42 protein-coding genes, 4 tRNA genes and 1 pseudogene are annotated in these 57,671 nt (G+C 44.6%); 24 read left to right on the forward strand and 23 right to left on the reverse strand.

What is annotated here, in order from left to right; translation table 11 throughout:
* Positions 1 to 3,253, reverse strand: a 3,253-nt coding sequence (locus BLV62_RS28355; protein ID WP_211118331.1) for an immunoglobulin domain-containing protein, incomplete at its 3' end; no start/stop codon positions are given.
* Between the two features lie 616 nt (positions 3,254 to 3,869).
* Between BLV62_RS28355 and BLV62_RS16650 the strand changes: the two genes are divergently transcribed.
* Genes BLV62_RS16650 through BLV62_RS16670 form a run of 5 tightly spaced genes read left to right on the forward strand, consistent with a single transcriptional unit; the run spans position 3,870 to position 11,817 of the window.
* On the forward strand, positions 3,870 to 6,479 hold the full coding sequence (locus BLV62_RS16650) for an NACHT domain-containing protein (protein ID WP_139170222.1): 2,610 nt from the start codon (positions 3,870 to 3,872) through the stop codon (positions 6,477 to 6,479).
* A gap of 21 nt (positions 6,480 to 6,500) precedes the next feature.
* Entirely contained in the window at positions 6,501 to 7,409 is a 909-nt protein-coding gene (locus BLV62_RS16655; protein WP_089763102.1) for a transglutaminase domain-containing protein, read from the forward strand.
* 16 nt (positions 7,410 to 7,425) lie between these two features.
* Positions 7,426 to 9,276 (forward strand): chloride channel protein, encoded by a 1,851-nt coding sequence (locus BLV62_RS16660; RefSeq protein ID WP_089763103.1) that lies wholly within the window; start codon positions 7,426 to 7,428, stop codon positions 9,274 to 9,276.
* Between the two features lie 34 nt (positions 9,277 to 9,310).
* Positions 9,311 to 9,919 carry an NAD(P)H-dependent oxidoreductase gene (locus BLV62_RS16665; RefSeq protein ID WP_089763104.1) on the forward strand — a complete coding sequence of 203 codons (609 nt, stop codon included), beginning with the start codon at positions 9,311 to 9,313 and terminating at the stop codon, positions 9,917 to 9,919.
* Positions 9,920 to 9,921: 2 nt separating this feature from the next.
* Positions 9,922 to 11,817 (forward strand): monovalent cation:proton antiporter-2 (CPA2) family protein, encoded by a 1,896-nt coding sequence (locus tag BLV62_RS16670; RefSeq protein WP_089763105.1) that lies wholly within the window; start codon positions 9,922 to 9,924, stop codon positions 11,815 to 11,817.
* Here BLV62_RS16670 and BLV62_RS16675 read toward each other — a convergent pair.
* Both BLV62_RS16675 and BLV62_RS16680 read right to left on the reverse strand, forming a co-directional pair.
* Positions 11,814 to 12,068 carry a hypothetical protein gene (locus BLV62_RS16675; RefSeq protein WP_089763106.1) on the reverse strand — a complete coding sequence of 85 codons (255 nt, stop codon included), beginning with the start codon at positions 12,066 to 12,068 and terminating at the stop codon, positions 11,814 to 11,816. The genes BLV62_RS16670 and BLV62_RS16675 overlap by 4 nt on opposite strands.
* A gap of 16 nt (positions 12,069 to 12,084) precedes the next feature.
* Entirely contained in the window at positions 12,085 to 12,315 is a 231-nt protein-coding gene (locus tag BLV62_RS16680) for a hypothetical protein (RefSeq protein WP_089763107.1), read from the reverse strand.
* Between the two features lie 699 nt (positions 12,316 to 13,014).
* Between BLV62_RS16680 and BLV62_RS16685 the strand changes: the two genes are divergently transcribed.
* A complete protein-coding gene (locus BLV62_RS16685; RefSeq protein ID WP_211117830.1) occupies positions 13,015 to 15,063 on the forward strand; it encodes a M13 family metallopeptidase in 2,049 nt (682 codons plus the stop codon).
* Between the two features lie 105 nt (positions 15,064 to 15,168).
* Here BLV62_RS16685 and BLV62_RS16690 read toward each other — a convergent pair whose 3' ends face one another.
* Positions 15,169 to 17,436, reverse strand: a complete 2,268-nt coding sequence (locus BLV62_RS16690; RefSeq protein WP_225889617.1) for a GH92 family glycosyl hydrolase — start codon at positions 17,434 to 17,436, stop codon at positions 15,169 to 15,171.
* A gap of 84 nt (positions 17,437 to 17,520) precedes the next feature.
* The gene (locus BLV62_RS16695) at positions 17,521 to 18,726 is read right to left on the reverse strand and encodes a glycosyltransferase family 87 protein (RefSeq protein ID WP_089763110.1); all 1,206 of its coding nucleotides are present in this window, start codon (positions 18,724 to 18,726) and stop codon (positions 17,521 to 17,523) included.
* A gap of 451 nt (positions 18,727 to 19,177) precedes the next feature.
* Here BLV62_RS16695 and BLV62_RS16700 point away from each other — a divergent pair, with 451 nt between their 5' ends.
* Entirely contained in the window at positions 19,178 to 19,462 is a 285-nt protein-coding gene (locus BLV62_RS16700) for a hypothetical protein (RefSeq protein WP_089763111.1), read from the forward strand.
* A gap of 214 nt (positions 19,463 to 19,676) precedes the next feature.
* On the opposite strand, the gene BLV62_RS28135 is transcribed toward BLV62_RS16700, so the two are convergent.
* The 11 genes from BLV62_RS28135 to BLV62_RS16755 form a co-directional block, all read right to left on the reverse strand.
* Positions 19,677 to 19,955, reverse strand: coding sequence for a hypothetical protein (locus BLV62_RS28135; protein ID WP_139170224.1), 279 nt, complete (start codon positions 19,953 to 19,955; stop codon positions 19,677 to 19,679).
* Positions 19,956 to 19,984: 29 nt separating this feature from the next.
* The gene (locus BLV62_RS16710) at positions 19,985 to 20,668 is read right to left on the reverse strand and encodes a response regulator transcription factor (RefSeq protein ID WP_089763113.1); all 684 of its coding nucleotides are present in this window, start codon (positions 20,666 to 20,668) and stop codon (positions 19,985 to 19,987) included.
* A 1,274-nt stretch (positions 20,669 to 21,942) separates the two neighbouring features.
* Entirely contained in the window at positions 21,943 to 22,263 is a 321-nt protein-coding gene (locus tag BLV62_RS16715) for a winged helix-turn-helix domain-containing protein (protein ID WP_089763114.1), read from the reverse strand.
* The gene (locus tag BLV62_RS28990; protein ID WP_089763115.1) at positions 22,211 to 22,636 is read right to left on the reverse strand and encodes a response regulator transcription factor; all 426 of its coding nucleotides are present in this window, start codon (positions 22,634 to 22,636) and stop codon (positions 22,211 to 22,213) included. Before BLV62_RS28990 ends, BLV62_RS16715 begins: the two co-directional genes overlap by 53 nt.
* 336 nt (positions 22,637 to 22,972) lie before the next feature.
* Positions 22,973 to 23,788, reverse strand: coding sequence for a glycerophosphodiester phosphodiesterase family protein (locus BLV62_RS16725; protein WP_089763116.1), 816 nt, complete (start codon positions 23,786 to 23,788; stop codon positions 22,973 to 22,975).
* Positions 23,788 to 25,140 (reverse strand): PhoPQ-activated pathogenicity-related family protein, encoded by a 1,353-nt coding sequence (locus BLV62_RS16730; protein ID WP_089763117.1) that lies wholly within the window; start codon positions 25,138 to 25,140, stop codon positions 23,788 to 23,790. Before BLV62_RS16730 ends, BLV62_RS16725 begins: the two co-directional genes overlap by 1 nt.
* Positions 25,141 to 25,186: 46 nt before the next feature.
* The gene (locus BLV62_RS16735) at positions 25,187 to 26,893 is read right to left on the reverse strand and encodes a SusD/RagB family nutrient-binding outer membrane lipoprotein (RefSeq protein WP_089763118.1); all 1,707 of its coding nucleotides are present in this window, start codon (positions 26,891 to 26,893) and stop codon (positions 25,187 to 25,189) included.
* Between the two features lie 21 nt (positions 26,894 to 26,914).
* Complete coding sequence (locus tag BLV62_RS16740) at positions 26,915 to 30,373, reverse strand: SusC/RagA family TonB-linked outer membrane protein (protein WP_089763119.1); 3,459 nt, start codon at positions 30,371 to 30,373, stop codon at positions 26,915 to 26,917.
* 90 nt (positions 30,374 to 30,463) lie between these two features.
* Positions 30,464 to 31,498: a FecR family protein gene (locus BLV62_RS16745; protein ID WP_089763120.1), complete on the reverse strand. Its 1,035-nt coding sequence runs from the start codon at positions 31,496 to 31,498 to the stop codon at positions 30,464 to 30,466.
* 43 nt (positions 31,499 to 31,541) lie between these two features.
* Entirely contained in the window at positions 31,542 to 32,081 is a 540-nt protein-coding gene (locus BLV62_RS16750) for a sigma-70 family RNA polymerase sigma factor (RefSeq protein WP_089763121.1), read from the reverse strand.
* 87 nt (positions 32,082 to 32,168) lie between these two features.
* The gene (locus tag BLV62_RS16755; RefSeq protein WP_139170226.1) at positions 32,169 to 32,681 is read right to left on the reverse strand and encodes a hypothetical protein; all 513 of its coding nucleotides are present in this window, start codon (positions 32,679 to 32,681) and stop codon (positions 32,169 to 32,171) included.
* Positions 32,682 to 32,848: 167 nt separating this feature from the next.
* On the opposite strand from BLV62_RS16755, the gene BLV62_RS28140 reads away from it, so the two are divergent.
* From BLV62_RS28140 to recB, 10 genes are all read left to right on the forward strand, one after another.
* Entirely contained in the window at positions 32,849 to 33,028 is a 180-nt protein-coding gene (locus BLV62_RS28140; protein WP_139170228.1) for a hypothetical protein, read from the forward strand.
* A 668-nt stretch (positions 33,029 to 33,696) separates the two neighbouring features.
* Positions 33,697 to 33,769: transfer RNA gene (locus BLV62_RS28360), tRNA-His, on the forward strand.
* Positions 33,770 to 33,776: 7 nt separating this feature from the next.
* Positions 33,777 to 33,860 (forward strand) — tRNA-Tyr (locus BLV62_RS16760).
* A gap of 26 nt (positions 33,861 to 33,886) precedes the next feature.
* A tRNA-Ile gene (locus BLV62_RS16765) sits at positions 33,887 to 33,959 on the forward strand.
* Between the two features lie 5 nt (positions 33,960 to 33,964).
* Positions 33,965 to 34,036, forward strand: a tRNA-Phe gene (locus tag BLV62_RS16770).
* A 493-nt stretch (positions 34,037 to 34,529) separates the two neighbouring features.
* Positions 34,530 to 35,624: a slipin family protein gene (locus tag BLV62_RS16775; RefSeq protein ID WP_089763123.1), complete on the forward strand. Its 1,095-nt coding sequence runs from the start codon at positions 34,530 to 34,532 to the stop codon at positions 35,622 to 35,624.
* Positions 35,625 to 35,642: 18 nt separating this feature from the next.
* Entirely contained in the window at positions 35,643 to 35,879 is a 237-nt protein-coding gene (locus BLV62_RS16780; protein ID WP_311202799.1) for a YwbE family protein, read from the forward strand.
* A gap of 11 nt (positions 35,880 to 35,890) precedes the next feature.
* Positions 35,891 to 37,684, forward strand: coding sequence for an exodeoxyribonuclease V subunit alpha (gene recD, locus BLV62_RS16785; RefSeq protein WP_089763125.1), 1,794 nt, complete (start codon positions 35,891 to 35,893; stop codon positions 37,682 to 37,684).
* Between the two features lie 25 nt (positions 37,685 to 37,709).
* Positions 37,710 to 40,907 (forward strand): exodeoxyribonuclease V subunit gamma, encoded by a 3,198-nt coding sequence (gene recC / locus BLV62_RS16790; protein WP_089763126.1) that lies wholly within the window; start codon positions 37,710 to 37,712, stop codon positions 40,905 to 40,907.
* Complete coding sequence (gene recB / locus BLV62_RS16795; protein WP_089763127.1) at positions 40,904 to 44,311, forward strand: exodeoxyribonuclease V subunit beta; 3,408 nt, start codon at positions 40,904 to 40,906, stop codon at positions 44,309 to 44,311. Before recC ends, recB begins: the two co-directional genes overlap by 4 nt.
* A 32-nt stretch (positions 44,312 to 44,343) precedes the next feature.
* On the opposite strand, the gene BLV62_RS16800 is transcribed toward recB, so the two are convergent.
* Together BLV62_RS16800 and BLV62_RS16805 are read right to left on the reverse strand one after the other, a co-directional pair.
* The gene (locus BLV62_RS16800; RefSeq protein ID WP_089763128.1) at positions 44,344 to 45,504 is read right to left on the reverse strand and encodes a glycoside hydrolase family 76 protein; all 1,161 of its coding nucleotides are present in this window, start codon (positions 45,502 to 45,504) and stop codon (positions 44,344 to 44,346) included.
* 146 nt (positions 45,505 to 45,650) lie between these two features.
* Positions 45,651 to 47,189: a TlpA family protein disulfide reductase gene (locus tag BLV62_RS16805; RefSeq protein ID WP_089763129.1), complete on the reverse strand. Its 1,539-nt coding sequence runs from the start codon at positions 47,187 to 47,189 to the stop codon at positions 45,651 to 45,653.
* Between the two features lie 425 nt (positions 47,190 to 47,614).
* On the opposite strand from BLV62_RS16805, the gene BLV62_RS28145 reads away from it, so the two are divergent.
* Positions 47,615 to 48,115, forward strand: a complete 501-nt coding sequence (locus tag BLV62_RS28145; RefSeq protein ID WP_139170230.1) for an XAC2610-related protein — start codon at positions 47,615 to 47,617, stop codon at positions 48,113 to 48,115.
* 88 nt (positions 48,116 to 48,203) lie between these two features.
* Positions 48,204 to 49,874, forward strand: a complete 1,671-nt coding sequence (locus tag BLV62_RS16815; protein ID WP_089763131.1) for a molybdopterin-dependent oxidoreductase — start codon at positions 48,204 to 48,206, stop codon at positions 49,872 to 49,874.
* A 167-nt stretch (positions 49,875 to 50,041) separates the two neighbouring features.
* On the opposite strand, the gene BLV62_RS16820 is transcribed toward BLV62_RS16815, so the two are convergent.
* Entirely contained in the window at positions 50,042 to 50,281 is a 240-nt protein-coding gene (locus BLV62_RS16820) for a nucleotidyl transferase AbiEii/AbiGii toxin family protein (protein ID WP_211117828.1), read from the reverse strand.
* Positions 50,278 to 50,916 (reverse strand): type IV toxin-antitoxin system AbiEi family antitoxin domain-containing protein, encoded by a 639-nt coding sequence (locus BLV62_RS16825; protein ID WP_089763132.1) that lies wholly within the window; start codon positions 50,914 to 50,916, stop codon positions 50,278 to 50,280. Before BLV62_RS16825 ends, BLV62_RS16820 begins: the two co-directional genes overlap by 4 nt.
* A 258-nt stretch (positions 50,917 to 51,174) precedes the next feature.
* On the opposite strand from BLV62_RS16825, the gene BLV62_RS16830 reads away from it, so the two are divergent.
* Positions 51,175 to 53,556: an ABC transporter permease gene (locus BLV62_RS16830; RefSeq protein WP_089763133.1), complete on the forward strand. Its 2,382-nt coding sequence runs from the start codon at positions 51,175 to 51,177 to the stop codon at positions 53,554 to 53,556.
* Positions 53,557 to 53,641: 85 nt separating this feature from the next.
* Here BLV62_RS16830 and BLV62_RS16835 read toward each other — a convergent pair whose 3' ends face one another.
* Entirely contained in the window at positions 53,642 to 53,872 is a 231-nt protein-coding gene (locus BLV62_RS16835) for an alpha/beta hydrolase (RefSeq protein WP_089763134.1), read from the reverse strand.
* Between BLV62_RS16835 and BLV62_RS16840 the strand changes: the two genes are divergently transcribed.
* Together BLV62_RS16840 and BLV62_RS16845 are read left to right on the forward strand one after the other, a co-directional pair.
* A complete protein-coding gene (locus BLV62_RS16840; protein WP_089763135.1) occupies positions 53,867 to 54,613 on the forward strand; it encodes an SDR family NAD(P)-dependent oxidoreductase in 747 nt (248 codons plus the stop codon). The two genes, BLV62_RS16835 and BLV62_RS16840, sit on opposite strands and share 6 nt — an antisense overlap.
* Before the next feature lie 269 nt (positions 54,614 to 54,882).
* Positions 54,883 to 55,641: a LuxR C-terminal-related transcriptional regulator gene (locus BLV62_RS16845; RefSeq protein ID WP_089763136.1), complete on the forward strand. Its 759-nt coding sequence runs from the start codon at positions 54,883 to 54,885 to the stop codon at positions 55,639 to 55,641.
* A gap of 2 nt (positions 55,642 to 55,643) precedes the next feature.
* On the opposite strand, the gene BLV62_RS16850 is transcribed toward BLV62_RS16845, so the two are convergent.
* Together BLV62_RS16850 and BLV62_RS16855 are read right to left on the reverse strand one after the other, a co-directional pair.
* Positions 55,644 to 56,417, reverse strand: a complete 774-nt coding sequence (locus BLV62_RS16850; RefSeq protein ID WP_139170232.1) for a LuxR C-terminal-related transcriptional regulator — start codon at positions 56,415 to 56,417, stop codon at positions 55,644 to 55,646.
* A gap of 125 nt (positions 56,418 to 56,542) precedes the next feature.
* Positions 56,543 to 56,800 (reverse strand): hypothetical protein, encoded by a 258-nt coding sequence (locus tag BLV62_RS16855; RefSeq protein WP_139170234.1) that lies wholly within the window; start codon positions 56,798 to 56,800, stop codon positions 56,543 to 56,545.
* 152 nt (positions 56,801 to 56,952) lie between these two features.
* Between BLV62_RS16855 and BLV62_RS28995 the strand changes: the two are divergent.
* Positions 56,953 to 57,099: pseudogene (locus tag BLV62_RS28995) on the forward strand (type IV toxin-antitoxin system AbiEi family antitoxin); the annotation flags it as partial.
* Positions 57,086 to 57,511, forward strand: a complete 426-nt coding sequence (locus BLV62_RS16865; protein WP_089763139.1) for a hypothetical protein — start codon at positions 57,086 to 57,088, stop codon at positions 57,509 to 57,511. The pseudogene BLV62_RS28995 and the gene BLV62_RS16865, both read left to right, overlap by 14 nt.
* Positions 57,512 to 57,671: the final 160 nt, after the last annotated feature.

Raw genomic sequence — 57,671 nt, forward strand, 5'->3', positions numbered from 1 at the left:
AAGCACCTGGCAGGCTGTCGGCTGCAAAGTATTTATATGTACCTGGCGTAGTGAAGGCTGGCAGGGTGATGGAGCTACCACGGCCAATAGGAGCCTGGGTAGTATCACTGTACCATAATACAGTAGCACCGGCTGCAGGGGCAGCGGTTAATGTAACCGGTAAACCGGTAGTTACAGCAACATTCTGGTTTACTGTTGGAGGAGCAGGAGCGGCGCCTACTGCAATAGTAGCAGCTTTCAGGTTACCGGCAGCATTTTCGCAGGTAGTATCTCCGCTAACGCTTACATAGTAGGTATGATTACCGATGCTCAATCCTGAAACTGAAAGTTTGCCGGCAGCGTCGATGGAATAAGTTACTCCGTTAACTATACCATTGGTAATAGCCGTTGCTTTATTGGCATCCAGGTACCATTTGAATACCGGGTTTTGAACACCGGTAGCAGTTGGTGTAATCACAGCAGCGCTGGAACCGCAAGCGTTGGTTGTATCAGCAACGTTGATATTGGCAGCAGTACCCAGTGGTTTTACGGTAATGGATACCGGTATACGTTCAGGGTTAGCGCATGTACCATTCATTACCTGGATGTAGTATTTAACAACACCTGCTGTTTTCAGCGAATCGGTAGTGAAGGTGTTCTGGTTGCCCAGCGAGGTTCCGCCAATAGAATCCCTGAACCATTGGATAGTAGTACCGGCTCCGGGAGTAGCGCTTAAGGTTACTGGTAATCCCTGGCAAACTACAGGATTTGGCGTAGCGATAGCTGGATTTGCGCCTACTATGCGTGCGCCATATATATTAAGCGAGTTAAGCAGGTTTGCTACACCGGTAAGTTTAACCTCTACGCGATCATATTCGGCGCCTGTAGGTACAGTAACTACAAAACGGTTAGCATCTAAAAGACGAAGGGTTAATAAACTCGCCAGCGATGTAGTGCTTACAACGGTATTAGGTCCGTTGTAAACAGTGATCACGACGCCTCCGAGCAAGCTTACATCTGCCACCCCGGTTGGTACTCCGAGGATCAACCGGATACTGTCGGTAGGTGCGCCCGCGGCAGGGAAGGCTAATCTTTGGTAGATAGAAGCTCCCAGTAGTCCGACCGGCATACTTAAAGTTGCGAAGTTGGTAGCATCTGCATCGATAGATGCGTCTGCGTTAGTTACACTACAGAGTACACAACCCAGGGAAGTGGACCATCCTTGCCTGTCGGGCAGACCGCAGGATGATGGTACTACTGGTCCTGTTACTGTGATCACTACCGGAAGGCGGTAGGAAATGCAGCCACCAGACAGGCTATCGCCTGCGAAATAGGTGTAGGTACCAGGAGTGGTAAAGGCAGGAAGTGTTAATGTACTTCCTCTTCCTATTGGCGCCTGGGTAGTATCGCTATACCAAAGCACGGTAGTTCCTGTTGCCGGGTTAGCAGTAAGTGTTAATGGCAACCCGGTAGTAACCGTATAGGTTTGGTTAAGCGTTGGAGGTGCTGGTGCAGTTCCTACGGTTACGCTTACCTGTTTAAGTGCATTGGCAGTGTTTTCACAATGACTGTCGTCAGATACGCTTACATAATAATTATAGGTACCTGAAGCAAGGCCGGTAACAGACAGCTTACCTGTTGTGTCTACAAAATATTTAACGGCTCCTTCTGTCATTCCATTAATGATAGGAGTGGTTTTACCATTATCCTTGTACCATCTGAATACAGGATGATTGGTTATTGTGGAAGAACTAGGAGTGATACGAACTGTATCTGTAGTACAATATTGCGGAACAGTTGGCACTGAAATATCGGCTGCGGTTGAAGGGTTAGCCACAACAACAGTTACTAATGTCTTTGCTGATTCAGTTGTACAGGTTTTACGGGTTGCTGACACATAATATTGATAAGTGCCCGGAGTAGCTACCCTGGCATCTTTTAATACCAGTGAGTCAGCGTTTCCGATAACAGCATTATTTGAATCATACCAGGTATAGGTAAGATTTGCCAAATCAGGATTGCTTACGCGTAGCGTAAGCGGAGTATTTAAGCAGGTTGTTTTTAGTACTCCGTTGGCGGAGTTTGGACCAGGGCCGACTCGCTGGATCTCATGTACCCTGATCTGGGTAAGGGCGGTAGCCAAGCCTCCCATTCTTACCTGGATTCTGTCAAAAGAACCGGAAGATTTAAATGACAAAGTATAGATATCGGAAGCTCCTGTCAACAGGTTTAACACCAAAAGGGCGTTGCCGCCGGTCACGTTGTCTACTTGTGTATTTCCGTTATATGTAACAACCGAAAGGTTCTGAAGCAGGGTAGCATTTAATATAGTGCCTGGGTTTGAAAGAATCAATCTGACTGAATCGCCGGGTGCAGACAGACCAGGGAATATAGCGGTTGCTTGTGCATAGCCGGCCACTGAAACGGCGGCTGTCAGCGTAGCGTATGTTGCAGGGTCATTATCTACGGCATAAGGACCATTGGAAACGCCACCTAATGCACCTACATCGCCGCTGATGCCTGTCAATACATCTATAGCCTTGTCGCAGGCCACCGGGCCGGAAGCCGGTTTGGTATAATATGCTGCATATACATCGAGGCTTTGTGCCAAACTGACTGTTCCGGCAAGTGTAAGCCTTACCCGGTCATAAGTTGAGGCCTGGGATCCTCCCGGTTGCGGGGCTGGGAAGAACAATTCTGTTTGGTTACCTGAAGCCAGCAGACTTAAATTAAGTAAGGAAGCATTAGGGGTAACCGAACTACCAACCGGAGTAGATCCATTATAAGCCTGTAATGTAATATTACCTAAAAGGTTTAGGTTTAACAGGTTTGCCGGGCTTCCAATTTTCAGGATAACACCGGAAGTGACGCTAGGCGGCGGAGCAGTTGTTCCGCCCGTAAAAATATACTCCTGATAGATGGATCCTGCCACACCAAGAGGTACACGCAATGTAGCTTTTGTATTCAGGAAACCGTTAAGCGTTCCTGTTGTATTATCTACAGCATTTCCGGCATTATCAACGGCGCATAGCAGACACACGCCTCCAGTACCAGTCCTTTGGTCATTTGCGTAGACCCTGGTCGTATAGGTTTGGGCCCAGGATTTGCTTATTCCTAATCCAAGCAACAGGATTAACAATAAACTTTTACAGGCCAGGGAAACAGGTCTACTGAATAAATGTGCAATACTTGCTTTCACAGCGGTTTTTCCCTTTGCGTCAGGGAAATAGGAAATGGCAGTAAAAGGGCTATTAGGAGTAGCTTTTGAATGCATAGCATCAAATGTTTGAACAGAAATAGTTTCAGATTTTGTTGATATTCAACAAAACTCTAAAGGGAGGCAATTAGGTTAGGAATGGCTTGGGGAAACATAACCCTGAAAAATAAAGAGGTATATGATCCTTGTCTAATTTGTTAATAAAGTGTTATAAACCGGTACGAAAGTAGGGGGTAAGCGGAAGATATTGAAAGGTCTTTTTATTCATTCGGCCGCTGATATTCAATGCATTCAGGTTATATTCATTTTGTTCATTTTGTTCATTCGACTATTATCTATCTTGGGTTTGTTCATTCTGGGTAGAGGAAATAGCTGAATAAATCATCTATCGTCAAAAAAAGTTATGTAATTTTTTTTGGTATTTTGATATATCGTAATGCAATATTATAACCTCATAAATGCCATATTACCGCACTGATTTATTACGATTTATATATGATGTCATTATTGCAGTTAAATATGACAAAGAGATAATTTATATTTAAAAACAATATATAACTAACAAATAGACCTACCTTTTTCTCTGTTCATTCATTTTTCTCAAATCTAAAAGACCACACTATACGTAACTTTTAAATGTACCGATAATTCCAAAATCCATTTCTTATCCCCTATGATTGATTTATCCTATGACTTTATTGCTACACTGCAGAATGAAGTTCTGCGCAAGTTTGGTGTAGAGGTCATGTTGCCGGGAGATTGCAAACATCTCTCTCAGTCTATATTGGATACTACCACTAAACTGGTAAGTGAAACGACTCTTAAAAGAGTATATGGATTTGCTGTGGCACAACATAGCTTTTCACGTTATACCTTAAACACGCTTTCACAGTATTGTCAGTACAAAGACTGGGAAGATTTTCAGCAACATCATTATAGAAAATTGCACGCTGGCCCGAAGTCGGCCAACTCAAACAACGAATGTGCAACATTGGACAATGGTAAATGGTCGGAGCTCAAAGCCAAAGCCGACGCTATTTCCCATTATACAATGCTTACACTGAAGAACCGGTCCGGTATCGCCTTCGCGAATACCGTCAGCCGCCCATTCTGTAATGCACATATAGAAAAATTCCTCGAAAGCGATTATACCGCAACAGCGTTAATCGCCCCTTCAGGGTGGGGAAAGTCACTTTCCCTTGTCCATCTGGCCGAACATTTCTGGTTCGGAAAAGACGCCCGGTATAAACAGGACGTTTGCTGGTTCGTGCATGCACATGCCGCCGGAAGCCTGCTCCTGAAAGGATTTTCCCTTTCTACCTGGCTCGATAACCAAATGAACCTCGGGAATGGAGAAAACTTCAGGGAATATTTCGCCAGCCACTTCGACAAAAAAGGCGGACGCCTTATATTAATAATAGATGGATTCGATGAAATAGCCATAGCCGGCGAAAAACTTCGCCTGCTCTATTCCAAACTCGAAGACTTCGTATATTCCAATGATCTTTACCCATGGGTGAAAGTCATTCTCTCCATCCGCAGCAGCACCTGGGCCGAAATCTTCCAACACTCCCAGCAATATCCTGCCTTCAGGCGGTATTGGTACCTGGGCGCCGAAATGGATGAAGAAACAAACATTAATATGCCCCGGCTTACCGAACAGGAAGTAAGGTCCATATTATATAACCACCAGTTCGACCCGGCAACTGTCAGGCTTTTCTCTGAAAGCTTCCTCAGGAAACTCAGATATCCCTACTACCTGCAGTTATTCTGTCAACTGAACAGCGGCCAGGAAAAAACATTTGTCGATGAACATCTCAGCCTCTTCGAAATCGTTTCCCGCTTCATCCAGCAAAGGGTTTTCAATTCCCAAAGCAATTCTTTCAAAATTAAGATCATAGAAAAGTTATTATCCCTGCTGAAACTCGGACAAGCCGGTATCTATACAGATAAAAACCTGTTGCTTAACCAGAATGCAGAACATTTCCCAGCTTATAAAGAACTGCTGGCAGATAATATTTTAGTGGAAGAGAATCTGAGCCAGGAGATTATGTTCAATGTAAAAGTGAGATTTGCACATACCATGCTGCTCGAATACTTTGTAGCAATGCATTATCTCAAAAACAATGACCAGCAGATCACCGAACAAATGCTACTCAGTATCCTGGATCATTTGCCTCAATCACCTTACCGCATAGGCGTATTCAGATGGCTGCTCCGCTTCGCCATTAACCATGCCCAGGTCGATGGTATTGTGAAAATGATGCACATCCCACTCTCTGATACCGAAAAATCTCATCTGCTGGAATACCTCGTATTACATTATCATAATGATGGTAACAACGGCGGCGACCTGAAATCAGTGTTCCCTGTCGGGTTTTTCAAGAAAAATCCGCTTAGCCCGCTGATCACTGAAGAATATGTACACTTCAGAAAACGCAAAGTGCTCAACGCATTACTCGGACTCGCCGAATCCAAGGAAGATAAGCTGAAGATCAGGAGCAAACTCTTCTTCATGTCTTTAATCCAGCTGGATGCAGAACAATGCGAAATAGAACTGAATAATATCAAGAAGATCTACGGTCCTGAAGAGTTTGAAGATGAGCTCTGGGTAACGCCATACGAAATCCAACTTTTTATATATGAGTTCCTGAAATTCGGGATCGTTAATGAAGAGATCAAGGAAAAAATATACAGCTACTTTAAGTACTGGAACAAAGGCGTTAAAAAACAGATTTCCGAAGCCAAGGAAATAGTGCTCAAGAACATGGGTATTGCTTTCCAGTTGCTGGGAGATTACCAACATCTTCTCACCTTTACCAGCAGTGTTTTTGAATCTTATCCATTCCTACAACATAGAAAGACCAATGCCCTCAGGATTAACCTGTTGTGCTATCAGGCCCACGCCTATTTGAACCTGGGCCAGACTGCTCCAGCCGAAAGGATCTGCAGGCATACCGAACAGGTATTTAAAACCTACTCCTCAGATTTTGTCGGAGGCAAATACCTGGAAAGTATTCAGAAAATGTTATGCGCAGGCATCTATTTTAATGAACATGAATTCAATAAAGCCATCCGGACTGCCGAAAGTGCCGTTGAAAATGCACAAAAGCAGGACTTTAAAGTGTTGGCTTTAATGAATTTTGGCCTGCTGAACAAGATCTATCAACAGCTGGATATGGACAAACAACAGCACGATACCATGCACCAGATTGAGCTGATCAGGAAAAGTACCTCTTTTAAACAAGCGGTTTCGAATTTTTGCACGATGATTATGGCATAATTTTGCTTTATTGCGAGCATAATGGCCATCGATCAAAGTAAATATTCACTGAAGCAAAAGATACTATTCAACGTCCTTAGCCTGTTGACGCTACTATCTTTTGCCCCATACATAAACCGCTTCCTGCCGCCCATTGTCCTGAACGGATGGCAACTAGACCTGATCATCGCGGTAGCAATATGTGTGCTCATACTTTACTTTATCAAATGGCTGTTCCGACCTATTATCATCCCCTTTTTCCTGGTAGTTTGCTGCCTGGTTACCATTACCTGGGTAACCAAACAGTACTCCCTCAGCAACGTACTGAACGATTATAAGGGGATGATACAGGGCAACCTGGGAGCCAAAGACAGCAAACAGATCGACATCCTCAGCCTGTACCCGCGACGGGTGGAAAGCTACCGGGATAAAACCGTTAGAGGCATCAGGGAAAAAATCAACTTCCAGGATTCAGTGGTCAGGAACTTCTCTGTTCATCATGCCCTCGACTATTTCGATGAATATTATTACAAGTATGGCAAAATAACCCGGTTCCTCTCTTTGTTTAAATACATAAATGGGAATTTTAAATATGTGTTAGACTCCCGGCGCGACGAATATTTCGCCAATCCGAAAGAAACCATATTAAACGGGCTGGGCGGCGATTGCGACGACCATTCGTTATTAATGGCCTCCTGCATGCAGTCGATCGGCGCCCGTTGCAGGATCGTTCTTATTAAAGGCCATGCCTACCCGGAGCTCTACTGTGGCGATAAAAACGATTTCGAGGTCATGAAACAGGCCATAGTGACACTTTTCCCGAAACCGGCAGTGAAAGAGATCTACTACCATGAGTTGAAAGGCGAGTATTGGATCAACCTGGATTATACAGCCCGTCATCCTGGCGGACCATATATGAATGATAAAGTTTATGCCCTAATTGAACTTTGATACTTAAATTTGCGCAATGACCCGATTTAATCGCATTCGCAAATACTATTCATTCTTCCGTTTTAAAAAAGAGTTTGAAGAGTATAGCCTGAAGAGCGCTAAGAGCTACGAATTAGTATTACATTGGCTGCATAGCAAATTTAACCGGAACCAGTTTTTGCTACTCTCCGGTATCCTCGTTGGTTGCACTGCCGGTCTGGCAGGTGTGTTGCTCAAATCCCTTGTTCACTATATCCATTATATAATTACCGATAAAGTACATTTTCAGACCCAGGTAGTTTTTTACCTGATCTTCCCTTTCCTGGGAATTGTACTGACCACCCTGACTGTGATCTGGTTCTTCAAAGGCCAGTCCCGTAAAGGAATACCGGCAATTTTGCACGAAATAGCCCAGAATTCCAGCAAAATACCGAGAGTAAAGATGTATTCCCAGATCGTTCAGAGCGCAATCACAGTAGGCCTCGGAGGATCTGCAGGGCTGGAAAGTCCCATCGCCGTTACAGGCGCTGCCCTGGGCTCCAACTATGCACAAACCTACCAGCTGGATTATAAGGAAAGAACATTATTGCTGGCTGCCGGCGCTACCGCGGGAATTGCCGCTGCATTTAATGCGCCTATCGCCGGGATGATGTTTGCCTTCGAGATCCTGCTCACCGGGGTTGTGTTCACCGACTTCCTCCCACTGATAGTTGCTGCCGTATGCGGCAGTCTCTTGTCCAAAGCCATCTTACAGGAAGAAGTATTGTTCCATTTCGAATCCAGGAGTCCATTCAACTATCACAATGTTCCGTTTTACCTGGCTCTTGGCATCCTGTGCGGGTTCTATGCGAGGTACTATGTTGTTATTTCGCAGAAGGTAGAACATTTCTTCAAAGGCCTGAAGTGGAGCGCAATACAAAAAGCCATTTTAGGAGGCGCGGTTGTTTCGCTGTTTTGCGTGGCAATGCCCCCTTTATTCGGAGAAGGATATACCAGTGTAAAATCGCTGGCTTCCGGCCATGGCGAAACCATTCTTCAGAATAGCTTTTTCAGGTACCTGCCTTTCGAAAGCTGGATGTTGGTAGCTTTTACCGGCTGTGTTTGCCTGCTGAAAGCGTTTGCCGCTTCATTCACTATACAAAGCGGAGGAAATGGAGGAAACTTTGCACCGTCGTTATTCGCAGGAGGCTTCCTGGGTTTCTTCTTTGCAGTGGTTTGCCAGCAGTTGGGCCTCGATAACATTCCGGTCACTAATCTGGTAATTGTAGGAATGGGCGGGGTAATGGCCGGTGTAATGTATGCGCCCCTCACTGCTATTTTCCTGATCGCCGAATCAAGCTCAGGTTACGATCTTTTTATTCCATTAATGATAGTAGCAACCATTTCTTACCTGATGGCCAAATGGTTTTCTCCCATTTCCCCGGAGCTTCAAAAGCTGGCGAAGGAAGGGAAGGTGTTCACTCGGGCCCACGACAAGAACATATTGTTGTTGCTGAAGATGGATGACCTGATAGAGAAGGATTTTCAGCATGTAAGTACAGATGCCACATTACGCGAAGTAGTGGAACTGTTCAAAGCAGGTAACAAAAACATAATTGCTGTAAATAATAAAGACAATTTATTTACAGGTATCATTGCAATGGACGATATAAGACCTGTTCTTTTTGAACCGGCGCTTTACGATACTGTTACTGTTCCGAAACTGATGCAAAATCCCAAAGTTGTGGTTAACTTAAAGGATAGCATTAATGTTGTAATTAAGAAATTTGAAGAGGCTGATGTCTGGAACCTGCCGGTGGTGCAGGATAAAAAACTGGTTGGATTTATTTCGAAATCCAGTATTTTGAATAAATACAGGGCGCTGTTACAAGAGTACTCCGAAGCCTGATAAGGCGAATTAAGCAACCGAACCCCGTAAAACGATGGCTAAAATTTTGATCAATTTTGCGCATCCGGCGCTGGAGAAATCCAGGGTACATGCGCAACTGGTGCCGGCGGTAAAGAGCATCCCCGGGATCACATTCAACGACTTATATGAGAATTATCCGGACCTGGATATCAATGTTCAGAGAGAACAGAAATTGTTGGCAAATCATGATATCATTTTGCTCCAGCATCCTTTTTACTGGTACAGCGCACCTGCCATTGTAAAACAATGGATAGACCTGGTGCTGGAACATGGATGGGCATATGGTCATACGGGAAAAGCATTAAAAGGAAAAACTTTCGGCAACATTATATCCGTAGGCGGATCTGAACATTCATATTCCAAAGAAGGGCACCATGGGCATGACATACATGATTTCCTGTTACCGTTCCGGCAAACAGCAAAGCTCTGTAATATGCAGTATGCCGCACCTTTCGTAGTCTTTGGCGTTCATAAGAAAGAATTTGAAGATATCAGGGAATATAGCCGGCAACTGACAGAGGTTTTAGGACGGATGCAGTCTGCCGATTTCGATGCTTCAGCGCTACCCGGCTTGGCGTATTTAAACCAACTGCTTCAATTACCAGCCCAAACCCAGCAATAAATATGGATCAACATTCTTTGTTATTTCAGTCGATGGTTTACCTGGCCGCAGCCATCATATTTGTTCCAATCGCCAAGAAGGTGGGATTAGGAGCGGTATTGGGATACCTGCTTGCAGGTGTGATCATTGGCCCGTCTGTATTGGGTTTTATTGGCAGGGAAGGAGAAGACATTATGCACTTTGCAGAATTTGGAGTGGTAATGATGTTGTTCCTTATCGGTATAGAGCTGGAACCAAAGCTGTTATGGAGGATGAGAGCCTCCATCCTGGGGTTGGGCGGATTGCAGGTAGTTATAACAGCAGCCGTGCTGGCCATTGCGGCTTACTTATTAGGGCAACCGCTCAATGCCTCACTGGCGTTGGGAATGACGCTGGCCCTTTCTTCTACCGCCATCATCCTGCAAACATTGAATGAAAAAGGATGGATGGGCACTGTTGCCGGTCAAAGCGCCTTTTCGGTATTGCTGTTCCAGGATATCGCCGTCATTCCCATGCTGGCAATTTTCCCTTTACTGGCAAGTAATGTAGCCGCCGATCCGAACCAATCGCATACGATACGCGACAACTTACCCGGCTGGGCACAAACCCTGGTGGTATTAGGAGCAGTGGCAATTATAATACTGGCGGGCAGGTATCTTGTTCGCCCGCTGATGCGTATCATTGCCCGCACAAGGGTGAGAGAATTATTTACTGCCACCGCATTGCTGATGGTGGTTGCCATTGCTGTGCTAATGAACCTGGTAGGACTTAGCTCCGCCCTGGGCGCCTTTCTTGGAGGGGTTGTTCTAGCCAACAGTGAATACAGGCATGAACTGGAAAGTGATATAGAACCGTTCAAAGGGCTTTTGTTAGGTCTGTTCTTTATAGCGGTAGGCGCATCTATCAACTTTCACCTGATCATGGAAAGTCCGCTTATGATCATTGGCCTGGTGTTAGGCATCATGGCTGTGAAAGCCCTGGTACTGTTTATCCTGGGTAAGATCTTCAAACTAAGTATAGATCAGAATTTGCTTTTTGCATTTGCACTGGCAGATATCGGCGAATTTGCATTCGTATTGCTGGCCTTTACTCATCAAACCCGTTTGCTGAGCGCCGAAACTACAGACATGCTTACAGCGGTAGTTGCCATGAGCATGGCCTTAACGCCATTGGTGATACTGGCTTATGAAAAACTGATCCAACCCCGTTATACCAGGTCTGAACCGGAAGTGAACAGGGAGGCAGATGATATCACTGAAAAAAATCCTGTTATTATAGCGGGTTTCGGCAGGTTTGGAAGTATGACCGGGCGTTTTCTGAGAGCCAATGGCATCAATGCCACGATCCTGGACCTGGATTCGGACCGGGTAGACGCCCTGCATAATATGGGCATAAATGTATATTACGGCGATGCTTCGAGATACGACCTGCTGGTAGCCGCCGGGGCGGAAACCGCCAAGATACTGATAATAGCTACGGATCATCCGGATCAGACAGTGGATATTGTAAAGATGGCGCAGCGGTATTTTCCTCATCTGCAGCTATTGGTAAGGGCTTCAGGGAATGAAGATGCATTTGAATTGATGGACCTGGGAGTATTGCATATCTACCGTGAAACCATCGATACATCGTTGCGATTGGGGGTAGACGCCCTTCGAATGCTGGGTTTGCGTGCGTACAAGAGTTCCCGTTCTGCAAGAACATTTTTACGACAAGACGAGAAAACCCTTAAAGGTTTATCGGCGCTGCGCGACGACAAAAAGCAATACATTTCATCAATGAAAGAACGGATTGAAGAAATGGAAAAGCTTATGGCAGCCGACAGGGTTAAATCGTGGCTTGATGAAGGTCAGGGCTGGGATCCGGAATCGTTAAGAGAAGAGATCAGGAAAACGGATGAAGACCAGCTTCCTGGCTAATGCACTCCGAGATGGTCGACTATTAAGCTGGCTATATGATGTACCAATCCTACATCCAGCTTCTGGATCTGGTTGTGCAGGGGCTTGGTTGCCACAGCTCTGACAAAACCTTCCTCGTCGGGTTCAAATATGATTTCCTGGTCAGCTACCACGGTCTGGTAAACTGTTTTAAACTGCTGATGCAAGGTTTGGACATAAAGGATATGTGGCTGCCCGTTATATTCGAATTTCAATGTGAACGTTTCCGACATCTGTATCTGGTTTGCGCTAATCTTGCCGCTCGTGGTAGTAACGTTTCATCCTGTTCTTTTCCTCCCGGGAAAAAATATGGATCAACCACAAGGAAAAATAAGCTAATCCGCTAATAATCAAAATGTATCCAATGAAGCCAAGGGTGTGAAATATTTTAAACCATACCCAGTCATTCATCAGTGCATAGTTAGCTAAAATAGCGAAAAAGATGCCGGCCACAATTAATACTATCGCAATTTTTTTCATTTGGGGGTTGTTTGGGAATTAGTAATAGCGTTTCCTGTCCCAGGTTCACAATTAAAATGCCACTACGATATCTACGAGGCAATTCAGTAAAACGGATGAGGTTAGGGCAAAATTTAACTTACCAACCTGATCATATAACGGGGTAGCGTAAACGTTTGTTACAGATATAAGTGAAATTTGATTTTTATCTAATTCTTTTAAAATCAACTTTCTAAATTTTGTAAAATACGCCGGTCAAATATCCACTAAAGGTTGTAACACCGGCCCGAAAACAGCCAGTAAGCGGTTGCCGAAAAATATAAAAAACCTATGTTGGGTAAGAGTTAGGCAAACAATATGTTAGTAAAACAGCCTATCATAAGTCTGTTATTTAAAAAATCTTACCCGTTCAATTCGCAATTACAGGCAAACTATACAGGTTGCTATAAGTCAAATCCCCTTTAAGCGGTACCTAATACGGACACTCCGTAGAAAGGATTCAACAGCACAACACTGTTGTTACCCTGTAACAACAGTACCTGTAAGGAACCGGGTAATTGCCTAACCAGGTCGCCAGTCCCGGTCTGGCATTGGCTATGCCGTGTAAACAAGATAAATCTGGTGCATGTAATCATTATTCCCCGCTTACCCCTTTTTTGACAGCCCGCTTCCAAAAAAATCTTACCTTTCTTTCATCTAACAAAATCTTCACGCTTCATTATGATGAAACACACCCTCAACGGAGCAGGAATAGCATTGGGTATTGCCTTGATGTTTGCATGCAATCAAGGCCAGAAAAGCCAGGAAGCTGCTAATACCCCGGATGCTGTTGCCGCAAATGTAGACTCCACTGTAAGTCCAACTCAAGACTATTTTGACTACGCCAACGGCGGATGGATCAAACGTAACCCTATCCCTCCCGAATACAATTCATGGGGCATCGGGAACCTTGTAAAAGAAGAGATCTATAAACGTTTATTAACGATCAACGAACAGGCGGTTGCCAACCCCAACGACGCTATTTCCAAAAAGATCGCCGCCTTCTGGAAAAGCGCTATGGACAGCGCCAAGATCAATGCAGAAGGGATTCAACCGATTGAACCACTGTTGAAAGAAATTGATGCGGCAACAAGTGTTGAGCAGCTTATCCAGGTTGCAGCACGGAACAATGCGGCCATCAGCTCGCCCTTCTTCCTGTATATAGGCCAGGATGCAAAGAACAGTGAAGTAATGGCGGTTCAGTTCTACCAGGGAGGGCTGGGACTACCTAACAGGGATTATTATTTCAATACCGATGCACGTACGGCAAACATCCGCAACCTGTATCCGGGACATATTGCCAGGATGTTGCAGTTCACAGGCATGGACAGCGCAGCAGCAAAGAATGCCGCCAAACAGGTATTTGACCTGGAAACCAATCTTGCCAAATCGAGCCGCAAACTGGAAGCATTGCGCGATCCGGAAGCCAACTATCATAAAATGGCTGTTAATGAACTGGGTAAGCTGGCAAATAATATTAACTGGGCAGAATACCTTCAACTGCAGGGGATTACGAAATTTGCGGATACCGTCATTGTAGGACAACCAGAGTTCTTTACCGCTGTTAGCAAAGCAGTGAAAACTGAGCCGCTGGATACCTGGAAGAACTACTTCAAATGGAACCTGATCAACAGCGCAGCAGCGAAACTAAGCGACACTATCGCCACCGCCGATTTTGAATTCTATACCAAATTAATAGGAGGACAGGATAAACAGAAACCACGCTGGAAAAGAGTGCTGGATGCCGAAGAAGAATACCTGGGGGAAGCATTGGGACAATTATTCGTGAAAGAATTCTTCAACGCTACCGCTAAAAAAAGATATGAAAACCTCGTGGAAGATATACGTACTGCTCTTAAAGAACGTATAGAAAAACTCGACTGGATGAGCGACAGCACCAAGCAGAAAGCATTGTACAAGCTATCTAAGATCACCAAGAAAGTGGGATATCCTGATAAATGGAAAGACTTCAGTGCAATGGAGATCAAAGACCAATCGTATTTTGCAAACGCTGTTGCCGGAAGGAAATGGTGGCATAAATACAATATCGACAAGCTGGGCAAACCGGTAGACAGAACGGAATGGGATATGTCGCCTCAGACATACAATGCCTATTACAACCCAAGCAACAATGAAATTGTATTACCGGCAGGCATCTTCACCGTTCCGGGCAAAAGGGATGAAGAACTGGACGATGCTATTGTATACGGCTATGCGGGCGCTTCAACCATCGGCCATGAGATCACCCACGGATTTGATGATGAAGGCCGGCAGTTTGATGCGAACGGCAACCTGAAAAGCTGGTGGACAAAAGAAGATGAAAAGAAATTCAACGACCGCGCAGCGGTGATGGTAAAACAATTCGATGGATATGTAGTAGTAGACAGCCTGCATATCAACGGTAAAGCGACCCTGGGAGAAAACATCGCCGACCTTGGCGGTATTTTATTAGGTTGGGACGCTTTCAAAAAAACCGAACAATACAAAAAAGGCGTTTCAATTGCGGGATATACGCCGTCTCAGCGTTATTTCATGGGCTACGCACTCGGATGGTTAGGCCATACCAAGAAAGAATCGCTGGCGAAGCGTGTATTAACTGATGTACACTCCCCGGCCAAATTCCGTGTAAATGGTCCGTTCAGCGATGTGGACGCATTCTATGAAGTATATGGCGTAAAACCAGGAGATGGAATGTACAGGCCAGACAGTTTAAGAGTAAGGATCTGGTAATCTTCTTCATTTTTCCAGGTAAAGGAAAACAAGAATACTAAAGGGCTGACCTCTGATATGGCCAGCCCTTCAGCAGATGCTATCGTTTACCGATACTCAAAACCTTTATAGTTCATTTGTTGGGCGATCGGCCAAGGCTTTACCAAATTCGGTGTTTGGTTTATTGCCCATTCTGATCACCATATTACCGCCCTTTGCAATAGTGTCGTGAGTGATATAGCTCTTTGTATAAGGTTTGCCATTCAGGGTGATGCTCTGAACGTAAATGTTTTCACTGCTGTTATTTAAAGCCTCAACGGTAAAATTCTTACCGGCGCCGATATTAATGGTAACCTTATCGAACAGCGGGCTTCCTATTACATAAAGTCCGCTTGCCGGATTTTCAGGATAGAATCCCATACTGGAGAAAACGTACCAGGACGACATCGCGCCGCAGTCTTCATTTCCTGCCAATCCTTCCGGTTTATCGAAGTAAAATTCTTTCATCACCTGGCGCACCTTCTCAGCTGTTTTCCACTGGTAACCAGAGAAAGCATACATGTAGGTAACGTGATGGCTAGGTTCGTTACCATGCGCATACATGCCGATCAGCCCGGAAATATCGCTGGATGCTTCGCTGCCCATATCGCCTTTTGCAGAGAAAAGGCTATCGAGCTTTTGTGTGAAGGCATCGTCGCCGCCCATTAAGCTGATCAGTCCTTCTACATCCTGTGGAACCAGCCAGGTATATTGCCAGCCGTTTCCTTCGGTGAAATCACCTTTCTCATGTTTGGAGTTGAAAGGATCGTAAGGCGCTTTGAAACTGCCATCGCTCATGCGCGGGCGAACAAAACGGATAGTGCTGTCAAAATAGTTCTTATAATAGCCAGCACGTTTTTTATAGTACTCGTAATCTTCTGTTTTACCTAATTTCTTGGCCATAGCTGCAATGCACCAGTCGTCGATCGCATATTCCATGGCTTTGGAAACAGATTCGTATTCTTTATCTGCCGGGATATAGCCCAGTTCTTTTACGTATTTCAGCCCGAATTCGTCGCGGTTGGAAGTAACTTTCATTGCTTCGAAAGCTTCGTTGGCATCGAAGCCTTTAAAGCCTTTCAGGTACGCATCAACTATTGGCGGAACTGCGTGGTAGCCAACCATGCAATTGGTTTCGTTACCCATTAAAGGCCATACCGGCAGTTTACCTTGTTGTTTGTGAATGGTCAGCATAGAGTTCACGAAATCGCTCACCCTATCGGCGTGCACAATGGTATTAAGCGCCGCCCAGGAACGGTAGGTATCCCATAATGAGAATACTGAATAGTTATTGAAGCCTGGCGCCTGGTAAACATTCTTATCTGTACCCCTGTAAGCGCCATTATGGTCGTTGAACAAGGCAGGAGCGATCATGGTATGATACAAAGCGGTATAGAATACGCGGCGTGCAGCATCATCTTTAGTATTGATCTTTATTTTCGACAGTTCTTTATCCCATTTTGCATTGGCATCGTTCACCACCTGGGTAAAGTTCCAGCCCGGGATTTCGGCATTGATATTAGCCAGTGCATTGGCACAGCTAACAGGAGAGATGCCTACTTTAAGCATTACCTGGCCCGGAGATTTATCGAATACGATCACACCTTTAGCCTTTTTTGACTTTACTTCAACGCCTTTTCTGGCGATCACGTCGTCGAATACCAGGAATTTTTTAATAGGAACAGAAGATTTGATAACGAACCATACCCGTTGGTCTTCCGCCCAGCCTTTGGAATAGCGGTAGCCTTCAAGGGTGTTATCGTCTACTTTCCTGATATAGGTTTCTACCGGTTCATCCCAGCCGATACCTTCTTTCAGGTCAATGATAATATTGCTTTGACCTTGCTGAGGAAATGTGTAGCGGTGAAACCCTACGCGTTCAGAAGCGGTTACTTCAGCTTTAATGTTATAATCGTCCAGCTGAACGGCGTAGTAGCCCGGCCTGGCTATTTCGCGGTCATGAGAGTAACGGGAAGCGTAGCCGCTGCCAGGGTTTTCCTGTGTTCCCCTGTCGACCAATACGTCCCCGGTATATGGCATAATCAAAACGTCGCCCAGGTCGCCGATACCTGTGCCACTTAGGTGCATCTGTGAAAAACCGATAACAACGCTGTCGGAATAATGATAACCGGAGCACCAGTCCCAACCTTTTACAATATTGGTAGGCCCTACCTGGACAGCTCCGAATGGTACGCTGGCGCCCACGAAAACATGTCCATGCCCTCCTGACCCGATATAAGGATCTACATTTGACAATAACCGGCTTTCTTTAACGCCAGGTAAGGGAGATATTTTTTGTGCATTGGCCGTGGCGCCTAACATAAGAGAAGCGGATAATAAAAAAACGCTACTCATTTTTAATCCTGCATGCATAATCAAAAACCTTTAATAATGCAGCAATTTACGCCCTGATTCTTACTTTTTCCAGTATTTTTTCAGTTAGGCTACAGGTTTCAGCCTATCTGAGGTTAAAATTGTATTGGTCGATTGACTGAGGAATTGTTTGGTATAAATCTCATAGCAGATCCTGAGATACATGACCAGGCAAGGCAGGGCTTTAATAGCGTATGGAATGGCAATATTGGTTCTGAACCAGGGAGTTAGCACGTCGGAGTGCGAGAAGCTCACCAGGAGTATAGAAACAAAGATGTATATGTTATTGGCCCTGGTTGGAGGTTGCAGGGCATACCAGATGCACAGGGCCGGAACCGCGATAATATAGGTTGGCGACTCGGAGCTGGTACTGAACAGTACGGGGAATAACAGCGTAGAGCAGAGGATATACAGCCGGTACCGGGAATTATACCGGAACTCCAGTTGAATGTATTGCAATGCAAACAGGATGGTAGCTGGCACGAGCACAAACAGGTTGTTCAGCCACGGAATATGAAATACCCTTTTTATGAACCCGCCGGCGGAGAGGTCCTGGAAAGTAACGCTGGCGTCAACATTCTTTGCATTCTTGTGCACCAATGCCTCTATCCATTCTACATAGGAATGGGTGATATAGGAAGGGGAAGAAATAGCCATGGGCAATACAAAGAGAACGGCGGCCCACAGGAACAAAGAGCCGATAAAGCGCCAGGGGTTAGGACTGAAGAAGAAAAATGCCAGTCCTACGATGCCATAAAACTTCGTGAGCGTACCTAATACAATAAAAAAGGCGGCCCATAGTTCTTTGCCTTTTATGGTGTAAACAAATGAGAGGATAATGAAGGCTGCAATGAACTGGTTTAGCTGGAACCAGGTACTGGCGCCCATCATTTCCTGGGAGCAGAGTATAAAAATAATTCCCTGCTGGATACGGGTAACCGGCAGTTGCCGGATTGCGTAGAAAAGGGCCGCAGCGCCGCTGAGCGACCACAGAAGTGCGCCAATATGCGTGGGAAGCCATGCAAAAGGCGCGATCATAAGGCTGAAAACGGGCCCGTAAAGATTTACGTCGTAATATTCATTGGGATAAGGAATATATAGGGGCAACTGGCGCCAGACATGAAAGAAAACGTTCTTAAATATCAGGTAGTTGTTAATATTTTCTCTCTGAATTTCTAATGTGGCGCTGATTAAGGAAAGACCAAACCATAAGAATATTATCAGCCAGTCCTTTTCCGCGAGATAAGTCAGCACATTCCTTTTTGCACGCATATCAATTAATTGTAGTTTAATGCTACAGTACTTTGATATGACGCAATTTCCATAAAATCCCTCTATTTATCAGGGCATTATTCCGATTCCGCCCATTGCCTGGATTGTTCATTTATCGCATAACAGCATCCAGCGATCAGCAAGCCTAAGGCGATTGCACCTAACAGTAAGATTAAAATCATAACATTCCCGGTTTATTCACGGCTGTAAAAGTAAAGCAATTAAGGATTTAAGACGATTTACTGCATCATTACAGCAGCGTTCAACGAAAAAAATATATTTTTTAAATATCATCAGAAATAATCATTTATTTTGGAAGAAATGGCAGGCACCATCGTCGGCTGCTTTCGACGGGTCGTGCAGGTCCTGGCGTCTTATTTAGCTATACTCCTGTGAATGGACCAGGTCTGTCACGCTCCTCCAGGCAGATGTTTTACTTAAACTTACTCCTATGAAAAGGCGAATTGCTGAATTGGTAATAGTGTACCTGGTTTATTTAGCCACTTTATTATTATACATCCACCTTATTCACGCTTCTGTGGCTACGGCCCTGACTTCTGTTATTATATGGCTTATCCCCTTGATCGTGGTGCTGCCAACTCAGTTTATTGCCTTCATAATAACGGTAGGATGGCCAAAGGATAATACAAGGATCGATAACCGGATCTACCTGATCACGCACGTAGTTGTTTATGGAATAATAGTTACGTTGGTAGGACTGTCGTTAATTCTGTGATCTTAAAAAGGCACGCAGGGGACAGGCGGATGGCCACCGTTACCTGACATTCTATGCTCGTATGACCGGGCCAGACGGCCATAGTTGCTGTCACTATTCCCAGGCTTTAAGAAGTCACTCATTCGCGGCGGGCCAAAGAAACGGGCCGGGCATTAAATGCCAGCCGGTAAGTTATAAGACGTTCCGACGTTAATTGAGTATATATGTATGAGCGTTATTTTATCTTATACCAGGGATGACATTCGCCGCCTCCGGGGTGATGCAGGGAAGGAATCAAGGCGTTACCCTTCCTCATTTCAAACCAATGAAAGGAGCTTCTCCCTTCAGGGTGATGGGGCGTAGGGTAAACCCGGTTCTTTTTGATCTGAAAAAATGGAAGAGGCGAAGAGCCTATACCCGCCTGCTGGGTCGTAAAAAGAAATTGGCCTCTTAGTTCATACTCCGGGAAGGTGCTTAATCCTTCCGGATGGTGCATGGTTCTATACATTTTCATCTTTTTATAATTTTATTTAACAAGTTTCTTCAGCCTGCCTTGACCGTCAGCTTATAGCCCAGCCCTGGTACCGTTTCTATATTAATGTCGGTTTTTGCGAAATACCGTCTGAGCCTGTGAATGTATACGCCAAGCGAGTTTGCGCTTACACTTCTGCCCACACGCTCCATTATGTCTCTCTTGCTTACAGCACAATTCCTGTTTTCTACCAGCTTCTCCAATACCCGGTGTTCAAAATAAGTAAGGTTAATCTTTCCCTGGGAACCAACGAGTACAGACCTCCGGGGATAAAAAGAATATTCTCCGAACCTTATCACTTCTTCTGCAATCTCTCTTTCCGACACCCTTTTTACAATACGTTGTATCCTAAGTACAATTTCGGCAGGAGTGAAGGGCGCTGACAGGAAATCATCAGCTCCGCTATTGACAGAAGTGGCCAGATCTTCAATTCTTTTCTTATCGGATATATGTATAATTGGCAACCTGGCATGCTGCGCCCTGATACGGGAGGTTACATCTGCCCATTCGGTCCCTTCGGTTAACCCTATCATGCATACGTCTACGGTTGTATAGTTGATCCGTTTCAACACCTGCTCCGGTCTTTGCAGGTTAAGTAAAGTAAAGCCATTGTTCTTCAGTTGTTTTCTTGTTGTCCTGGTCAGAAAATGATTACTGTTTGCACATAGCAGGATATAAGAAAGCTGTTTCGACATAAACCTGGTAGTGATTCATTATTTGTATTCACTGAATAATACTCCGAACCTGTATATATAAATCGTTTGTTGGCGATGCCTCATAACGCGTCTATATATCCGCCCCGTATATATTCATATACAGTATTAATGGCATTGTAATACCAATTTTCAGACAACAGATTTCTAAACAATTAATAGCTTCTACATAAAACAGCCCTTTATTTATAAATACCATCATTCATAAACAACTTATTCCTTCATTTATATACAACCTTTATTTGTATACAATCATTACTCGTTTCCAACAACATCTTTTCTTATAAACAACAGCGCTGTTTCTGAGCAATACCTCCTCTATGAACAATACTTTCTCTTTAAAAACTAAAGCTTCTCTTTACCAACAACATCTTTCTATATAACGACACCTTCCTTTATAAATAATACCTTTTCTTAATAAACTAAACCTTCTCTTTACCAACAACATCTTTCTATATAAACGACACCTTTGTCTGTAAACAATACCTTATTCTTAATAAACCAAACCTCCTCTTTACCAACAACATCTTTCTATATAAACAACACCTTCCTTTATAAACAATACCTTTTCTTAATAAACCAAACCTCCTCTTTACCAACAACATCTCTCTATATAAACAACACCTTCCTCTATAAACAATACCTTTTCTTAATAAACCAAACCTCCTCTTTACCAACAACACCTTTCTATATAAACAAAACCTCCTCTATAAGCAATACCTTTTCTTAATAAACCAACCTTCTCTTTACCAACAACATCCTTCTATATAAACAACACCTCCTCTATGAACAATACTTTCTCTGTAAAAACTAAACCTTCTCTCTACCAACAACATCTTTCTATATAAACAACACCTTCCTCTATAAACAATACCTTTTCTTAATAAACCAAACCTCCTCTTTGCCAACAACATCTTTCTATATAAACAACACCTTCCTTTATAAACAATACCTTTTCTTAATAAACCAAACCTCCTCTTTATCAACAACATCTCTCTATATAAACAACACCTTTTCTTACCAAACAGCTTTCCGAATAGACAATAGTTCCCCCTAAGCAACAATTCTTAATATTGCTAATTACATTACTATCTATCTACCGGGATAACCAATTGCCAACACGAAAACCAGGGTATCTACACTGGCGTGTGTAAATCATGGCAATTGATAAAAAGGAATTTAAACGAGGAAGCAGCATTCATTTCCAGGGCGCCTTTGAATTACTGCTGTTATAACCAGGTTAACAATATGCTGTATCACTTTTTCACCCTACTCTCAATTAATTTATATCCTCTTGCATATTTATTTTCAATCTCCAGGTTTTCGTCATAACAAATTATATCTTTTAACTGCCTCATTTGAACGTATAAATTGTTTACATCTTTTTGTTCGTCTCCATAGGCCTCAGCCAACAACTTCTCTTTTGCAACAAGCTTGTTCTTATTATCTAAAAGGCAAATGAATAGCTGGTGTTTGACCGGCGACAGCTTTTGGCTCCGGCCTTCAGTTAAAAAGATCCTGCTATCAGTATCGTATGTCGACTTGCCTACTTCCCTGACCGTAAGATTGTTTGTCATCTGTCTTGCATTGTTTTATTAACCCCTTAATTGACTTAGACAGATTAGGAATACTGTCAGCCTTACTCAGAAAACCGTCTGCGCCTCCACGACCATATATTTCCGACTGCACGGAAAAGAAATCTTCCCCGGACAAATAAAATATTGGCACTAACCGATTCCTTGCCCTTATCTTCTCGCCGAGATCAATCCCGCTGATTCCAGGCATCACAATGTCGAGCAGGCAATAGTCCGGTTCTTCAGCCAGGAACATCGACCAGGCCTGCTCACCGTCGGATGCGCTACACACACTAAAGCCCTGTTTCTCCAACACCCTTCGGACAAAGTAGGCAAACATCCTGTCATCCTCCGCATGTAAAATTTTTTGCTTCATATTTATTTATTGAGGTGAAATAATCCATATTTAATTAATTGCAACTAACCAGATCAATATGTTTTTTTAACTATCAAATTAAGCGAAGATTTATCTAATTGACCTGAATTCTTAATAAGAATTTTATTTGGTTTTCTGTTAATCCGATATTAACAAAGGTTGTGTTAACACTGTACCATGGCGGTATCGGCATTTTTTGGCAGCGAAGTATGTAGAGAAGCGAACCTAACGTAAACGCATACATCTGATTAACAACATATAAACAGTATTAATACTATAAACAAAAAAAGACAGGCCGGAAAACGACCTGTCCTTATCTCATATTTCAGGAACTATTTACTTCCTTACCACGCCATCCCGCAGCCCGTTGCTATTGAGATAACGAACCAAAGCCTCCGGATGGTCCGTCTGTACTCCCTGTATCCCCCTGTCAATCGCTTCCTGCCATTGAGCCGGTCCTTCGCTTTCACTTTGCACATCCTGCCAGATAGCAACATTGTATTTCCTGGCCACGGCGATCATTGCAGGATCTGCGATATTGTCCAGCACGGATATACGAACATTCTTTAAAAAGGATTCCAGCCCCTCAGGTGTCGTTATCTGCTCCGGCAAGCTGGTCATTAACGGCATACCCGGCGCTATTTTCCTCCAGGCCTTATATTGCTCTTTAGCATTCAGGTATACCACCACCTGCTTTTCCATTCCTGCAGCCTGTATCTGCCTCCATGTTTCCGCAACATCCGCATCTTTAAAATCCAGGTAAATATTCAGTTTCCCTTTACAAGCCTGCAACGCCTCCTCAAAAGTGGGAACCTGGTAAACCTTACCATCATTACTTTTCACCTGCAACCGGCGGATCTCATCAAATGTAAGGCTATCAACCCTTCCTTTTCCGTTTGTCATCTTGTCTACGGTACCATTGTGCATCAACACCAGCTTCCCGTCGCGGGTGGTACGCAGATCCAGCTCGGCATAATCTACCCCCGCACTAATAGCCGCTTCTATAGAGGCCACAGTATTTTCAGGAACCGAGAGATGATTGCCCCGGTGCGCCACTACCACAAAGCTATGTGGCGTAACAGGCAAAGTCTGTGCGGCAGCGCTGCAGATAAGGGCTAAACCCGCAACAGCCGACAATAGGATCTTCTTCATTATAAAATAGCTTTTGTGTCTGTAACAAATACCCGCGTACTTACGGTATAAGTTCCTCCCGTAGCATTCTCATACTTCAGGTCTACATAAAAAGCCCGGTAACCGCTTTGCGGCAGGGGAGTAGTTACGCTTACCTTTGATCTATGCGCCTGGCCCAGGCTCTGTGATTCCCATTTGTCGTTGCGGAAATCCAGGTCCGGCGAGTTGGCCGACCACAATACCACATCAACCAGCCTGTCGGCGCTTGCCTTTGCTGTTACCTTTACCTTACCGTTGCTGGTATTGGTAGTCCAGCTGCAATCAGGGTAGGCCTGCTTGCGCATGGTCATTCCAAAAAAGGCGCTGAGCCCCTGGAATGCCTGAACCTTATCGCCCAGGCCATGCCCGGCATTCGGTACATAGTTGATCAGGTTCTTACCGGGAATACTGTCTATATAATTCTTAATATTATCCACTACCCAGTATTCATCGTTCGTTCCCATAAATATCATTTTAGGCATCGACAGGTTACTCCTGTAAGAATATGGGTCTATCATGGTATTGATAGCATTGCCTTTAGGAGTATTGGCAGTTTGCGGGATACCCAGTTTCACATAGTCCTCGATCTGGATGCTGTACTCCTTCCAGGTCTTGATCTGGTAGTCGAGGCTTTTCGGCATATTCAGGATATCTATCACCATAGGTGCGATGGCCACTACACGTTTATCGTTAGCGCCGGTCAGCCAGGTGGTCCACCCGCGTTTAGAAGCGCCCGATACTACAAATCCGTTTACATTCCTGTGCAAACTTCTTGTTCCGAATTCCTGGATGGCATCCATAGCCCTCACAGCGCTTTTCACCATAGGGAAAAGCAAAGGCCAGTTATAATCGCCGTCCTGTTTAAACTGGTGCAGGGTATAGGAAATAAGCGCATCTTCCGTCAGTTTACCGAAAAGCGGCTGGTTGGGCGTTTGCCTCAACACAGCAGTGATAGCGTTGTTGATCACCGCAACTTTTCCCATTTGCTGCAGCAGTTCATCTGTCGACTTGCTCCAGTTAGGTTCTCCGTCTTTTACCGATCCGCCGGTAATGAACAACAGGGCGCCATCATACTTAATATTGTCAGGAACAAAAACGGTCAGCTGATGTTTCCAGGTATACTCCCTCCATTTCTGGGAAGTAAGCAACAGATCATAAGCCTTCCCATTTGCTATATCAAATGAATCTTTTATTTCCCATTTGAAGCTCTGGTCGCCGTTATTAAGGTAGCTTTTCATTGCCGTGGCGGGTGTAACTTCCTGCGCATTTACGGCCAGCCCTGCAACCAGCAGCGTAAAAAGAGCGGTGGTAACTCTAAAGAAGAATTGCTTCATATCCAAATAAGGGTATTTATAAGTGATGAAATAAAATTAATAAATATTACCAGGGTTTCCCTGTTCCCTGGATCACCCAGGGCTTAGACCAGGGACTGTTCTTGCTTCCGTTGGCGCCAAAAGATGAATAAGTGGTCACTTCCAGGTTATTGGAAGCCGCATCTACATTCGCCTTATTCAGGTTTCGCTCTTCCAGCATATAGTACAATCTTACCGGCAGTACAGGACCTTTGGCATAAGGACCAGCTTTCAGTTTAGGAAATCCTGTTCTTTTATAGTCCGCCCATGCTTCTGTGGCAGCTGTCCAGCTGGCAATCCATTTCTGAACGATGATCTGTTCCTGGGTGCCATCGAATTTTACCGAAGGTTGTTCAAGGTAAGCAGCCGAGCTTCCGCCCAGGCCCCATACGCTAAACGATGCCTGGATACCTGATTTATAATGCGTTTCGGCGTTCCCCGCTGCCCAACCTTTCACTGCCGCAGCTTCTGCCAGTATGAAATGTACTTCTGCAGCGGTTATGATCCTGGATTTCAGCAAGGGGCCTTTGGCCTGCCTGTACATATCATTCAGCCACGAAACATGCGGATTGCGGGAAGCCTGGCTGGCGTCATTACTGAGATTATATACTGCAGGCCCTGAAATCCCGGGAGGCAGGCCTACATAGTTCACATCCTGGTTAATATCATTAATTGTCAGCCCTTTAGCCGCGAGTACATCCGGAGAAATATATCTTACTTTGCGCTGTTCGCCGTTCACAACGGTATCTACTGCTTTATACACGTTGCCGGTTCCGGGAGGAAGGTTATCATCCACAACCAAAAAGCACTGTACTTTATTAGCCCATACGCCCAGTCTTGGGTCCTTAAACTTCTGAAGGGTAGTTACGAGGGTATTGCACATTTTCAGGCGGCGGTAGTTGCTGCTGTCTTTATCATATACCACGTTAGCCGGCCATGAGTCGGCATTACTGTTGCCGGGAAAAGACATATTCGCATCTTCGCTTCCATCGGTATTCAGGATCAGCGGGTATTGATCCGGGTTAGCCACTATTTTTTCGATACCGGCTTTTGCTTTTTCCGGCACTTTTTCCGATAACCGCATATAATAGCGCAGGGCAAGGGAATTAGCCATTTTGCGCCATTTGGCCGGGTCTCCCTGGTAAAATACATCCGCTGCGTCTATCGGTATAGCATACGCGTTTTTAGGTTTGGAAAGCAGCGTATTGGCTTTTTCCAGGTCGGCCAATATGCCGTTATAGATGGTTTCCTGTTTATCGTAGGCAGGAAGCGTACCTTCCGGCGTGCCTTTATCTCCTTCCAGCGCATGAGTGTACGGCGCATCTCCCCACAGGTCGGCTATCAGTCCAAACATCAGCGATTTGATCACTAAAGCCACACCCTGGTGCAATTCACTGTTCAACGCCACGCCGCGATTATAAACAAGTTGATTGTTGCGCAACACATCATAGTATTCTGTCCAGCTGTTAGATCCGGCCCAGTCGTATTCGTTATGCGTAGTTGTCCAGCCGTCTTTCTGCGTATGCTGCATAACGCCGGCCATATCCTGGTACCCGAGGTTCACCAGCTGCATGCCCACGGTGGTAAGCACGGTAGATAATACCATGTTAGGGTTGATGGTGGCAGGATTTGCGCCATTAGGATTGTTGTTCATGTTTACCAGGTCTTTCCTGCAGGAAACAGATAAACACAGCAACAGTATACTGAGTATTATTGATTTGCGTACTGTTTTCATATATCAGAATTAATGGAGCTCTTAAAAAGTGACATTCAGTTTTGCTCCTACAGGAATAGCCCATGGAGTAACATTATATCTTTCTATCCCCTGTTTAAACTGCATGCCCGATCCCTGCACACTGGTCGAAGGCTGGTAGGCATTTTCCGGATCAATGCCGATCCTGGCGGCAGTCCAGAGAATGATGTTGCGGCTGTAAACAGTGAAACTTGCCCGCTGTAACTTCGCCTGCCTGATGAGGCGCTGCGGCAGCTCATAACTAAGCGATACTTCTCTCAGCTTCAGGTAGGAAGCAGGGAAGAGGAATGCCCGGGTAAACGACCAGGCAGTACTGCCTGCATAAGGCAAAGTGAGCGTCCCGTCATTCCCCAGGTTTTCAATATACCCGGTGGGGTTGCCATTAGCATCATATCCTTTCGCCCTTACACCAGGTATAAACACCCCGCCGTAAGGCAGCACATAAGGGCCGTAGGTAAAAGGGAAACTATTGTATTCGGGAGTGGGGCCGCCAACAAGCGGGAAGTTATTGCCGCTTGGGATCACCAGTTGATCCTGGTGGCTTACCAGGTAATCTCTTAACTCCTGTCCTTTCATGGTACCGGGATTATAGAGCTTGTCCAGGAAGAGCTGCGAGTTGCCATGCTCTTCTCCATAGCGGTAAGTCTGGGAAACGAAATCGCCGCCGTTCCGCCAGTCGAAGGTCATGCTCAGGGTGAAGTTCTTATAGGAAACCGTTGTCTGGGCGCCCATAATAAAATTAGGATTGAAGTTGCCTATCTTATTCCGGGTATTGATAGCATCGATAGTTTGCCATTTACCGGTATTATCAAGGATGGGGTAACCATAGTAAGGCGACGACTTATCTGTTACCGCCACCAGTTGCGCATCATAGATGTCGCCAATATCTTCCCCTACGTAGGTCCATGCGCCTCCTTTACCTTCTTCCCAGAGGGTATAATATGGCATGCCATCGGGCAGTTCTATGATCCTTGTTCTGTTGCGGGTGAAATTGAAGTTTATATCCCATTTCCAGTTCCGGGTATCCACGGGCGTGCCGCCCAGCGAAAGTTCAATGCCCCGGCCCCTTAGCAACCCGGCGTTGATACTGCGGGAGGAATAACCGGAAGATGGCGGAGTTTTAGGACTGAAGATCTGGTTCTTGTTTTCCACGATATAATATGTTCCGGCAAAACGGAGGCGATTGCGGAACAGGTTGATGTCGATACCTCCTTCATAGGAAGTGGCAATTTCGGGCTTCAGGTAAGGGTTCAGCAATGTACCGGAAGTGCTGAGACGCGGGATATTATCCCAGGAGCCAATACTGCTAAGGGTTGCAACCAGCTGGTAAGGAGCTGCATCATTACCCACTTGTGCGGCGCCGGCCCTGATCTTTACCAGGTTGATGTTATCGGAAGTGATATGAGCCATTTCGTTTACCAGCAAACTAAGCGAAGCGGAAGGGTAGAAGTAGGGAGCTGCATCCGGCAAGGTGCTCGACCAGTCGTTGCGGGCTGTTACATCCAGGTAAGCCATCCCTTTATATCCCACGTTCAGCATACCGTATATGCTATTCACTCCTTTTTCGAACCTGCTGCTGCTGTACCTGAGGTTAGCCGGCGAGATATTCTGGATAGTGAAAACGCCCGGAGTATTGAGTCCTGTGCCATCCTGCGTTGCGGTTGTTACATTGCTGCCTGTCTGGTATCTCATATTGCCGCCGGCGGAGACGCTGAAGTCGAAGTGCTGCACTGTTTTTTTATAGGTGAGCAAGGCGTCCATATTCCGCTCATAGTTATTAAGGTTGATGATACCATAGGCTCCGCCCGGGTTGTTCAGGTAGCTGTTGGCGATCTTGGTTTCTCTTTTCTCGCCATAGGTATCCAGCGCATACCTTACCATCAAAGAGAGCGATGGAAGGATCTTCCAGTCGGCCCGCAGGTTGCCGAATACCCTGTCTCTCACGAACCCGTTATTCACTTCATAGGCGAGGAAATAAGGGTTATTGAATGCGCCGTTGAATTGGGTGCGTTGTTGCAATCCTTCCTGGCCCGGCATCCAGTAGTCTCTCAGGTCGCGCACATCGATGTGGGGCGAGATGCTGTATACAGCCTGTAACGGGTTGGCCCCGCGGTCGCCCGCCGCCCGGTTATTGGAATTATTCCTGCTGAAATCAATATTGGTGCTGATACTCAATCTGGAATTGAGTTGCAGGCTGGAACTGAGGTTCAGGGAGTTTTTATAAAGATCAGTGTTCGGGATAATTCCTTTGTTCGACATATTGGCGTATGAAAGGCGGTAGGCGATTTTCCCATTGTTGTTTGCAATGGATGCGCCGGCGGTAGTAGTAATGCCCGTATTCACGAAATTCTTCACGTTATCTTTATGCGATACCAAAGGCATAGGGATCTTTTTACCATCCGGGCCTACCGGGCTATTCCACTGTACTTCTTCATACCCCATATCCAGCTCTGCACCGAAGGTCGCATCCACGTTTTCCTGGATGATAGATCCGAAAGGATTGGTGAGGAGGCTTCCACTGCGGGAAAAAGGAATGCCCGACAGTTGACCAGAACCGAATTTAGTTTGCCATTTCAGGTACTTGTAAGGGATATCGAATACCGTATTCACGTAAGCGTCTACAGTTACTTTATCCACTTTCTTTCCGGTTTTGGTAGTGATGAGCACCACGCCGTTACCTGCCCTGGAGCCATATAAGGCGGCTGCACTGGGACCTTTCAGGATAGTTACGCTTTCAATATTGTCGGGGTTAATATCGGAGATGGCATTACCATAATCGACCATATTATCGCGTCCTATCTGGCTGATATTGTTTACCGTGTTGGCGATGGGAACTCCGTCGACTACAAAAAGCGGCTGGTTGTCGCTGCTAAGGGAAGTAGCTCCCCGTATGACCATGCTAACAGAGGAACCGGTAGGGCCTGTATTGTTGATAGTAACGCCGGCAACTTTACCGGAGATGGAATTCAGCAGGTTTTCCTGGGTAACGCGGTTAAATTCTTTACCTCCCAGCTCTTCTACGGAGTATCCCAATGCTTTCTTCTCTCTTCGTATACCCAGCGCCGTTACGAGTACCTGGTTTAACTCTTCCATTTTTTTTTTCAAAACAACGGAGAGGGATAATTTGCTGGAATCGCTGATCATGTACCCGCGAAGCGTATCGCTGTTATATCCCATCTGGGAAAGTACAAAATGATAAGGGCCGCCTGCCGGCAGTTTGGAAAAAGTAAAAATACCTTTTTCATTGGTCACGGTAGTTGCCAGTACCTTATTGCTGGCGTCTTCCATCTTTACCAAAACACCGGGCAGGATCTCATTGCTTTCATTTTTGATGATGCCGATAGCGGCAGGTCGGGGGCTTTGCGCAGCGGCAATTACCGGGAAGAAATGCCATAGCAATATTACCAGCCAGATAAGGGCTGCAGGATTGCATTTGCGCAATTGTCTGGTTGTCACACTCATAATTATTTCATTTTTTAAAGGCAATAGGATGTTTGTACCCCTTCACAGAGATGGAGTGCTAAAACAGTATGGGAAATTTGTCTTTTTAGATTATTGTATTATATAGACAACATCACTTTTCTGGCTAATGGTAAGATTGTTCAATGTGCCGATAGTTGACAGGAACTCTTTCAGCGTCTCTTTACTGCTGTCAAAAACCCCTGTGAAATTCATGTCTGTCAGCATAGCAGGCGTATATTGTATTTTGACCTGGTACTTATCAGATAGCTGTTTGAATATATTTGCCAGCGGGTCATTGTTGAAGGAGAGTATTTCGTTGATACGCTCCGGTTGTTTGCCCGGCTTCACAGCCTGTACAGGCGCATTCACGGCCAGCAACATCTTCTGCCTGTCGTAGCTCAGTTCCTGGCCGGGAAGCAGGTATATATCTTTATCCAACCCTGGCGTGCTATGTTCAGTTCTTACCAGCACTTTCCCGCTGAACAGTTTAACATGGGTAGTATGTTTATTTTCCCAGGCGGTGATTTTGAACACGGTGCCCAGGGCGGTGGTACCAACGTTGCCTGCAACTACAGTAAAGGGGTGATCCTGGCTGCCGGTTACGCGGAATACAGCCTGGCCTTTCAGTGTTACTGTTCTTTTGTTGCTGGCAAACGGATCGGCGTATTCGACCTGGCTTCCGGGCGCCAGCTCTATTATACTTCCGTCGGCGAGCCGGATATTCATGGTTTTGCGGCCGTTGTTATAAACCTGTTTTAATTGGTTATTTGCTATCGGTGCGGTCTTCGCAGGTTGGGCCAGGGCGGTTTGTTTTACCGTTGGCCGGGGAAAAGTTATCCGGTATAAACCGCCTGCGATCAGGAGCAAAACAGCAGCGGCCCAGCTGAAGTAGCGCCAGTTCGATCTCTTCCTGAGATAGGTCCGGCTTTCAATCACTGCCAGCATTTTTTCGGAAACTGATTCAGGCAATTGCTCGTCCGACTGGAAAGCATGCCAGGTATCTTCCGTTAAATAAGGCTGCAGTGCTTCGGGATGCCGACGAATGAACGCTTCCACGATCCGGCGTTCATCCTCGTTGCATTCGCCCCGCAAAAACTTTATGATAAGTGTTTTTGAATACTTCATGTTTATGTATTCGTTTTAGAACCGGAAATCCCTCACTGAATGATTAATAAATCCACAAAAGAATGATCAGTGGAAGGGAATTCTTCAACTGGCGGAGCGCCCTGACAATATGATTTTCCACGGTTTTGGGAGAAATAGATAATTGCCTGGCGATCTCTTTATGAGGAAGCCCCTCGAAGCGGCTTAGTTTAAATACGCTTCTCCTGATAGGGGAAAGTTGTTCGATGCTGTTGCATACCAGGTATAGTTCTTCTTTCACAGCGATATCTGTTTCGGTATGCCAGCTGTCTGTATCCCTTACCATTGCCTGGATATGTCGGTTACGGACCTCCTGTTTGCGCAGCAGATCGCTCATTACACTTTTAGCTATGCGGAAAAGTTGAGTAGAGATAGAAAAAGCGGTAGACAGCTTCTCCCGTTTCTCCCAAAGCAGGATAAACGAAAGTTGCACAGTTTCCTCCGCGAGGTACTCGGAGTGCGTACATTTCAATATATAGAAATACAGTTTTGTATGGTATTGTTGATATACCATTTTAAAACTTGCGATATTTCCATTGATGATATCCTGTACAATACTTTCCATAAGTGCCAGCAAATATCTGTTCGCCTTTATAAGATAAAAGAAATTACCGATTATATTATTGTTATTTTGAAACAACAATGCCTGTTGCTACTTCTTTAGTTTCAAGGTCAATGGTACAGTGGCCACTCCGGGGATATTAACCGTCAGCGCCAGGTCCAGGTTTGTATTACTGATGTTATCGATCCAGTGCGGATCATTTTCTCCTTTCTCAGAAACCAGCTTTATTGCACCGTCATGCACATCCATTTCCCAGGTTCCTTTGTTCCCTGCTACCGGCAGAATGAGGTCGGTACATCCATTTATCGCAAAAGTTCCGTCCTCGTTAAACGTATAGGTATTATTGACAGTGCAGGTAAACAGTGCGCCGGCCGGGCCTAACAGCGGGGCGAGGACCAGGATGCTGGTACCGGCCGGGATATTTTGCTTGTTTAGTTTTACTGCTACTGCCAGTACGATGTCCTGCTGTTTCCAGGCGCCGGTAACCATCTGGTATTTGGCAGATTTGGCTGGAGCGGCGTTACTGTCCTTTTTACAGCTGCTGGAAAATACACTGCCGGCAAACAGCATTATTGAAAGATAGGCGAGGGTAAAAAAGCGCATGTGCATTTTATTAGGTGATAGAAAGCAAATGTTATTACTATGTATTCGTTTTAAAAAGCCTTTTCCCTCACCGCTTAACAATTGGTTAATATAAGAATTGACTTAGTGTAAAAAGTACCCATTATAACAGGTAGGCTTCCTGGCCTGATATTAAACAACCTGGTGATATGAAAATCGCTACAAGTCAACCTACGAACAGAAAATATTCAAGCATCCTGTTATCCCAGGAAGCATCGTTAATGACATCAGGTCAGGCAAAAAAATTTTATGGAAAAAAAGCGACAGGTAAGCTGACTTATAAATTAAAAACGGTCGATTGCAATAGCGAAAAGTTGAGTCATTTTTAATGAAAATAACCCATTCCGTTAATTTTTAAAAGCATTGTTCAACATTAAAAATCAATGCTAAACAGATTTAGTATAAGGTGTGTCGACAAAAAAATATATCCATTGACGTTATTTATAAACAGGAAAAATTTTTATCGAGCACGAAAAAAAGTTTGTAAATATTTTGTGATATCAAAAAATTATTTTCATCTTTGCATCGTTAAAATTTTTTAAAACATGTACCGCTCAATAAACTTTTTTAAACATACAAGTATAGCTGTCATCGAACGGCCATATATTGTATTGCGGGGCATGTTATGCATTCGAAAACGTCGCTAGAACGAATTCACTATAACACAGGCCCCGCAAGAGATTGCGGGGCTTTTTTTATGTGCTGAATAAGACATGGGATTAATAAGCATACGCATGCAATACATACAAATTATTGATAGTCATAGTACTGCTTTGACATGGAATTGCTATGCCTTTTCATATAAAAATAAACGACCGTTTCAGTAAGTATACCTAACTGAATAAGGAGCCGGTCGGAAAAATCGTGACCGGCTTTTTTATGTTTACATATGTAACATTAACGAATAAACGAAAATTGAAATTTTACACGAAAAACATGTAATAACTTTTACGTATATACGAAGTGATTTTTTATTTGATCCATTTATCCCCAAAACGGTGATTATAGTTCAAGGGAAGAACATCCGGTTGTGAGCCGGAAAATTTGGGTTCGAATCCCAATATTCACCCCGGATTTGCGGGTACGGCGAAGTGGGAGAGTCGCAATAGTCTGTAAAACTATCGCCTGATGGCTAAGCAGGTTCGAATCCTGCTGCCCGCACACAAACATCCATTGTGTTAACCCCCTGGCTTATAGCTCAATGGTTAGAGCAACTGCCTTATACGCAGCAGGTTACCAGTTCAAGTCTGGTTAAGCCAACAAATGAACGAATAGCTCCAATGGCAGAGCAGTGGTTTGAAGCGCCACCAGTGCAGGTTCGAGTCCTGCTTCGTTCGCACCGGCCGATCGTAAGATCTGCTAAAGAGCTTCCCTTGCGGGAAGAAGGGTAGACAGACCATCGTTATCAACCCTGGCAAGGGTTTCAGGATAACCCTGCAGTGCAGCTGTTTTTAAACAGCCTGTATGCTGTTGTAACAGGCTGAATACTCTTCATTAGTGTGTTAAAGGTTCGAATCCTTTCTGGTGCATGCATCAGTAGCTCAAAGGGTAGAGCAACTAACTCCTGTTACGGAGTCGTTTATTCAAAAAGGAGACTTGAAATCTCTCTCAACAACCCACTGAGACCAGGTTTGCGATGCCTGGCAACTATTGGCAAAAGGCCAATACAAAGCAGGTTGGGCGCCAACCAGCAACTGTAGTAAAAACAACCCGAGGTATGCACTTCCTCCACCATAAGTGCTTTTACCAGGGTTGTTGGCGCTACAGTTCCGTTAAAACCCGGCTGGCAGCGATACTGGTCTCTATTTCGTTAACCTCAAAACAAGAAACATGAAAAGAGTAGTCATTAATGCCTACGAAAGAGGATTGGTTTTCAAGAACGGCGTTTACCAGCGAATGATCCATGAAGGTCGTTACTGGATGCTCAATGAAGATGTAACCGTGTTTGACATCACCAAGCCTTTTGTTGCCCCCATCGAATTAAACTTGCTGCTGCAGGATAAGCAGCTGGCCGACGCCCTGCATGTGGTAAATGTGCTGCAACACCAGATCGTGCTGCATTACGAAAACGGACTTTTAAAACAGGTACTGACCCCTGGAAGATATACTTTCTGGAAGAGTATCATCGATTATAAATTCATTACGGCAGACCTGTCAAAGATCGACATTACCGAAAATCTCGACAGATCTACGTTATGCCATCGCCTCGTAGCTCCTTTCGTCAGAAGCTACAGCGTGGAAAACTATGAACAGGCAGTTTTGCTGGTAGACGGAAAATTTTCCAGGATACTGAACACCGGGATCTACTTCTGGTGGAGGAACGATATTCCAATCAGTATCAGCAAAGTAGATACCCGCCAGCAACAAGTGGAAATGAACGGGCAGGAGATCCTGACCCGCGACAAAGCAGCCATCCGTATCAATGCCTGGGCCCAGTACCGGGTGTCTGAAATCAACACCGCTGTTTTACAGAATAAAGAATATGAAAAGCAGCTTTACGCGCTTTTTCAGCTGGCATTAAGGGAATATGTAGCCACGGTTTCTTTCGACGAATTATTGGAAAAAAGAGATAACCTGGCGCCTTTCATCCTTTCTGTCGTAAAAGAAAAGGCCGTTTCCCTTGGAATTACGGTGTTCAACTTCGGCCTGCGCGATATCATCTTGCCAGGCGATATAAAAGACATTATGAACCAGGTGCTGGTAGCAGAAAAGAAAGCCCAGGCCAATATCATTATGCGAAGGGAAGAAACCGCAAGTACCAAAAGCCTGCTGAATACAGCCAAGCTCATGGAAGACAACCCCATGCTGTTTAAGCTGAAAGAAATGGAATACGTGGAGAAGATCGCCGAAAAGGTCAGCAATATCAGTGTAAACGGGAACGGCGACCTGCTGGAACAACTTAGACGCATATTCGTTTCCAAGTAAAAACTGAAAGAGTTAGCTTTGCAGCTGACTCTTTTTTTTGAAGGCATGGAAGGACAATACAGAAAAGACATTTACCCTGGCCTGGAAGTGGCTATAATCCTGAAAAAGGACCAGCGCAGCGGCAAAAAGACGTATGGGATCGTAAAAGATATCCTTACGTCTGCAGCTTACCATTCCAGGGGCATAAAAGTGAGGTTGGAAGATGGCCAGATAGGCCGTGTTGTCGCAACAGACGTGGTAGCGGACGAAGATTAAACCTGGTAAGAATGCGAAACTTAGTTACTGTGAATGATGTGCACCAGCAATTCGCCGAGTATTTCAATATACCGGCTTTTAAGCCTTATGCTTACCTTTTATCCAAAAAAGGCAGCGAAGGTCATATTTGCCTGCACCTTAGCAAGATCAGCCAGGAATGGGATACATTACCGGAAGCCTATAAAAAGATCGATACTGCCAACAATATATTACCATCTCTCCCGATCGTAGGATCAGAAAAAGATGACAAACAGCCCTTTATTTTGTACCAGGACAGGCTGTACCTGCAACGGTATTTCCGTTACGAGAGCAACTTCCTGAAAAAAATAAAGCTGTTCCTGGAAGCGGAAAAAGCGGTACTGAACGAACGTATTACGCTGCTTCAGCAACAAGGCGATTTTATTAAAACCCTTTTCCGGAATACTTCTTCCCAATCGATACCGGATTGGCAACTGGCAGCCGCAATCAGCGGAGTTTTGAACAATTTCACGGTTATTACAGGGGGGCCCGGTACCGGTAAAACTACAACAGTAGCCAAATTGCTGGCGATCTTATACGCAACCGACCCTAAACTGAAAGTAGCCCTTGCGGCTCCAACCGGGAAGGCAGCAGCCAGGATGGCCGAAAGCCTCAGGAATACCAAACTGGATGCCGGTGAAAACATAGAAGCCGCCTTTCAGCGCCTGCAACCATCGACCATTCACAGGCTCCTGAAATCTATACCGGATACTCATTTGTTCAGGCACAATGAACAAAACCCGCTTAATTACGATGTAATTATCATAGACGAGTGCTCCATGATCGACGTGGCCCTGTTCGCCAAACTGCTGGATGCCGTACGGCCAACTACCCGCCTGATCCTCCTGGGAGATAAAGACCAGTTAGCCGCCGTGGAAGCCGGCAGCTTATTCGGCGATCTTTGCCAGGCGCAGGATGAACTGAATCGCTTTTCAGCCGACCGAACAGCGTTGATCAATAGCTTTATTGCCAACGAAGCGAATAAAATTCCCGGAACCGGCTCGCCCACAGGCCAGCATCCGCTGTTCGAGCACCTGGTTGAACTCCGGTTCAGTCATCGTTTCTCCGGCGACAAAGGAATAGGCAAATTCAGTAAGGCTATTATTTCCAATAACGAAGCAGTGATCAGGTCATTTTTCCAGCCGTCGGCTGATGAACAGATCTTCATTGACCCGGGATATGATAACGGCCTTTTCGAAAAATTCATTCATAACTATTCTCTTTATATACAGGAAAACGATATAAGGAAAGCATTAAAACTGCTTAACAAACAAAGGGTGCTTACTGTGATCAGGGAAGGCGCGCAAGGTTTGCATGCCATCAATAACCAAATTGAGAAATACCTGCACGACAAACAACTGCTTAATGCGGCTATCCCTTTTTATAACAACCGGCCATTGATCCTTACCCGCAACTATTATGAACATGGCCTGTTCAATGGCGATACCGGCATTATCAGACCTGATGAAAACGGGACGCTCATGGCCTGGTTTGAAGATGCAAACGGGAATTTAAGGGCTGTGCTGCCCGGCTATCTTACCCAGGCCGAAACCGCCTTTGCAATGACCGTGCATAAAAGCCAGGGATCAGAATTTGAAGAAGTGATGGTTGTTTTACCTGAAACCGCCGAAATACCGATTTTGACAAGAGAACTGATATATACCGCGGTTAGCCGTGCCAGGAATAAAGTATACCTGCAGGGCAACCCTGAAATCATCCTGGCTGCCGCCAGCCGCTTTGTTGAACGCGCTTCCGGCATAGGCAGCAGGTTTAAAGAGACAGTGTGACTTAAATTGTGATAAGAAAGGATCCATGGCATTGTATTTAAAAGTTTCGAACTCATTAACCAACCTGGCTGCAGGACTCGCTGAAAACCTGCAACAGGCAGGGAATAGTGTGTTCCAACCTCACTATATCATCACGCAAACCGAGGGGATGAACAATTGGCTGAAGCTCCAGTTGGCAGATCGCCTGGGCATTACGGCCAATTGCCGTTTTATGAAGCCCAACGACCTGCTTCACCAGCTTTACATGCTATTGGGCGGCCCTTATTCTGAGGTGCTGTCGCCGCAAAACCTCAGCTGGTTGATATTTAAGTTGCTGGGTCAGGAAGAATTCATTGCCAAATTCCCTAAAGTTGCCGCCTACTACGTTACAGAGCAGGCCGACAGCGATCTTAAACGAATGTCGCTTGCCGAAAAAGTGGCTGACCTGTTCGACCAATACCAGGTATACCGCCCGGAAATGATCCAGGCATGGACCAATACCGATACGCCCGACCTGGCATCCGCCGGTTGGCAACACTGGCTCTGGGTGAAGGTTAAGCAACTGTCGGGCGGCTCCCTTCCGGATAAGACCATTGTAGGTAACTTCATACTGGATGCACTGAAAAGCAATACCGCCAAAACAGGACTCAAATCCCGTATCCCGGCCGTTCACCTTTTTGGCCTGTCCATTATCACCGCTTACCACGTAAAAATATTGCACGAGCTGTCGGGCTACCTGGATGTCTATTTTCATATCATTAACCCTGCCCCGACCATGTTCTGGTTCGACGACCGGAACGAAAAACAGATAGCCAGGTGGAGGCAAAAAGGGTTGGATGACCTGGAAGATCCGCAGGCCGGTAACGCATTGCTCACAGGCTGGGGAAGGATCATACAGGATACTTTTTCCCTTTTCTTCGCCTACGACGCTTTTATTAACGCATACGAGGAGATCGACACCGACGAGCCGGTTCCTGACTCGCTCCTGCATAAGATCCAGTATGATATTTATTCGGCAGCCACTGCAAACAGGCAGCTTATAAAACAGGCCGATCTCAATGACGGCTCCCTTACTATCAACAATTGTTATACAATAGCCAGGGAAGTAGAAGTGTTGTACAATTACCTGGTACACCTGGTAGATAAAAAGCAGGAAGTGTTGTCGCCCCGTGACATAGTGGTAATGGTAAGCGATATCGATGCGTATGCACCGTATATCAAAGCAGTGTTCAACCATGCTCCTTACCGTTTCCGTTATACCATTGCCGACGAGAGCTATACGGATAACGACAACCTTTTCAATGCGCTGCATGCGCTGCTTACCATCAGTGAAGAAGGATTCAGGGCAGAAGCAGTAATGCAGCTGCTGGACTTCACGTATATACGCAACCGTTTCAACATCAGCGACCCTGTAAGGATCAGGAAGATCATTGAAGCCGCCAATATCAGGTTTGGAATACAGGGTGTCCAGTCTGAAGAAACTCATTTGGTCAGCTGGCAATACGGCATACAACGGATCATGTACGGCATCTGCATGAGCGGTGAAGAAGAATACGGCTTCGGAATCGATAGTTTTTACCCTCTGGATATTACAGAAGGCAGTGATGCGCACGAGATCATCCGCTTTTGCCATTTTGCAGAGGTACTAATGTCGTCGATCCTCGACCGGCGCCGGGCCCGCACCATTGTTGAATGGGTGGCCTATACAGAGAAGCTGCTGCATAACCTTGTATTTGAGCCATTGGATGAAGTGGACGAAGATTATAATACCCTGATCCGGGAACTGACATCTTACAACGCGTTGAACCAGTTCATGAGCGAAAAGGTGACCTACGACGTGTTTAGCCACAGCTTCCTGGAAACGCTTACCGGCACTACCAGGACGGGGTTGTTTGCCAACGGCGGGATCACTTTCTGTTCCCTGATCCCTATGCGTAGTATCCCTTTTAAAGTGGTAGCGCTGATGGGATTGAACTACGATAAGTTTCCCCGTAAGGAACAGCGTTCCAGCTTCAACCTGATGGCGCAACAAAGGCAGCGGGGCGATCGTAACGTAAAGGAGAACGATAAACACCTCTTCCTGGAAACCCTTCTCTCAGCAAAAGAATACCTGTATATCAGTTACATCGGGAAAAACGCAAAAGACAATTCCGACCTGCCACCATCCGTACTGGTAGATGAATTGATCGATTATATTGAATCAGGCGCTAAAAACATAGAGAAAGTACGCGACCAGCTGGTTACCCTGCAACCGTTGCAGAGCTTCAGCCGTAAATACCAGATGGCCGACGAAAAGTTATATACTTACCTGAATACGAAAGGGCCGGCACGGTCGTCGTTTATCCTGAAAGAAAAAATACTGACGCCTGTCACATTTGAAGAGATAGGCATTGAAGAACTGGTCAGTTTCTTTAAAAATCCTTTCAGGGCGTTTTATAATAAAGTACTGGGTATTTCGTATAACGACAGGCAGCTCCTGTTAAATGAGACTGAAATATTCAGTCTCGACAACCTGCAAAAATGGAAGGTCAGGAACGAGCTTTTACCATTGCCTGAAACAACCATTGTTCCTCTTCAAAATACCCTGTTAAAAAAAGGAAGGCTTCCTTTAAGGAATATGGCTACTGTAGCTATGCAACAGGTAAATGAAGAAATTGCTCCGTTGCGGCCTTTTTACGAGGAAGGCACCCAGGGGAAGCCGGAGAAACAGATCACTATCGAGCTCCCTGTTGATGGTTCCGTGATCCGGGGCAACCTGAAGCAGGTTTATGATCAAACACTGGTTCAGGTATCCTGGTCTAAGAAAGAAGAAAAATACCTTATAGAAGCATACCTGAAATACCTGCTGGGCGCGGCTGCCGGCCAGGTATCTGATCTGTATTTTATTTCAGGCGCCTTAAAAGGCGCCGCATTCAGGTCAGAAAAGCTGGACCAGCAAACCGCGATGGACAGATTAGAAAAGATCGTACAGTTATACAAAGCTGGTTTGACGGAAGTGATCAGTTTCATTCCCGACCTGAAGTTCAGCGATAAAGAGTTAGCTAATTTAGATCCGGCTGTCTTTTTAAAGAAGGTAGAAAAGTGTATTGAAGGAGGAGATGATCCATATATAAACCAGGCTTTCGAGCAGGGCGTGTTTAATGCTGAGAATGCAGTACAGCAATATATTTCAGTTTATGATCTGTTAATCAAGCCAATTAGAGAGCTATTGCCATTATACACTGAAACAGAAGACAAGAAATGATAGAGAGTGCAATACATAATAAATTCGATGCATCTGCTGTTCCGTTGAAGGGTAGCAACCTGATAGAAGCGAGCGCCGGTACCGGTAAAACCTATTCTATTGCTATACTTGTATTGCGGTTGATACTAGAGCAGGGGTTGTCTGTGAAGGAGATCTTAATGGTTACCTTTACCAGGGCCGCTGTGGCAGAACTGGAAAGCAGGATCCGCGAGTTTATCCGTTTAGCCTACAAGGTTAGTATGGGTAATGAGATCAGTGATGAAAAGATCATGTCGCTGGTCCTGGAGGTGATAGATCCCGAGAACCCGCAAGCCGTACAACAAAGGTTGCGGGATGCTATCCTGTTGCTGGATGAAACATCTGTACTCACTATACATGGCTTCTGCCAGCAAACATTGAGCGAATTTGCATTCGAAACCAACCAGCTTTTTGGGGCGGAAATGGTGCCGGATATGACGCCAATGATCGAGAACGAGGTGAATAAATTCTGGAGAAGACATATCACAACGCTACATCCGGAGCTATTGCAATATATTTTTAACCCCGACCTGAAAAGCGCCTTACAGGACGTAGTAAAGAACCACCTAAGCGGGAAGAAATATTTTGCAGGAACGGAGATAGATACCGAACTTTCTTCTGCCAGGCAGGTAGAATGGATCAAAGGCATTCATCATATCCTGGAAAAAGAGGAAGCAGCTACAAAAGCATTGCATGAAAGCATCATAGAAAACTCTATTCATTGGGAATCCCAGTGCCTTAACGACAGAAATGCCAAAAAAACATTTGCACCCCTGATCGGCAAACCTCCTTTATTGATCGAAAAGATAAAAGAAAAAAGAGGAACCAAGTATGTAGAAGACCTGTTCTTCGATATCATCGGCAAGATCGATGAAATTGATATCATTAAAAAGGAATTGTCGGAATACCTGCTCAGGATCACCCAGCATCTTTACTGCTTTGCTATTCAAACCGTAGAACAAAGCATGCTGGAGTTCAAGTCAAGAAGCAGCACGATGGGTTACGACGACCTGATCAACAACCTGCATGCCGCACTGGTAAAGAATGATAACGAAGAGCTGGCACAATCGCTTCAACAAAAATACAAGGCGGTATTTGTTGATGAATTCCAGGATACAGATAAACTGCAGTACGAGATCTTCAACCGTGCATTCGGGAAAAATACTATCCTTTTTTATATAGGCGATCCTAAGCAAAGCATCTATGGCTTCAGGAAGGCGGATATCTATACTTATTTCAACGCCAAAAAAGGCGTGAGCGAACTTTATGACATGAATCAAAACTACAGGTCGGCAGAAGGATTGATTCTTGCAATGAACAGGTTCTTTAAACCGACACCGGAATTTGATACATTTTGTTTCGAAGGGGAAGCAGATAGTATAGACTATATTGAAGTGCAAAGCCCTCAACCCAATACAAAGGGCGCGTTATATTTCAACGGGCAGGAAGTGACGCCAATAGAGATCGCAACTTTCTCAAATAAGGATAAAATAGCCCTGGCGGTTGCATCTACGGTTGCCAGGTTGCTTTCTGACAACCAGTATAACATCAAAACGCCCAAAGGTGCAAGAACAGTGGCGCCTTCAGATATCGGCATACTGGTCAGAACAGGAGATGAGGGCAAGCTGGTTAAAAAGGCCCTGGCCAGGGTAGGGGTGCCGGCTGTGACAATAGACGAGGCTAAAATATTACGTTCTCCTGAAGCGCAGCAATTGTTGCACCTGTTGGAAGCCATGGAGGCCCCTGATCGGTCGTCTATTAACCGGGCCCTGCTGAATTCCTTCACCAGTTTCAACAGCGACACGATCCTGCAACTGGACGATGAGTTAACGCTTAGTCTTTTTAATAAATACAGGAACCTTTGGCAGAAAGACGGCGCTTATACAGCAATAATGGAATTCATTTCTGATTTTGACGTCCGCAACCAACTGCTGAACAACCTCTCTGTACAGGGCGAACGTACTATTACCAATCTTTACCAATTGGCGGAATTGGTGCACCAGGTCCAGAGCCGTAAAAACCTTTCGCTGCGCGACCTGCTCACCTGGCTGAAACGGGGGATCGATGGCATGGCAACGGAGGGCGATGAATATATACAAAGGGTAGAAAGTGATGAAGAAGCAGTGAATATCGTCACCATTCACAAAAGTAAAGGACTGGAATACAAAATAGTTTTTGCCCCATTCCTGGACCTTACGGTTCCTTCCCGGTCAAAATTTGTGAATTTCCGTGACCCTGAATCAGGTGATTATTATTACATGGAGCCCGACAGGCTGAATGAGGCACAGCGGGCCAACTATGAGCGGCAACAACACCAGGAGAACCGCAGGTTAATATATGTAGCCATTACCCGCGCCATCTATAAATGCTATATTTATAACAATTCGGCTGCTGCCGTTAATAAATCTGATCTCAAAGGATTTGTTAATACCTTAAAGACCAATCTCCCGGATTCGGGCCTGATCGCTATTAGGGAAAAAGAGGAAGAAGTTCCTTTCATAAAATATCAACCTGCCGGTTCTGCTATCGCAGCGCCGCCACCTGCGCAGGTAAACTTCTCATTGCAGGAAGAGAACTGGCGTAAAATGAGTTACACCATGCTGGCTGCTAAAGCAGCGCAGCAGCCGAAAGCCAGAACTGCGACGACCGCTGAAGGATATGATAATTTTATCTTCAATACGCTGAGACGTGGAGCAAAAACAGGGAACCTGCTGCACTTCATTTTTGAGCATATCAATTTCTCGGACAGCAGCCAGTGGTCGCACTGGCTGGAAGAAGCTATCCGGCATTTTGTACCGGGGCAGCGAGCCCTATACCTGGAGCCTTTGCATGAAATGTTGCAGCATGTGATGTATGCGCCCATCGCCGTAGGGGGCGAGCGTTTCCAGCTGGCCAGCATAGGCAGGTTCCAGCGGCTGGCCGAATTTGAGTTCGACTTCCCTGTGCCGCTTTTCCAGACAAGTAAACTGAATGCATTGTCTGACGACCAGGCAGTGATAGCGGTAAGATATCTTTACGAACATAACAGGCAGGAACTGGAAGGGATTATGAACGGGAAGATCGACCTTTTCTTCGAACACCAGGGTAAGTTCTATGTACTCGACTGGAAGTCGAACTACCTTGGAGGAACGCTTTCGGATTATGAAGAACAGGGGTTGTTAACAGCCATGAACGAGAATAATTATCACCTGCAATACCTGATCTATACGGTAGCTGTTAAAAAGTACCTGGAGAACAGGCTGCCGGGCTTCGATTATAATACCCAGTTCGGAGGGGTGATCTATTGCTTTGTAAGAGGGGTAAGAAATACAGGAAATACGGGGATTTTCACGGTCCGCCCATCGCTGGAGAAGATAGCTGCATTGGAATCTATTCTGACAAAATAGCGTGGCGAATATATCGCCACGCCGGTTGTATACTAAAACAGCCAAACGCCGTTCATCATCGCCACACCGCAGGTTGTTTCAAACGCATTTACGTAGTTATCAGGGGTTCTGTGCCACCATTGGCCCCACATTAAACCATTGGAGTTACGGTAAGCCCAGGCTTCCGCTGCGTTGTAATTCAGCCAGGAAGCGTAAGTGCTCTGGTAATTATGTTGCTTAACAAATTTGCAGGCCCAACGGGCAAAAATGCCTTTAAAGCCCTGGCAGTCTTCATTGTCATATTCATCAGGCAATAAACCCTGTGCATTGCACATGCTGTTTTTCGTATAGTCCATCACTTTAACAGCTTTAGACTTATAGTCCTGGGAGGTATAGTAAGGATGCAGCAAGCTGCAGGCGCCTATAAATGTTCCCTGGGTATAAGTCCTTGGCCCTTCTGTGATCACGCCTGCGGCATTAATAGCGCCTTTTACTTCGCCTGTGCTGGTATATACCTTGGTGATCATCCAGTCTAAGATCTGCTTAGCCTTGGTAAGATAACCCGCATCGCCGGTAGCCTGGTACAGGTATACCGCGCAGATGGCCGCCGGTGCATTTACACAAACATTCTTGGAAGTTTTGTCGGTTGTCCACCACAGGCCACCGCCAAGGTTAGTATCCCATGCACGGTTCCAGACCATATCAAAGTTATTCTTCGCCATATCCTTCATTCCTCCATCATTTGTTAGCTGAAAAGCGCGGATGCACATCAATGCGCCCCAGATCACATCATCGTTATAGATGTTAGACGACCACAACAAGCCCCAGTTATCGCGCATCCCATTATAGAGGTATACGATCTTGTTCAACAGGTCGGCGTCGTTGTTAATCGTATAGGCGTCGATGAGGGTTTCAATGGCTTCGGCCTGTTTCCAGAAATCCATTCTGCCTGTATGATTCACATCTGAATAACAATAGGCTTTAAAACTGGGGCCATAAGTGCCATACTGGTGATAGAATGCATTATTATAGCATTGCATCGCCAACAGGGCTTCAGATTTAACAGGTTGAACTGAATTGATGGTAACGGTACCGGCTTTGCCTGTTGCCAGGGCATCTTTGTCGGATAACATGCCTTTTTTCTGGCAGGCAGACATGAATAGGATAGTTGCAGCAACTAAAGTGCTGATTTTCAAAAACGTTGGAATTTTCATGCTCAAGTTTTTAATTGTGGAATGAGGGTTAATATCTAGATAAGGACAGGAGAAGGAGAGGGAACTACTTACAATGTTTCAAAAAAATGTACGGTTAACAGTTAAATCCGGCCGGAATCTTTATGGGCAAAGGTTCCGGCCATTTACTAGATGACCAGGCCGGAGATCTGGCGGCTTAAATGGACAGAATCGCTGGGCCTGGCGGCATCGTTGTTTATGATAGTTCCGTTTTTATCTATGATCAAATAGCGGGGGATGCTCATTATATTGTCTTTCCCCAAAGTGCGTGAGAGATCTTTGCGCAATTCATCAGCTGCCCTGACATGCAGGCCTGATAGTTTAAAATATTTGATAAGATTTTTCCAGTCATCATCTCTTCTTTCGTCATCAATCGACAGGTATAACAACCTCACATTCCTGTTCTTCAATAATCGTTGTAAAGATGCATTATACCTGAATTCTTCTTTGCAGGGCACACAGTAGGTAGACCAGATATCTACATAATAAGCATTTCCTTTTAAGGCCGTTAGCAATTGCGATACAGAAGTAATATTTTCAGCGCCCGGCCAAAATAGCTGATCAGGCGAAAAATTCTGTTCCTTCGATTGGAGATAGGCAACTATAAGGTCTGTCCCTTCTTTAAGGAATGGCATGTAGGCGCTGTGAGGATACTCCCGTTCAAATTTATGAAAGATATCTACCAGGCCCTGGTCATACCGTTGTCCAAAATTCGACTGCAGGTATAACGCTTTCAGGTATTCCGCGGTAGTAGTATTAAAAAGGCTGTCTATCAACTTGTAATTTGCTAAATGTTCCAGGTCGCCGGCTGTAAATTTATCACCGTTTTGAGCAGTCTTTATTTGATTGGCAACTGCTGCTCTCTCATTCAAAAATTCTCCTTTATAAAGCCTGAAATATGAGTCTGCATAATAAGCAAAGTATCGTGATCCAGGGGCTTTGTCCATGTTCAACGGCATTTTTTCGAACGCTCTTTTCCATGTGCCGGCATACTCCTTTTTAAAGGCAGTATCTTTACCCTTATGCAGTTTAGCCCATCTTGCATCCAGGAATTTGCTTTGAAAGGCATCGGCCAGGCTGGCGGCATAGTAATAATTGATATCCATGGCCGCAAAAGTGGCGTAGGCCGCGGTGATCTTATTACCGGCCAGCAATGCGTTTAATTCCCTTATCTCCTTTTCTTTAAGCGTTTCGATCTTTTGTTCAATCGCTGCGGCGGAGGTATCGTTTCTATATGGGTTCTGCACATCACCTAATTCATTTCTTTTTAAAGACCTGAAAAAAGAATGGCCGGCAGCATTATCCCCCTTGAATTCGAATTGCCCCAATGTAGCCTGATCTGGCTTTATATTTAACGTTATCTCATCTCCGCTGGCTACCAATAACCTGGTATAAAAATTATCTGACCTGATAATAAGCAATCCACATTCTGCCGGCGACAGTTCAATCGCACATTCATTTGAAGTATTCAGATGGTAAATCTTTTTATTGGCAAGATAATTTGTTCGGTTTACCGGTATTAATACAGTGATCTCTTTGTTCCCGGGGTTCTCAACGTGCAGGTGAATTAGCGCAGCAGCATGCTTGCTTCCGCGGGATTTTCTGACAAGAATAAAAGAGGTTATTAAAACAGCCAGAAACAGGATAAAAACAAGCACTCGTTTCATAGACGTGGATTTACAATTTAGTTCCCATTCTTCCGTTATACAATATACATTTTATTCCTAAGACTCAATTTTCCCTATTTTCAATCCAGAAAACAATTTCCCCGATGAAACCTCTTATATTTCCCCTATACCTGCTCCTTGCGCTGTTTCTCTTAACCGGCTGCCAGCAGTCCCATAGGCAGGGAATCATTGCTTTGGAGACAGATAAAAAAAAGGGAAATGATACCACTGCTTTTAGTGAGCAGGAAATCTATTTAAGGAGTAAAAAACACCTGGACAGTGTTTTTAATGCAAACCAGGAAACAGAGACTTTTTCTTTAAACCTAATAAATGGCGCGGTTCATATAGGCCATCTTTTTACCCCAACGGCCAAAGATGCCGTTTTGGGTTATTATGAAAATGATAGCGTACTAAATGTTATTGTATTGAGAAGATCATTTGGGCGATGGGACACTTTAATGAAGGAGCGTATCTGTCCTGCCAGGCAAGGCGCCCTGTTTATGGACGATGCTTATACGTTTTCCGATTGGAATGGCGACGGTATTCCTGATCTTAAAGTTATAAAGGACCAATGGGAGATGCATACAGGGGAAATATCCGACCTTTGGACCTATCAGGATAACCGGTTCATCAAGGTTAAAGGCTTCGATAAAATTATCAGCGCTCAATACGATAAAAAGACAAGGTTGATCTACTCTTATATGAGCACGGGCTGTGCAGATATGTCTATGTACTTTGGCGTATTCAAAATTACAGGGAGTGAAGCAAGGCCTGTCAAACAACTGAACTGTGACTGTTGCAACGGCGATAGTTGTACTATTACCATAAACGGGCTGCAGCCATACAACGTGCCGATAGGCCAGGCATATAAACATGTGCCTGCTTATTTTGCGGAAGGCGTGAAAGAAAAATGTCTGATGAAGTAAAGTTGGCCTGAGTTTTCGTGAGGCGATATGCGTTAGTATTCAAACGAAATAAGCAAACTTTTCAGGCATTTAAAGGGTTATAGTAGTCATGATACCAAAGTTTACAACCGCGGAAAAAGCAGTACATGACCCGGGCGACAGAAGACTGGTAATACTACCGGCCGCCAGGGTGTATTGGATCGTTGCAGCGCTTATCCTGGCAACAGTTGGCGTTGCCTGGGTACAGTACCTGGCGTATGGATTGCCGGAAGATCCTTCGCATAAACTTACACCTCCCGGACCCGGCGACCCTGCCGGGTTCCCGCTGCTGATCCGTTTTACTCACTGGATCAATTTCTTTATGCTTATCCTGCTTGTCCGCAGCGGGCTATCCATTCTTATGGATCATCCGCGGCTCTATTGGAATAATTCATGCCAGCCAGGCAGCGAATGGTTGAAACTTACCCCGGTAAAAGTCCCTAAGGATAAAATATGGACGGCGAAGGACGATGCCCGGTATATTAGCCCGGCGCTGGGATTGCCCGGCTACCGGCATACCGTTGGGATTGCCCGTTGCTGGCATTTCCTGCATGTGCCGTTCTTTTTACTGAATGGGCTGGTATTTGTTTCATTCTTATTCTTTACCGATCAGTGGAAGCGGCTGGTGCCGGGTTCCTGGGAAATTATACCCGATGCATGGAAGGTTTTCGTGTATTACAGTACGTTACATATGCCGGCAGAGCCTAATGGTTTCTATCATTACAATGCCTTGCAGCAACTTTCTTACTTTGGGGCGGTTTTTATTTTGCCGCCGCTGGCAATGCTTTCGGGGTTATCGATGTCGCCGGCTTTGGAGAACAGGTTTCACTGGTTGCCTAAGATCTTTGGTAACCGGCAAGGTGCGAGGTCAGCACACTTTTTAGTGATGTTCGCCTATCTGATCTTTATAGTGATCCATGTTGGCATGGTAGCCGCTACCGGCCTTTTAAGGAACATGAATCATATTACCCTGGGCACAGATGAAGCGCATGATCCAACGGGCTTGTATATTGTAATAGGGTTGATTGCATTCCTGGTTATCACCTGCGTAGCAGCGCACTGGATCTCATGGAGGCATCCGCGGACGTTGCAAAAAGCAGAAGCATGGCTGAATGGCACCTTATGGCGGCTCTCCATCAATAATCTGAATCCCCGTTCTTATTTCACCAAAGAAGATATTACACCTTATTTCTGGCCTAATGGCAAACTTCCACAGTCGGAAGACTGGAAACGGCTGGCAGAAAATAATTTTGCAGATTATAAACTGAAAGTGGGCGGGTTGGTAGATAATCCTGTTGAGCTATCCCTGCAGGAATTAAAAAACCTGGCGGTTGAGGAAACGATCACTATGCATCACTGCATACAGGGATGGTCTGGTATTGCACAATGGAGTGGCATCCCTCTTAAAGCTATTATTGATATAGTAAAGCCTCATCCGGAGGTTACCACAGTTGTTTTTTATTCATTTGGAGAAGGATTGTATGGCGGTGTATACTACGATACCCATACGCTGGATAACTGCATGAAGCCGGCTTCCATTCTTGCGTGGGAAATGAATTATGAGCCTTTACCACAGGTTTACGGCGCCCCGTTGCGATTGCGTGTAGAGAACCAGTTAGGGTATAAGATGGTAAAATGGATCAGGTCTATTGAGTTTGTTGCCAGCCATACGGAAGTAGGGAAAGGGTATGGAGGAAAGAATGAGGATGATGAGTATTTTGATTTGATTGCGAATACGTGATATTGTTTTATGGTGAAAAAGACAGGAAAATAAATCTTTTATGCCCTTAAGTTGTCTTTAACTTTTCTACCAAGTTTTTGAAATATTGGGAGCTCCATATATCAAGTACCGAAGTGTCGGGAATAAACCTTACAATATCGTCCCGGACTCTGTCAAAGGACACTGTATCAATTTTTTTTCTCAATAAATCGATCAATTGATTCAAGCAGGGAAAAGTCCAGGTCTTCAGAGAATCTGTTTAAACCATAGAATATCCTAATGGCCGTGCCTCCATAGAAGGCAGCTCTTTCAAAGAAACCAGTTCTTTGCAAACCTGCCAGGGCTACTTCCTGCATAATCTCCTGCAATGCGGATTCGGCTTGATCTTTATCTTGGGGATTATATTCCTGAATCCATTCTTTGATCATAGATTCTTTATTGTTTTTACTAGCATAGATAAACTTTCTTTCTTAGGAGCATCTTTAACCCAGGAAGTAATTGCCGCCAAGTCAAGCTCCTGTAATTTAGTTTCATCGATTCTTAGATCATCGATTAAATACTCCGCTGTTTGCCTGGAGCTTCGTAAAATAATACCCGCTGTTGTAACTATCTTATCACACAGCGCTTTTTCTGGTGAGGCGATCAAAACAACCTGTTTTGGAGTTAATTGGACGCTTTTTATGCCAAAAGAGTAATAGGGTAGTGGTGCGTTGATATAACTAAATCTACCCATTGGGGTTTTATAAATCTTCGATGTTTTGGTAGTAAGAGAACTGATTTCGAATACCCGTTCAGGAATTAGCCTCCAGTGAGAAAGTGCTGTTTCCATGGATACATAGCTCGGTCCACGCAGGTGGTTTGCAACAAGAAAAGGTTCGGGTCTGGCAATGTTGGTTTTAGGACCAGCTACATAAAGCCCTCTTCTTATACTTGTCAGTTCGCCCTTTTTTACCAATTCATTTATTTTATCGTTAGGGCGCTTGTAAGTCCTTAACAAATCCATCATAATTTGCCTCGTGAGTGGTTCTTCTGCGTACTCTTGCACCGCATCCCTGAATGTCATTTCTGATAATTTTTTGGTACAAAAAATCGGAATTTTTCCGATTATATACCTAAAAAATCACAGCAACATGTAAAAAAAATCCTAGATAATCGGATAAAAACCGATTTAGGCATCAAAATTTATCAATAAAACTTCCCTACCTCAACAAATCCGGACAGCGACCGTCCGAATACGGACGCCTCTTTCCCGCAGACGACACGAAATCGCCCGATTACCGGCCTTTTGTTAATATGGCAACGTTGTTGTGAAAACTCTAACATGCTGAAAAATTACTTTAAGATCGCTTTAAGGAACTTGAAGCGCAGTAAAGCCAATACGGCTATTAACGTGTTGGGACTAAGCATGGGAATTGCCTGTGCTATTCTTATTTTCACGCTTATCAAATTCCATTTGAGCTTTGACTCCTTTCACCCTGAAAAAAATCGTATCTACCGCATTGTTACAGAAGATCACCTGGAGCAGATCACCTACAGCCCTGGTATTCCATCCGCTGTTGGCAATACTTTCAGGCGTGAATATCCTTTCTTTGAAAAAACAGCAATGGTATATGTCAGGAAAAAAAGGCAAATCTCTCTTCCTTACAGAACCGGGGATAACAAATTCCAGGAAGAAGAAGGGGTAGCTTTTGCAGAACCCGATTTCTTCAAGATTTTTAATTTTCCGTTAATAACCGGCGATAGAAATAATATCCTCTCGGAGCCCAATACAGCAATTGTAACTAACAGGATTGCCCGGAAGTATTTTGGCAATGAGAACCCAATAGGCAAAACGATCCGGCTGGATAATAAGCTCGATTTCCAGATCACCGGCATTTTACAAGACATCCCCAAGAATACCGACAGACGGCAGGAAATCTATCTATCTTATAAAAACCTGAAAGACCATAATCCGTGGGTTGCACAGGAAAATTGGTTAGGCTATGCACATGAACAGCAATGTTTTGTAGTTCTAAAGCAAGGTGTTTTAGCTTCCACTGTCAACAAAGCCTTTCCTGAATTTACGAACAGGCATTACCAGGGCGACTATCAAAAAGAATGGCAATTCAGGTTGCAACCATTATCGGATATTCATTCCGATATCAATTTCGATGGTGTAATGCCGAAGAAAGATATCTGGGCGCTGTCTCTGATCGCAATATTTATCATCATAACAGCATCCTTCAACTTCATTAACATGGCTACGGCCCAGGCGCTAAGCCGATCCAAGGAAATCGGCATCCGGAAGGCGCTGGGCAGCTTACGTTACCAGGTGTTCTGGCAATTTGTTGCCGAAACAGCGCTTGTGGTTTTTTCTTCTACCTGCCTTGCCTTTATATTGATAATTTTAAGCTTACCGTTTGTAAGCAATTTATCGGGCATTCCCTTCAATATCAGTTTCCTTTATGATCGTTCCGTTTTACTGTTCCTGGCAGCATTGACAATTCTCATAACCTTTATATCGGGTACCTATCCAGGTCTTATATTAGCCGGATTCCAGCCCGTGTTGGCTTTAAAAGGGAAGCTCTCGTTAAAGCATGTAGGAGGAATAAAATTAAGAAAGGGGTTGGTAACTATGCAATTGGCCATTTCACAACTATTGATAATCGGCACGCTTGTCATTATCCGGCAGATGGAGTTTACAAGGAAAACTGACCTTGGTTTCACCAAAGATGCCGTAGTTATGCTTCCGCTTCCGGCCAAAGAACAAACAAAACTAAGCGCCCTTCGCTCTGAATTGACTGCCTTACCGGGCGTAAAGACCATCAGTTTTTGTAACCAGGTTCCAGCCAGCGAACAAAACAATAATTTCGAAATTGTATATGCAGGCAGAACGCAGAAAGAAAATTACGACGTAATATTCAAGGCGGCAGACGATCAGTATCTCTCTTTATTTGGGCTTAGGCTCGTAGCCGGACGAAATATCTACCCATCGGATACTATCCGCGAGTATCTTGTCAATGAAACATTGATAAAAAGGCTGGGAATTTCCAAGGAAGATGCTATCGGGAAAAATATAACCGTCAATGATCAGAAGGGCTCGATAACCGGAGTGGTAAAAGACTTCCATAACCAATCGCTTCATGCGGCGATTGACCCGCTGTGCATTACTACTGCAGTTAATTATTACTCAACCTGTGCGATTAAGGTGAGCACCCAAAACCTGAAAACAACGCTCGCCGGAATTCAAAAGTCCTGGACAACAGTATTCCCGGAAAATATATACCAACATGAATTTCTTGATCAACGGATCGCTCACTTTTACGAGCAGGATAATAAAACGCTTCAACTGATCCAGCTTTTTACAACAATAACAATAATAATCTCCTGCCTTGGATTGTATGGGCTGGTAGCTTTTGTTGCGTCTCAGAAAACTAAAGAAGTCGGTATCCGGAAGGTATTAGGTGCAAGCATACAAAGCATTATCTGGATTTTTGGGAAAGAGTTTACCCAGTTATTGTTGATCGCTTTCATATTTGCAGCGCCCCTGGCCTGGCTTATTATGAACAATTGGCTGCAAAACTTTGCATACCGGATCGAAATAGGAGTGCAGATATTTATCTATGCCATCCTGTCAAGCTTCTGTGTGGTAATAATAACTGTCGGGTACAAGGCAGTAAAAGCCACGCTAGTGAACCCGGTTAAAAGTTTAAGGTCAGAATAACCGGGAAAATGATTACAAACGCTATATAGCCAGCCTTAGCAGCATCCTGGTTATTAACTAACCTGATGGCGCTAAGGCTGCCGGGTTAATTTTTGAACAACCGCTGTGCAAACCGGTACAAATTATTATCCCATTCAATATTATCATGAGCATGGCTGTCGACACTCCAAACATGAGGAATATCCTTTTCCGCCAGGTACAGGTGAACTTTTTCGCTAACGCGCCAAAGCCCGTCTTTATTCCCGCATGCTATCCATAGCAGTTTGAGTTTTTCCTTGGTTGCTTTAATCTCCGGAACCAATTCGGTAGTATACATGCCGCCAAACTATTCCAGGCTAAAGGCTGGAAGGTCATAGCCACAATGAGAACGCCAGAAAAGGAAACCGAGTTAAATACACTGGAAAATGTAATTATCCTTCCTTTAGACGTAACCAACGACGGGCAAATTCAGTCAACGGTGCAATCGGCCATCTCCCTGGGCAATATTGACGTTGTATTAAACAATGCCGGTCATGGCTTGTTTGGCCCTATGGAAGCTGTTAACGAGCAGCAGGTATTAAAACAGGTTAATACGAATTTTCTAGGTCCGTTAAAAATTATCCAGGCGTTCATACCATATTTCAGGGAAAAGAAAGGTGGATTGTTTATCAACACTACTTCGATAGCAGGGCTTACCGGCTTTCCCTTAAGCAGTGTCTACAATGCCACCAAATGGGCGTTAGAAGGGTTAAGCGAATGTCTGTCTATCGAATTGTCGATGTTTGGCATAGGAGTCAAAACCGTTTCGCCCAATGCTACGAAAACCAGTTTATTTACATCCGCAGACGTTGTTTCACATCCTTTATACGATAACGTGATACAGCAGACAATGGGCGGCATACAGCAATCCAGCGACCCTATTGATATCGCAGAAGTTATTTTCACCGCGGCAACTGACGGAAAGGATATGCTTCGCTATCCTGCCGGCGTAAAAGCACAGCAAATTTATGCAAGGCGTCTTGAGATCGGAGCTGAGGCTTCCAGGATCGAAACTACCAAATGGTTCCTTGGTTTGTAAACCTGTCTGACTTTCGAATTGCCGTTGCAACCGGCAAGCGTTTTGGGCTAAAGCTCGAAACGTTTTTTATGTTGGTGTTCATTAAGGTAAATCCCACCATTATCCCGTCTTTTTAACCCGCAATTTATATTCTACCTATTATAAAATGTTACTATAGTGGCTGGTATCCTATAGCATTTAACAGCAAAATGTAAGGCGATTCATCCATTTTTCTTAAATTACGTAGCGATTCCGATCTTAATCAACCTATACTAATATTCCTGTGGCATATGGAACAACCTTTTTTTGATAATGCCAGGGCAATGTGGCGACTGTTTAACGGCGAGCCCCCTTCTACTACCTATTTCCTCGATGCATCCTTTTACAAGAAAATGATGGATGCCTTCCAGATCGGGGAATACTACTTCTTCATTTTTAATTTTAGCACGATCGAATTTGATTACATAAGCGCTGAAGTGTATAACATTCTTGGCTACCGGGATAACGAAGTTACTGCACGGCAAATACTGGAGGCAATTCATCCTGATGACAGGGAGCATTTCCTGCGTTTTGAACAGGATTATGGGAAGTTTATTGCAACACTACCCAGGGAAAAGATCAATAAATATAAGCTGAGATATGATTTCAGGATACGTCATAAAAACGGCAAATACAGGCGCATTCTGCATCAAACAATGATCATCGATCATGATGATCGCGATTTCCTGCATAGTATCTGCGTACACACGGATATAACCTTTTTAAAGAAGCATAATATACCTCAATTCGCTATCGTAGGGTACGACGGGGAGCCAAGTTATTACTTTAAAGATTTTTATCCGGTTAAGCGTTGCGATTCTGTATTCGAGTTGAGTGAGCGGGAACAGGAAGTACTGGAATGTCTTCTATTAGGCAAATCATCGAGGGAAATAGCCGAATTATTTTTCGTCAGTCAACATACCGTAAATACGCACAGAAAACATATCCTGGCAAAAACAGGATGCAGGAATATCCAGGAATTAATGACTAAACACCAGCGGCTGGAGTAAGTTTATGCACCTGCCAATAACTGCTGTAAAGACCTGCACTGTTGTTTCTTTAGAATATTCTTGCGGTGATTGTTTATAGTGTAAACACTTACATTCAGCATCTCCGCCATCTCTTTACTTTTCTTCCCCTGCCTTATCAGGTCGAAAATGGCCTGTTCTTTCCTGGTTAATGGTTGTTTAACAGGCGGCTTATACTCGGGGCAAATTTCTTCCTGGTAGATAGACCTGGCTCCATTCATCCCGATAAATGCAATTTCGGGCGTACCTGTTTTCTTCAGGTGACTGATATCTGAATGAACGCATAGCGTCCGGTAGATCTCTTTCTCATTTGTGTATTGCAGGATGCTGACCTGGTGAAGGATCCGGATATATTTTCCCTTTTTATTCATCACCCTGAAATCGTAACTCAGTTTGTATTTCGTAAAATCTTCTACAGGTAAGGTTTTAACGAAATCTCTGTACTGTTTTTCATACCGTAAGAAATATGGCCTGTCATCCGGGTGAATTCTTTCCAGGTAATACCGGGTATCGATGGTATTGTCAAAACCCAAGACATCCTTAATATCGGGGCTTAAATAATCGAACTCGGCTTCTTTTACATTGAATACAAAATAATAAACTTTCTCCGGTAGAAAGTACCGGAATATCTCCTTGTAAAGTTCTATTTGAATTGCCTCAAACGCCTCTGCAGGAAGAGAGCTACTGTAGCGCATCCAAATGTCTTTAGCCTTGTTATGAAATTCCGATTGGCTGTTTTCTTTCTTTATTGATAACATTGGCAAGGGCTTTTTCAGGTAGTAATTTAGCGTTTTTTCTTTGTCCGTTTTATTGCTGAAAAATCATTATTAGTAGCTATTGTTTGATGTTCTTCTTCTTACTACCTATTCATTATTGTTTTCCACTACCTGTATTTGCCCTCACCTCCGTTGATCAACGCCGCCAATGCTATCTTGAGGCCTATCCTCTTCTGCCTGAAAATCTCATTTCTTTGATAAAAAGAGCCGGCATTGAGGTTAAATACTGTGGCTACTCTGTTGGCAATGAAAGGCGTCATGAGATCCTGCACATCAAACAGGAAATCCGGTTCCTGCATGGGAAGTTTACTGGTAATATAAAAATCCGGAAAATGAACATGCGAGGTTAGGAATATTATATGCATTTGCATATAATTCTTTATAACTCAACCTATTTATATGCAATTACATATAATACTGGATTTTATTTGGTAATTAGCTAAACGCAAACCGGACCAGGTTTTACTGCAAAACAAGGGAATACGATAGGACTAATACCCGATAAAAAGGGGACGTTCTATTATATGAGAAGTTCTGGCAGGAGCCAACAGTACCTCCATTGCTAGTCTATGCCGATCTACTTATAACCGACGATCCTCGGTGCATTGAAACAGCGAAATTAATTTATGACACACACTTAAAAGTTCATATTGAAGCAGCTTAGCCTTGAGCATCTAAAAGAAGTCCTCGATGTATTGGAGGAAGTTTTTGCAGAACTGAATATAGACTTTTACATGATTGGCGCAATTGCGAAGGAATATTGGTATACCCGGGGAAACAAACGAATGCGCCAAACTAAAGATGTAGACTTTGCCATTTTTGTTGCCAGTTATGAAGAATATAAGGCAGTACGTAATCGTCTAAAAGATCATCATTTTGTGGACACACGGGAGAACGCATTTGTTATGATTAGCCCACCAGGGTATTCACGAAAGCCATTGATGAAGAACGGAGCTACACAAAAGAGTGGATGGAGGAAAACAATTATAATTCAGATGTCCGTCCTGCAAGAAAGCCAGGAAAAATCTCGGCTTCTGACAAAATCGATTCAACACGTAGCATTTTTGACGATATAGACGAATAATGGCGAAAAGATTTCTGAGCAAATCCTGTGCAAATGAAAAAAAGGCTCTCAACCGTTATCCGTTGAAAGCCTTTCTAGTTCTGCTCCCCCTGCTGGACGATTATCTAACCAACTCGTAGAGGATTTACTGGCGATTGCCGATCTGCCGGAGT

This window comes from Chitinophaga terrae (ex Kim and Jung 2007), assembly GCF_900107795.1.
Taxonomy (GTDB): Bacteria; Bacteroidota; Bacteroidia; order Chitinophagales; family Chitinophagaceae; genus Chitinophaga; species Chitinophaga terrae.

Excerpts from the sequence above, each read along its gene's own strand:
- BLV62_RS16800 (WP_089763128.1), bottom strand. The coding sequence starts at position 45,504 with ATGAAAATTCCAACGTTTTTGAAAATCAGCACTTTAGTTGCTGCAACT.
- BLV62_RS16715 (WP_089763114.1), bottom strand. The coding sequence starts at position 22,263 with ATGACAAACAATCTTACGGTCAGGGAAGTAGGCAAGTCGACATACGAT.
- BLV62_RS16775 (WP_089763123.1), top strand. The coding sequence starts at position 34,530 with ATGAAAAGAGTAGTCATTAATGCCTACGAAAGAGGATTGGTTTTCAAG.
- BLV62_RS16655 (WP_089763102.1), top strand. The coding sequence starts at position 6,501 with ATGGCCATCGATCAAAGTAAATATTCACTGAAGCAAAAGATACTATTC.
- BLV62_RS16725 (WP_089763116.1), bottom strand. The coding sequence starts at position 23,788 with ATGAAGAAGATCCTATTGTCGGCTGTTGCGGGTTTAGCCCTTATCTGC.
- BLV62_RS16680 (WP_089763107.1), bottom strand. The coding sequence starts at position 12,315 with ATGAAAAAAATTGCGATAGTATTAATTGTGGCCGGCATCTTTTTCGCT.
- recC (WP_089763126.1), top strand. The coding sequence starts at position 37,710 with ATGGCATTGTATTTAAAAGTTTCGAACTCATTAACCAACCTGGCTGCA.
- BLV62_RS16695 (WP_089763110.1), bottom strand. The coding sequence starts at position 18,726 with ATGCGTGCAAAAAGGAATGTGCTGACTTATCTCGCGGAAAAGGACTGG.
- BLV62_RS16815 (WP_089763131.1), top strand. The coding sequence starts at position 48,204 with ATGATACCAAAGTTTACAACCGCGGAAAAAGCAGTACATGACCCGGGC.
- BLV62_RS28990 (WP_089763115.1), bottom strand. The coding sequence starts at position 22,636 with ATGAAGCAAAAAATTTTACATGCGGAGGATGACAGGATGTTTGCCTAC.
- BLV62_RS16850 (WP_139170232.1), bottom strand. The coding sequence starts at position 56,417 with ATGTTATCAATAAAGAAAGAAAACAGCCAATCGGAATTTCATAACAAG.
- BLV62_RS16805 (WP_089763129.1), bottom strand. The coding sequence starts at position 47,189 with ATGAAACGAGTGCTTGTTTTTATCCTGTTTCTGGCTGTTTTAATAACC.
- BLV62_RS16825 (WP_089763132.1), bottom strand. The coding sequence starts at position 50,916 with ATGACATTCAGGGATGCGGTGCAAGAGTACGCAGAAGAACCACTCACG.
- BLV62_RS16675 (WP_089763106.1), bottom strand. The coding sequence starts at position 12,068 with ATGTCGGAAACGTTCACATTGAAATTCGAATATAACGGGCAGCCACAT.
- BLV62_RS16745 (WP_089763120.1), bottom strand. The coding sequence starts at position 31,498 with ATGAAGTATTCAAAAACACTTATCATAAAGTTTTTGCGGGGCGAATGC.
- BLV62_RS28140 (WP_139170228.1), top strand. The coding sequence starts at position 32,849 with ATGAAAATCGCTACAAGTCAACCTACGAACAGAAAATATTCAAGCATC.
- BLV62_RS16700 (WP_089763111.1), top strand. The coding sequence starts at position 19,178 with ATGAAAAGGCGAATTGCTGAATTGGTAATAGTGTACCTGGTTTATTTA.
- BLV62_RS16670 (WP_089763105.1), top strand. The coding sequence starts at position 9,922 with ATGGATCAACATTCTTTGTTATTTCAGTCGATGGTTTACCTGGCCGCA.
- BLV62_RS16820 (WP_211117828.1), bottom strand. The coding sequence starts at position 50,281 with ATGATCAAAGAATGGATTCAGGAATATAATCCCCAAGATAAAGATCAA.
- BLV62_RS16740 (WP_089763119.1), bottom strand. The coding sequence starts at position 30,373 with ATGAGTGTGACAACCAGACAATTGCGCAAATGCAATCCTGCAGCCCTT.
- BLV62_RS16830 (WP_089763133.1), top strand. The coding sequence starts at position 51,175 with ATGCTGAAAAATTACTTTAAGATCGCTTTAAGGAACTTGAAGCGCAGT.
- BLV62_RS16855 (WP_139170234.1), bottom strand. The coding sequence starts at position 56,800 with ATGCATATAATATTCCTAACCTCGCATGTTCATTTTCCGGATTTTTAT.
- BLV62_RS16660 (WP_089763103.1), top strand. The coding sequence starts at position 7,426 with ATGACCCGATTTAATCGCATTCGCAAATACTATTCATTCTTCCGTTTT.
- BLV62_RS16665 (WP_089763104.1), top strand. The coding sequence starts at position 9,311 with ATGGCTAAAATTTTGATCAATTTTGCGCATCCGGCGCTGGAGAAATCC.
- BLV62_RS16735 (WP_089763118.1), bottom strand. The coding sequence starts at position 26,893 with ATGAAAACAGTACGCAAATCAATAATACTCAGTATACTGTTGCTGTGT.
- BLV62_RS16755 (WP_139170226.1), bottom strand. The coding sequence starts at position 32,681 with ATGCGCTTTTTTACCCTCGCCTATCTTTCAATAATGCTGTTTGCCGGC.
- BLV62_RS16750 (WP_089763121.1), bottom strand. The coding sequence starts at position 32,081 with ATGGAAAGTATTGTACAGGATATCATCAATGGAAATATCGCAAGTTTT.
- recD (WP_089763125.1), top strand. The coding sequence starts at position 35,891 with ATGCGAAACTTAGTTACTGTGAATGATGTGCACCAGCAATTCGCCGAG.
- recB (WP_089763127.1), top strand. The coding sequence starts at position 40,904 with ATGATAGAGAGTGCAATACATAATAAATTCGATGCATCTGCTGTTCCG.
- BLV62_RS28135 (WP_139170224.1), bottom strand. The coding sequence starts at position 19,955 with ATGAAAATGTATAGAACCATGCACCATCCGGAAGGATTAAGCACCTTC.
- BLV62_RS16730 (WP_089763117.1), bottom strand. The coding sequence starts at position 25,140 with ATGAAGCAATTCTTCTTTAGAGTTACCACCGCTCTTTTTACGCTGCTG.
- BLV62_RS16835 (WP_089763134.1), bottom strand. The coding sequence starts at position 53,872 with ATGTATACTACCGAATTGGTTCCGGAGATTAAAGCAACCAAGGAAAAA.
- BLV62_RS16690 (WP_225889617.1), bottom strand. The coding sequence starts at position 17,436 with ATGAGTAGCGTTTTTTTATTATCCGCTTCTCTTATGTTAGGCGCCACG.
- BLV62_RS16650 (WP_139170222.1), top strand. The coding sequence starts at position 3,870 with ATGATTGATTTATCCTATGACTTTATTGCTACACTGCAGAATGAAGTT.
- BLV62_RS16710 (WP_089763113.1), bottom strand. The coding sequence starts at position 20,668 with ATGTCGAAACAGCTTTCTTATATCCTGCTATGTGCAAACAGTAATCAT.
- BLV62_RS16685 (WP_211117830.1), top strand. The coding sequence starts at position 13,015 with ATGATGAAACACACCCTCAACGGAGCAGGAATAGCATTGGGTATTGCC.
- BLV62_RS16845 (WP_089763136.1), top strand. The coding sequence starts at position 54,883 with ATGGAACAACCTTTTTTTGATAATGCCAGGGCAATGTGGCGACTGTTT.